Consider the following 55,391-nt stretch of genomic DNA (forward strand, 5'->3'; position numbering starts at 1 on the left):
CATTGACCCTGAAACCGCGCGGGGGCCTGCTAGGCTTGCTGCCCGCGCCCAAGAAAAACTGGAGCGCCTGGTGGTCTCACCCCGCTTAACGACCCGACCCGCCGCCCTGGAAGCCTGCCGCATCCTGGAAGCGTCCGGCATCCACCCGCTGCTGGCCCGCCTGTGGGCCGCGCGCGGCGTCACGCATCCTGATCAAACCAAGCTGGCGTGGCCGTCGCTGCTGCCGCCCGCCGGCCTGACCCATTCCGCGCACGCCGCCGGCGTGCTGGCCGACGCCATCCAGGCCGGCAAGAAGCTCTTGATCGTGGCCGACTACGATTGCGACGGCGCCACCGCCTGCGCGGTCGGCCTGCGCGCCCTGTCCGCCATGGGCGCTGATGTCGACTTCCTGGTGCCCAACCGCTTTGAAACCGGCTATGGCCTGTCGCCCGCCGTGGTGGACCTGGCCGTGCGCCACCGCAGCGGCAAGCCCGACATCATCATCACCGTGGACAACGGCATCGCCAGCGTCGACGGCGTGGCCGCCGCCAACGACGCCGGTATCGGCGTGGTCATCACCGACCACCACTTGCCGGGCGACACCCTGCCCGACGCGCTGGCCATCGTGAACCCGAACCAGCCCGGCTGCGGCTTTCCGTCCAAGAACCTGGCGGGCGTGGGCGTGATCTTCTACATGATGCTGGCCTTGCGCGCCGAGCTGCGCCGCCGTGGCGTCTACCCGGCCGATGGCGGCCCGCGCCTGGATGCGCTGTCGGATCTGGTGGCCTTGGGCACCGTGGCCGACGTGGTCAAACTGGACGCCAACAACCGCCTGCTGGTCACGCAAGGCCTGCAACGCATGCGCAGCGGCCGCCTGCAACCTGGCCTGCGCGCGCTGTTTGCGGTGGCCGGCCGCGAGCCGCGCAGCGCCAATGGTTTCGACCTGGGCTTTGCGCTGGGCCCGCGCATCAACGCGGCCGGCCGCCTGGCCGACATGAGCCTGGGCATTGCCTGCCTGACCACCGATGACGAAGCCCAGGCGCTGGAAATGGCGCGCGAGCTTGACAACATCAACCGCGAACGCCGCACCATCGAAGCCGAAATGCGCGAGCAGGCCCTGGCCGCCATGGAAGAACCCAACGCGGCGGCGGGCGCCACGGTCTGCGTGTTCGACCCCGGCTGGCACCAGGGCGTGGTGGGCCTGGTGGCCTCGCGCCTGAAAGAAAAATTCTGGCGCCCCACCCTGGCGTTCGCCCCCGCGGGCGACGACGAAATCCGGGGCTCGGGCCGTTCGATTCCCGACGTACACCTGCGCGACGCGCTGGACCTGGTGTCCAAGCGCCACCCCAACCTGATCCGCAAGTTCGGCGGCCACGCCATGGCGGCCGGCCTGACGCTGGGCCGCGCCGACTTCCCCGCCTTCGCCCCCGCGTTCGACGCGGCCGTGCGCGAACTGACCGGCCGCGACACCTTCGAACCCGTCATCGAAACCGATGGATCTTTGGAGTCGGGCTACGCCAACGCCGAAGTTGCCGGCATGCTCCAGCAACAAGTCTGGGGCGCGGGCTTTGCCGCCCCCTTGTTCCTGGACGAGTTCACCGTGCGCAACCAGCGCCTGGTCGGCGAAAAGCATTTGAAGCTGTCCTTGGAACGCGGCCATCAACGTTTTGACGCCATCTGGTTCGGCCACGACCAGTCACTGCCGGAACATATACAGGCGGCGTACCGGCTGGAGCAAAATGTGTGGAACGGGATGGTGTCGGTACAGTTGGTGATCGAACACGCGGGCTAAAAAACGGATTCACATCCGTAGGATGGGTGAAGCGCGGCAAAGCCCGGGCAAGAACGAAGGTATCGAACGCGCGTAACCCATCAAACAACGCCGAATTCTCATGGGCCGTACCTATACCGGTGACGGTCGGCTGATGGGTTACGCGCGTCCCGCACCTGAATTCTTGCCGACGCATTCCCGCGCTTCACCCATCCTACGAGCTGCGCGCCCGCTCGCCCCATCCGTCCCCCCTCTTACAACACGCGCCCGCGCTATTGCCCCATCCACGGTAAAATGCCAGGTTTCGCACAAAAGTCATCAGGAATCATCATGGAAGCCGAACGTCAGAACCAGCTCGCAGCCCGCCTCGCCGACTATGCGGAGCGCGAACAGGCTCTACGGAGGTATCTTTGACTACGATGCCAAAGCTGAACGCCTGCACGTTGTAAACGCCGAGCTTGAAGACCCGGCTGTCTGGAACGACCCCAAGCACGCCCAAGACCTGGGCCGTGAAAAGAAAGCCCTGGAAGACGTGGTGGAAACGCTCACCGGTCTGGGCACGGGCCTGGCCGACGCCAATGAATTGTTCGAACTGGCCGAGGCCGACGACGACGATTCCACCCTTGAATCCATCGAAAAAGACGCCGACGCGTTCCAGGAAAAGCTCGAAAACCTGGAATTCCGCCGCATGTTCTCGAATCCGGCCGATCCGCTGAACTGCTTCCTGGACATCCAGGCTGGCGCGGGCGGTACGGAAGCGCAGGACTGGGCCTCGATGCTGCTGCGCCAGTACCTCAAGTACGCCGAGCGCAAGGGCTTCAAGGTTGAAGTGCTGGAAGAATCCGAAGGCGACGTCGCGGGCATCAAGTCGGCCACCATCAAGATGGAAGGCGAATACGCCTTTGGCTACCTGCGCACCGAAACCGGCGTGCATCGCCTGGTCCGCAAGAGTCCGTTCGATTCCTCCGGCGGTCGCCACACGTCGTTTGCCAGCGTCTTCGTGTACCCGGAAGTCGACGAATCGTTTGAAGTTGAAGTGAACCCCGCCGACCTGCGCGTGGACACCTACCGCGCGTCCGGCGCGGGCGGTCAGCACATCAACAAGACCGATTCCGCCGTGCGCCTGACCCACATCCCCACGGGCATCGTGGTGCAGTGCCAGAACGACCGTTCGCAGCACCGCAACCGCGCCGAAGCCATGCAGATGCTGAAGTCCAAGCTCTACGAACTGGAAATGCGCAACCGCATGGCCGAACAGCAGAAGCTGGAAGACTCCAAGACCGATGTGGGCTGGGGCCACCAGATCCGTTCCTACGTGCTGGACCAGAGCCGCATCAAGGACCTGCGCACGAACGTTGAAATCTCCAACACGCAAAAAGTGCTGGACGGCGACCTGGATCCCTTCATCCAGGCCAGCCTGAAGCAAGGCGTTTAAGTTTGTCGCGATACTTCCGCTAACCGCACCCAGAGGTCCACGAATGTCTGACACCATCGCAATCCTAACCGGCGCTTCGCGCGGCATCGGCGCCGCCATGGCGCGCGGCCTGCTCAAACCGGGCACCCGCCTGATCACGCTGGCGCGCCGCGAAGACCCCGAACTGGCCGCCTACGCGCGGTCGCAGGATGTGCAACTGGAACAACTGTCCGTGGACCTCTCGGACCTGAAGGCGGCGGAAACCGCGGCTGAACGCATCTGCGCGGCCCTGCCGCGCGATGCCAAGCGCTATCTGCTGATCAACAATGCGGGCACGGTCCACCCCGTGGCCGGCACCGACGCCCTGATCGACAGCGCGGCCATCACCGCCGCGTTCAATCTGAACGTCACCGCCGTCATGCTGCTGACCGCGCGCTTTTTGGCCGCCGTCGAAGACCTGAAGGCAGACCGCCGCGTGCTGAACATCTCGTCCGGCGCGGGCCGCAACCCGAACGCCGGCTGGGGCGTCTACTGCGCCACCAAGGCCGCGCTGGACATGTATTCGCGCGTGGTCAAGCAGGAACAAGGCGATGACGGCGCGCGCATCGTCGCGCTGGCCCCCGGCATCGTCGACACCGACATGCAGGTCGCCATCCGTTCCAGCGACCCCGACAGCTTCCCGGCGCTGGCCAAGTTCCAGGACTTCCACGCCACCGGCAAGCTCGCTTCGCCCGCCAACGTGGCCACCCGCATCCTTGCCTACCTGGATCGCGAAGATTTCGGCACGACCGAAATCGACGACATCCGCAATTACGACTGATCCCCTTACCATGACCGACCACTCGACCACTCCGGCACCCGCCCAGGATGAAAACCGCTTGATCGCCGAACGGCGCGCCAAGCTGGCCAAACTGCGCGAAACCGGGGTCGCGTACCCCAACGACTTCGTTCCGGACGCCCGCGCCGCCGCGCTGCACGACAAGTACGACGGCGAAGAACAGGAAGCCCTGGCCGCCGCCGCCGTCACCGTCAAGGTCGCTGGCCGCATGATGCTCAAGCGCGTCATGGGCAAGGCCAGCTTCGCCACGCTGCAAGACAGCACCGGCCGCATCCAGATCTACCTGGACCGTGGCACGCTGGGCGAAGACAACTACGCCGCGTTCAAGCAATGGGACATCGGCGACATCATCGCGATCGAAGGGTCGGTCTTCAAGACCAACAAGGGCGAACTGTCGGTGCACGCCGCCACGGCTCGCCTGCTGTCGAAGTCGCTGCGCCCGCTGCCGGACAAGTTCCACGGCGTGGCCGACCAGGAACTGCGCTACCGCCAGCGCTACGTTGACCTGATCATGACGGACGCCACGCGCCGCACGTTCGAAGCGCGCAGCAAGGCCGTGGGCAGCATCCGCCAGTTCATGCTGAACGCCGGCTTCCTCGAAGTCGAAACGCCCATGCTGCACCCGATTCCGGGTGGCGCGGCGGCCAAGCCGTTCGTCACGCACCACAATGCGCTGGACATGGAAATGTACCTGCGCATCGCGCCCGAGCTCTACCTGAAGCGCCTGATCGTCGGCGGCTTCGAGCGCGTGTTTGAAGTCAACCGCAACTTCCGCAACGAAGGCGTCAGCCCGCGTCACAACCCTGAATTCACGATGATGGAGTTCTACGCGGCCTTTGCGGAATACCGCTGGCTGATGGACTTCACGGAAGAACTGATCCGCCAGGCGGCCATCTCGGCCACCGGCAGCGCCGTGCTGACGTATCAGGAACGCGAACTGGACCTGTCCAAGCCGTTCGACCGCCTGACCATCTGCGAAGCCATCCTGAAGTACGCGCCGGGCTACACCCAGGAACAACTGGACGACCCCGTCTTCGTGCGCGCCGAATTGAAGAAGCTGGGCGCGGATGCCGACGGCCCGGTGCTGTCGCGCGCCGGCCTGGGCGCGCTGCAACTGGCGCTGTTCGAAGAGACGGCCGAAGCCAAGCTCTGGAACCCCACCTACATCATCGACTACCCGGTTGAAGTGTCGCCGCTGGCGCGCGCTTCCGACACGCGCGAAGGCATCACCGAGCGCTTCGAGCTGTTCATGACGGGCCGCGAAATCGCCAACGGCTTCTCGGAATTGAACGACCCCGAAGACCAGGCCGAACGCTTCCGCTCGCAAGTGGAAGCCAAGGACGCCGGCGACGAAGAAGCCATGTTCTACGACGCGGACTACATCCGCGCGCTGGAATACGGCATGCCTCCGACGGGCGGCTGCGGCATCGGCATCGACCGCCTGGTCATGCTGCTGACCGACAGCCCCAGCATCCGCGACGTCATCCTGTTCCCGCACCTGCGTCGTGAAGACTAAAAGCTGCTTGGCCAAGGCCGCATCATGATCTTCAAGATCTTGATGCTGCTGCTGATTGCGGCGGGGCTGATCTACTGGATCAAGCAACCCCGCCGCGTCTTGCCGGCTTCGCCCTATGTCTCCGCGCGGCCGCGCCGGCCGGTGTTCATTGCCTTGTGCATCGCCGCCGCGATCTCAGCGGTGGCATCGCTGCTTTCTGCGCTGCTGTGGATGGGTGGCGTGGCGGGCGGCGTCACCGGTGGCGGCTATCACGGCGAGGCCGACTTCCTGCTGCCCGTGGCGGGTTCTTTGCTGGCGCTGGCCGTGGCCTGCGCCGTGGGCGCCTATCTCAAGCGTCGGTAGCCTGAGCCGGCAAGGGCAAGGGCAAGGGCCAGGCCCCCGCGCCCGCGGGCAAGGCCGGCAACGACGCCAGCAACATCGCATCAATGAACTCGGCGGGCGCCAGACGCCCGCCCGGCTTGTACCACTGCACCGTCAGGTTCATCGCCCCCAGCACGCAACGCTTGATCACGCGCGCATCGCCCTTGATCATGCCCGCATCCACCGCGCCGGCCACCACGGACTGCCACATCGCCTCGTAGCGATCGCTTAACGCCTTGACCGCCGACTGGCTGGGCGCGGACAGGCTGCGCCATTCGTACACCAGCGCATTCATGGCGTCGCCCCCCGCGCCTTGCAACATGCTCCACATGTGTACGCGAAACAGCGCGGCCAGGCGATCGGCCGGCGCGTCGTAATGCGCCAGCGCCCGCTCGCCGCCGTCGATCACTTCCTGGATGCCGTTGTTCATGACGGCCACCAGTATTTCTTCCTTGCTGCGGAAATGGTGGAACAGGCTGCCGGACTGCAAGCCCACGGCGCGGGCCAGTTCGCGCACCGTCGTGCGCTCATAGCCGTGCTTGCAAAACAGCCTGCCCGCCGTCAGCACCAGCTCGCGGCGGCGCTCCGACTCCGTGCCTTCATCGCGCGGCGCGGTGGCCACGGTCTTGTTCATGGCGCTTCACAGTCTCTGGATGATGGTCGCCGTGGCCATGCCATGGCCGATGCACATCAGTTGCATGCCGATCTCGCCCTCGGTCGCTTCAAGCCCCGCCAGCATCTTGGCCATCAAGCCCGCGCCGGTCGCGCCCAAGGGATGGCCGTGCGCAATCGCGCCGCCCCACGGATTCACGCGCGACGGCTTGGCGTCCAGTTCACGCTGCCAGGCCAGCACCACGCTGGCGAAGGCCTCGTTGATTTCGATCCAATCGATGTCCTCCAAGGCCAGGCCGGCACGCGCCAAGGCCATGCGCGCGGCCGGAATCACGCCCGTCAACTGCATCACGGGGTCCGAGCCGACCGCCACCCGCGCCAGGAACCTGGCGCGCGGCCGCAGCCCGTCTGACAGCGCCGTGTCGTGGTCGGCCAGCAATACCGCCGCCGCGCCGTCCGCCAATTGACTGGCATTGGCGGCGGTGACACCACCCTGCCCCGCCGGCCGCATCGCCGGCGCCATCGCCGCCATGCGCGCCGGGTCAGTGGTTTCGCGTATGCCTTCATCGCGATGCACAGCGGCCTGCGGACCCGGCAGCAATTCGGCGTGCAGCCCGGCGCGCGCGGCGGTCCAGGCGCGTGCATGGCTTTCGCGCGCCCAGTCATCCATATCTGCCTGCGACAAGCGCCAGTGGTCGGCAATACGCTCCGCGCTTTCAATCTGGTGGATCAGGGCATGGCGTTCCAGCAGCGCGGGGTTCAGCGATTCAAAGCCCTTGAATTCGCTTTGCCCCAAGGTCACGTCCAGGAACATCGGCACGCGGCTCATGCTTTCGACGCCGCCCGCCACCACATAGCGCATGTCGCCCGCCGCGATGGCTTGCGCGCCGAAGTGCACCGCCTGCTGGCTGGACCCGCACATGCGGTTTAGCGTCACGCCTGGCACGCTTTCCGGCAGACCGGACAGCATCGCCGCCAAACGCCCCACGTTCGCGCCCTGCTCGCCCGCCTGGCTGACGCAGCCCGCAATCAAGTCCTCGACCTTCTCGCCGGGCAAGCCGGCACGCGCCAGCAAGCCGTCCACCGTCTGCGCCAGCAGCGTATCGGGCCGCGTGTCGGCCCACCATCCGCCGCGCCGGCCGAACGGCGTGCGCACCGCTTCCACGATCACGGCTTCGTTCATGCCATCGTCTCCTCAACGTAGAGCATTTCAATTTCTTTAGCGTAGGTGCGATAGATGCTCGCGCGGCGCACTTTCATCGTGGCCGTCACCTCGCCATCGTCATGGTCCAGTTCCTTGGTCAGCAGGTGAAAGCGCTTGATCTGCGACACGGGCGCAAGCCCGGCGTTGGCGCGCGACACTTCCTGCTGCACCAGTTCGCGCACTTCTGCTGCTTCTGCCAGCGACCGGAAATGCGTGAACGCAATGCGGCGCGACTCGGCCCACTTGCCCACCGTGTCGAACTCAAGCTGGATCAGCGCCGACACGAACTTGCGGCCATCGGCAATCACGATGCATTCCTTCACATACGGGCTGCCCTTGACGGCATTTTCAATTTCGGACGGCGTCAGGTTCTTGCCGCCCGCCGTGATCATGATGTCTTTGAGGCGGTCCACGATGCGCACGCGCCCGTCTTGTTCCGCCACCACGTCGCCCGTGTACAGCCAGCCGTCGCGCACCGTATCGGCCGTGGCGTCCGCGTTCTTGTAATAGCCCTGGAACACCATGTCGCCGCGCACCAGCAGTTCGCCGGCGTCACCCATCTTCCATTCCACGCCCATAATCGGTTCGCCCACCGTGCCCACTTTCACGCGGTCGGGATGCTGGCCGAAGATCATGCCGGCCGATTCCGTCAGACCATACACTTCCAGCAGCGGCACACCCAGGGTGCGGAAATAGCGCACCACGTCAGGCGGGATGGGCGCGGCGCCGGTCATCGCCACGCGCACGCGGCGCAAGCCGATGAAGTTCTGCAAGGCGCGCAGTACCAGCCAGTACCACAGCGTATGCGTCAGCCGTTCGCCCATGCTGTACTGCGCGGGCGACTTTTCCAGAAAGGGTGCGCAGCGCGCCAATGCCTGCCGGTACAGCCACTGCTGCAAGCGCCCCGCTTCCTGCATCTTGATCGAAATCGATGCGTGCAGCTTTTCCCAGATGCGCGGCACGCCCAGGAAGATCGTCGGCGCCACTTCGCGCAGGTCTTCCTGCACCGTGCGGATGGATTCGCCAAAGTTCACCTGCGAGCCCAGATACAGCGGCACGAAGGTGGACAGCATTTGTTCGGCCACATGGCACAGCGGCAGATACGACAGATGCACGCTGTGCGCATCCATCGACAGCCGGTCGGCGATACCCGGCGCCACGCCGCGCATGTTGCGGTAGCTGAGCATCGCGCCCTTGGGCTTGCCGGTGGATCCGGACGTATAAATCATCAGCCCGGTTTCATCCAGGCGCTGCGCATCCAGCGCGGCGTGCAAGGCGGTAAGTTCGGCGGCCTCGCGGCGCGCGCCATCGGCTTCAATCTCGGCAAAGGTCACGAGCCGCTCGCGCTCGGTCGGCGCGTACGAACGCAGGCCCTTGGTTTCGATCATCACAATGCGGCGCAGCAGCGGCAAGCGGTCCGCCACCTGCAACACCTTGTCGGTCTGTTCCTGGTCTTCGCACACCACCAGCTCAACGTCGGCGTGCTCCAGCACATAGCCCATTTCCTCGGCCGGGCTGGTTGGATAGACGCCCACGGCCACGCCGCCCACCGTGCCCGCCCCCAACTGGGTCAGCAACCACTCCACGCGGTTCTCGGACACGACGGCAACCCGGCCGCCCACGCTCAGGCCCAGGGCGCGCAGGCCCAGCCCTACGTGGCAGGCCCGCTGCCAGTAGCCTGCCCAGGTCAGCGGCTTCCAGATACCAAAATCTTTTTGCCGGATGGCAATGGCCCCAGGCTGCCGCCGCGCCTGCTCGCGCAGCATCTGCGGCAAGGTCAGTTCGGGCCAAACGGCGGGGTCAATCAACGCAACCATGGCCTTGTCCTTCATGACAGCCAGCGCTTGCGGCGCTTGTAGTGCTTGATGTCGCGAAAGCCGCGCGCGTCGCCCGTGCCGCCCACGCCCAGATAGAACTCGCGCACGTCGGGGTCGGCGGCCAGCTTGTCGGCCGAACCGTCGATCACCACCTTGCCGGTCTCCATGATGTAGCCGTAGTGCGCCACGGCCAGCGCCACCGACGCATTCTGCTCAACCAGCAGCATCGACACACCCTGCTCGGCGTTGATGCGCGCAATGATGGAAAAAATGCTCTCCACCAGCATCGGCGACAAACCCAGCGACGGTTCGTCCAGCAGCATCAGCCTGGGCTGCGCGATCAACGCGCGGCCAATCGCCAGCATCTGCTGCTCGCCCCCGGACAAGTAGCCTGCCAAGCCGCGCCGCCGTTCGAACAGGCGCGGAAAATAGCCGTAGACCAGATCGAAGTCCACGCGCGCGTCGGGCCGACCCGTCAGCGCGTAGGTGGCCGCCACCAGATTTTCTTCCACGGTCAAGTCTTCGAACACGCGGCGGCCTTCCATGACGTGCGCCAGGCCGGCGCGCACCAGGTTCTGCGGCTTGGTGCCCGCCGTATCACCGCCGTTGAAGGCAATGTGCCCGCGCACCAGTTCCCCGTCTTCCAGATCCAGCAAGCCGGACACGGCCTTCAGCGTGGTGGATTTTCCCGCGCCGTTGCTGCCCAGAAGCGCCACGATGCTGCCGGCCGGCACCGACAGGGACAAGCCGCGCAGCACCTGCACCGCCTTGTTGTAGACGACCTCGATATTGTTGATGTCCAACACCGCCGCGGGCGCGGCGGCGGTGGCCGATGCCGATGTCTGTGCCAACTGCGCGCTTTGTCCCAGGTTCACGGCCGCCTCACTTCAGCACGATCCAGTCGGACGCCGGCACCATCTGCTTTTGCTTCACATCGGCGCGATAGATGCGGCCCACCGGAATGGAGTTGCCCTTGATCGTGACCGGCACGCCGATCAAGCCCCCCGTGTCGAAGTCCTTGATGCCGTCCAGCGCGGCCTTCATGTTGGCGCTGGTCAGCTCCTTGCCGGCATCCAGCGTGCGCTTGGCCACTTCCGAAAACAGCATCGCCGCCAAGAAGCCCTGCATGTAGCCGGTGCTCTGGTATTGCGGACGCATTTCGCGAATCTTCTTCAACATCGGCGCATCGCCCTCGGTGTCGTAGTAGTAGCGATAAGGCATCACGCCCATGAAGCCCTCGGCGTCTTCGCCCATCTGCATCACGGTGGAGTTGTCCATGGTCCAGAACGTGCCCATGTAGCGGGTCTTCAGGCCCATGCGCTTGCCCTGTCCGACGAATTCCGGAATGGGCGCCAGCACATAGCCGTGGAAGATGGTGAAGTCCGGGTCGGCCCGGCGCAGCTTGATCACTTCGGTCGACACGTCCACGCTGCCCGGTGGCGTCATGATTTCGGTGGCGACTTTCAGCCCCAGCTTTTCCGCCACGGCGCGCGAGCTGGCAATGGGATCACGACCAAACTCGGTGTCGGAATACACAAAGGCCACTTTCGCGCCCGGCTGCTCCTTGGCGATGTAGCGCAGCAGAATGCCGAACATCTCGGTGTAGTCCGGCCCCAGCATGAACTGCGCCGGATACTTGGCGGGGTCGTTCAGTTCGGTGGCGAACGACGCGCCGGTCATCAGGATGTCGCCCGTGCGGTTCAATTCCGCGTTGATGGTCTTTGAAAAACCGGTGGAATCGCCGTAGTAGAAGTTCACCTTGTTCTGGCTGGTGATTTTCTTGAAGGCAGCCACCGACGCATCCACCTTGTAGGCCGTGTCTTCCGGCACGTAGCGCAGCTTGCGGCCCTTGATGCCGCCTTGTTCGTTGATGATCTTCACGTAGTCGGAAATGCCGGCGTGGATGCCCTGTCCGGCAAACGCGAACACGCCGCTTAAGGGAATGGACCCGCCCAGCACCAGGTCGTCCGCCGCCTGTGCTGCCGGCGCCGCCGCCAATGCCGCCGCCAGGCCCAACGGGGCCAACAACTTCGATAAACCGCTGCCTATCCGGATGCGCTTCATGATGTGTCTCCTTGGGTCTTGTAGGTATTGCAATGCGTTTTGCAATCGGCCAGTCAGCATTCAGGTCCGGAATGGCCACAGGTGGAAGAAGCGGCGCACGCGCCGCCATATTTCCGCGAGCCCATGCGGCTCGAAGATCAAAAAGCCCACGATCAGCAGGCCGAAAACAATGGTGCGCACGGGCGACACCAGGCGCAGCGCGTCGCCGCCCACGGGTAGCCAGCCTACGATGAGCTTGAGCAGTTCGGGCACCATGGTCATGAACACCGCGCCCAGAATGGCGCCCAGGATCGACCCCATGCCGCCCACGATGATGGCGGCCAGGAAGAAGATGGACATGATCAGCGGAAAGCTCTCGGGCGTGACCACCCGAAAGAAATACGCCCACAGCCCGCCCGCCACGCCCGCATAGAACGACGACAGGCCGAACGACAGCAGCTTGTAGCGCAGCAAGTGGATGCCCAGCACTTCGGCCGAAATGTCGCGGTCGCGGATGGCGATGAACGCGCGCCCGATGCGGGTGCGAAACAGGTTCGCCGCGCCCAGCACCATCAGCACCGTCACCGGCACGATCAGCCAATAGATCTTGAAGGACGTATCCAGGTCCACGCCCAGCACGCGTGCGGGCGGCACCTGCAGGCCGCTGGTTCCGCCCGTGAATTCCCAGTTCGCAAAAATGAAGTGCGCGATGAACGAAGCGGCAATGGTCGAGATCGCCAGGTACAAACCCTTGACGCGCAGCGACGGAATGCCCACCAGCAAGCCGCCCAGCATCGCCACCACGCCGCCGCCCAACAGATTGACCAGCACCGGCGTGCCCAGCCGCAGTTCCATCACCGCCACGGTGTACGCGCCCAGCCCCATGAACGCGGCCTGCCCCAAGCTGACCAACCCGGTGTAGCCCGTCAGGATGTTCAAGCCCGTGGCGCTGGCGATGTTGATGGCAACGAGACACGCCAGGTACAGCCAATAGGCGTCGGCCACGAAGGGAAACAGCACGAGCGACGCCGCCAGCAAGGCCAGCCACACATGCTGGGTGCGCGTGTCGAACAGGGCTTCGTCGGCCAGGTAAGTCTGCTTCGCGGTTGCGATGCGCATGGGTCAAAGCCTCTCGATTTCACGGGTGCCGAACAAGCCGTAGGGCCTGACCATCAACACCACGACCAGCACGATGAAAGTGGCCAGCAGCTTGAATTCGCCGCCCAGGTAGGCGCCCGCCCAAGCCTCCAGCAAACCGATGAACACGCCACCCACCAGCGCGCCCGCCACACTGTCCAGCCCACCTACGATCACCACCACCAGCACTGACAGGCCAAACACGCCCATCGACGAGGAAATACCGCCGATGGCGCCCACGATCACCCCGGACACGGCTGCCAGCGCGCCGGCAGCCACCCACGCCAGCGAGAACACGCGCGGCACATTGATGCCCATTGCGTAAGCCGCGCCCTGGTCGGATGCAGTCGCCCGCAGCGCCACGCCGCCGCGCCAGTAGCGAAACACCACCAGCACCAGCAGCGCCAGCACCACCGCCACCCAGAATCCGTAGAACACCTTGGGCGCCACAAAGGCTTCGCCGATCATCACGGGCGAGCGCGGCATGAACTCCGGCAGGCGGCGCTGGTCAGCCGTCCAGATCAGTTCCACCGCGCCCACCAGAATCGACGCGAGCCCCACCGTCACCATGAAGACCGAGATCGGGGCCTCGCCCAGCATCGGCCGTATGGTCAAGCGCTCGACCAAGGCGCCCAACGCGCCCGACACCACCACCGCGCCCACGATGGCCAGCCAGATCGGCCACGCCATGCTGGTTGCGAAGGCATAGAACACGTACGCGCCCAACATCAGGAATTCGCCGATGGCGATGTTCACGACCCGAGTCGCCTTGTAGACGATGACGAAGGCCAATGCCGCCAGCGCATACAGGCCGCCGCTGCCCAGGCCCGCCAGGCTGACTTCCAGGAAGAACAGCGCGTCCATCACGCGGCCTCCCGCAGGCGGCGGCGCAGGTCGCCCACATCGCCCGCGCCCAGATAGGCTTTGATGACTTCGGGGTTCGCTTGAACCTGGGCAGGCGTGCCGTCCGCGATCACCTGCCCGAAGTTCAGCACCACGACGTGGTCGGACAGGTCCATCACCATGCCCATGTCGTGCTCCACCATCAGCACCGTCACGCCCCATTCAGATCGCGCATCCAGGATGAAGCGCGCCATGTCGTCCGTCTCTTCGCGGTTCATGCCGGCCACGGGTTCGTCCAGCATCAACACCTTGGGCTGCATCGCCAGCGCGCGCGCCAGTTCCACGCGCTTGCGCAAGCCATACGACAAGGCCGCCACCGGAGCGTGACGGATATGGTCGATTTCAAGAAAGTCGATGATGCGTTCTTCGATGTCGGCCCGCAGCGCCATCTCTTCGCGGCGCGCCCGGCCCAGATAGAACAAGGCGTCCAGCACATTGGTGCGCAGGTGCGCATGCCGCCCCAGCTTGATGTTGTCCAGCACCGTCATGCCGCGAAACAACGCGATGTTCTGAAAGCTGCGCGCCAGGCCCAGCCGGGCGCGCTCGGGCGCCGCCACGCGGGTGATGTCCCGGCCTTCAAATCGGATGTGGCCCGTGGCCGGTTTGTAGAAGCCGGAAATGGTGTTGAACAGCGAAGTCTTGCCCGCGCCGTTCGGGCCGATGACTGTGGTGATGGTGCCGGGCGCCACGCTAAGCCCCACGCCGGTCAGCGCCTTGACGCCGCCAAACGCCAAGGTAACCCCATCCACCTCCAGCAAAGGAGCGTGCTTGGACTGATCCACCATTTGTCTCCTCGCTGATTGATCGCGAAGTTTTTTTGCCGCCTTGGGCGGACATTTTTTAAACGATGAATCGGCAACCCGCCAGGCAGGAGATGCAACGAACCTGTCTTTACCTACGCCAATCCAGCGCTGGAAAATCGTTCTATGCGGTAGCACTATGCGTTACGCTAGGTCTGCTTAAAACAAAACCAAGCAAGCGCTCGGTTCAGACCATAGCATCGCGGTTTTTGGATCGACAGTTGGTACTTACCCGATAACGGAGACAAGCCATGACCCAGGAACTTCCGGCGTTTCAGACGCTGCTGCTAGCGGCCGACGGCGCCCTTGCCACGGTCACGCTGAACCGCGCTGATACGCTCAACGCCATCGACGTCGCCATGGCGCGCGACCTGCAACGCGCCGCGCAGTGGCTCGAAACGCAGCCTGCCATCCGCGTCGTGCGCCTGTGCGCGGCGGGCAAGGCCTTCTGCGCCGGCGGCGACATCAGCATGTTCGCGGGCGAACCCGCGCAGGTGCGCGCCACCTTGCAGGATCTGTTCACGCCGCTTAACGATTTTGTCGTGCGTATCGCACGCATGAACAAGCTTTGGCTGGCGCAGGTGCATGGCGTGGCGGCGGGCGCGGGCCTGTCGCTGGTACTGGCATGCGACCTGGCCATTGCCGAGGACGACACCCGTTTCATGACGGCCTATCTGAAGCTGGGCGCCACGCCCGACGCAGGCATGACGCACGGCCTGGCCCGCGTGTTGGGGCCCAAGCGTGCCTTGGACCTGCTGATGCGCCACGACGCCTTCACCGCACGCGAGGCGCTGGCCTGGGGCATCATCACCCGCAGCGCGCCCGCCAGCGAATTTGCCCAGGCGGCACAACGCTATGCCGAGGATTTGGCGAGGCACGCGCCCCACGGCATCGCGGGCGCGAAAGACCTGCTGCGCTCAGCCGAATACGCCTCGCTGGAAACGCAATTGGCCAATGAAACGGCGCGCTTTCTGGACTCGGCCACGCACGCCGACTTTGCCGAAGGAGTGCGCGCATTTCGTGAAAAACGCGCGCCGGCGTTCAAGGGGCAATAACGCAACCGCGAGCTACCCCAGCGGGTCGCTCCAGACCGGCGCTCGCTTGTTCACAAAGGCAGCCAGGCCCTCAGCGGCGTCGGGTGTGGCGGCGGCGTTGCAGAACACCTCGACCGCCGTGGCGAGCCTGCGGCGGTAGTCGTTGTCGTTGGCGAACACAAAGGCGCGTCGCCCCATCGCCAGCACCTGCGGTGGCTTGCTCGCCAAGGACTGCGCCAGCAGCCGCGCGCGTTCCAACAGTTGTCCTTCCTCTTCAACGCGCGCGACCAGGCCCAAATCGCACGCCTCTTGCGCACTGAATGTCCTACCGGTGAAGAGCAGGTCGAACGCACGGTGCTTGCCCACGATGGCGGGCAGATGCGCATAGTGGATCGCCGGCAATACCCCAACGTCGATCTCCGGATATCCGAAAGACGCGGTGTCCGCGGCCACGATCATGTCGCTGGAAATGGCGACCGTCATCCCCCCGCCCCGCACCGCGCCGGCCACGACTGAAATCGATGGCTTCGTCAGGTTGAACTGCGCGTCGTAAAGCTTGATGTACAGCCGGGTCAGCAGTGCATGCACTTGAACCGGCGAACTCGCCAGCAACTTCTTCATGTCCAGCCCGGCGCAGAACCTGCCGGGCAAGTCACTGGCCAACAGCACCGCGCGCACTTGCGTATCGGCATTGGCGCGTTCAAGCGCGGCAATCAGCGCATCCAGCATTTCCACGTCCAGCGCATTGACTGGCGCATGGCAAAGATGAATCTCCGCGACCCGGTCGCGGACTTCGTAGCGTAGATAGGTCAATACGGTTCTCCTGCTTCGGCTGAGCGCGTCAACGCCTGCACACTGCCCGTGGCAAGCATCGCTTCGATCTCGTCGGGCGCATAGCCCAAGTCTGCCAGAATCTCGCGGCTATGCTCGCCCAACAGCGGCGCGGGCAAGGTGGCTTGCCGTGCTTGCTTGCCGAACCGCACCGGCAGCCCGATATTGCGCACCTCTCCCAACACGGGATGTTGGCTGGTCACGATCAGTTCGCGCGCCGCCACTTGCGGATGCGCCAGCGCCTGGTCCAGGGTATGAATAGCCGAGCAGGCGATGCCGGCGGGCTTCAGTATGGCGATCCATTCGGCGACCGTCCGCGTTTCGATACGTGCCTGCACCAATGCGACCGTCGCATCAAAATTGCGGACGCGCGCTGCGTTGCTGGCGAACGCCGGTGCGCCGGCCTGGTCCTGCAAGCCGGCAACCGCGCAAAACCGCTGCCACTGGGCGTCGTTGCCTACCCCAAGCATCAGGTCGCCGTCGGCTGCGCGGAATGCCTGATACGGGCACATCGCCGGATGACCCGTGCCCATCCGTCGTGGAATCTGCCCACTACGCCAATAATTCTGCGCCATGTACGACATCAGGCCCAACGACGTATCCAGCAACGACACGTCCAGGTACTGGCCTTGCCCGGTTTGGCTGCGCGCCAGCAGCGCCGCCAGAATTCCGCTTAGCGCGAATGAGCCCGTGCCCAGGTCGACCGGAGAAAAGCTGGCCCGCGCAAAATTGCCGCCCGGCTCGCCCATGGTGCTGATCATGCCGCTGAACGCTTGCAGCATCACGTCGTACCCGGGTTCGTCGCCCATGGGGCCTTCACGGCCATAGCCCGATATCTCGCAGTAGATCAGCGCCGGGTTCAGGCGGCTTAGCGTGTCGTAATCCACCCCCAGCCGAGCAGCCGTCTTGCCGCCGAAACCCTGCAACACCACATCCGCCTGCTTGGCCAGCCGGTGTACCACCGCCCTGCCCGCCTCGGTCTTCAGGTCGACGGCCAGACTGCGCTTGTTGTGGTTCACGGCCAGAAAGGTGGCGGACTGGCCGTCATCCTGCGGCAACCAGGCGCGCGTATCGTCACCCGTGCCAACGGGTTCCACCTTGATCACCCGCGCACCCAGTTCACCCAGATATTGGCCGCACAAGGGGCCGGCCAAGACCTTGCTGAGATCCAGAACCGTAATGTTCTTAAGGGGCGCCATGTTTGCGGAAGTCGGCAAATTCATCATTCAGCCTTCAAGCCCACGGTGTTCGCGGCGTCGGTCCATTGGGCCGTTTCACGCTTGAAAAAAGCTTCCAGTTCAGCGGGTGCGACAGATAGCGCCTCCGCCCCGCGCTCTTGCATGGCCTTTCGATAGGCCTCGCTTGCCACCACCTTCGCCACGGCCGCGCGCAGCTTGGTCACCACCTCGGGCGGGGTGCCTTTCGGCGCCTGCAGCGAGAACCAGAACTTCAGGTCCAGACCGGCGTAGCCGGCTTCCTTCAGGGTCGGTACGTCGGGCAGCATGGGCGAACGCTCAGCCGAGGTGATGGCCAGCGCGCGAAGCCTGCCGGCCTGTACCTGGCCGAGACTGGTGGACATGCTGTCAAACAAAAAATCCACCTGCCCGCCGATAACGTCGGTCACGGCATTGGCGCTGCCCTTGTAGGCCACTCCCACCGCTTGGAACTTGGCCAGCTTTTGCAGCAACGTGCCATACACATGCGGCGAGCTGCCCGGGCCAAACGTCGCAAAGCTCAAGCCGTGGGGCGCCTCGCGGCCTTGCTGGACCAGATCTGCCAGCGTTTTGGCGGGAGTACGTTCGGGATTGACAACCAACAGGTTGGGCATGGCGCCTGTGATGCCGATCGGCACATAGTCCTGCAAGGGATGCATCTTTGCGTTGGGGTACATCAGTGGGTTGATGGCCTGCATGCCCACCGTGTTGTGCATCAACGTGTAGCCGTCGGCGGGTCCATTCAGCACGCTCTGATAACCGACATTGCCACTGGCCCCCGGCTTGTTCTGCACAATGACCTGCTGGCCCAGTTCACGCGATAGCGGCTCGGCCACCAAGCGGGCGATGAAATCCGTCGGCCCGCCAGCCGAGAACGGCACCAGCAAGGTAATCGGTTTAGTGGGCCAGGTGTCCGCGACCGCGGGCGATACCAGAACGGTCGCGGCAATCGCGATGGCCAGTGCTTTCATGAGCGCCATGATGTCTCCTTGTGTTTTTCGGTGGTGGCGGCTGCATTATGCAAATCGGTCTGATATATGAGAAATACCGTTTTTATATGCTGGTTATCATAAAATTGTTATATCAAGCCTTGCTCAGGGTGTGTCATGTCGATGTCGATTCGTGCCATGCAGTGCTTTGTCGCCGTGGTGTCCACCGGTTCGATCAGCCGCGCCGCGGCTGCACTACACGTGGCCCAGCCCGCGCTGAGCCTGTTGATTCGCAATTTGGAAGAAGATCTGGGCGTGGTGCTGCTGCACAGAACGTCGCGAGGGGTCACGCCAACCACGGCGGGAACGCGGTTGCTGGCGCACGCGCGGGAAATTCTGGGCCGCATCGATGCGGCGCGCGCCGATGTGCGCGAGGACCAGGCCGCGCCACGCGGCACGGTGTCCCTGGCGATGTCGATGTCCATGGCCAAGCTCGTGGCGGTGCCATTGCTGCGTTTCAGCTTGCGGAACTGGCCGGATGTCTACCTGAAGATCATTGAATCCAGCACCGGATACATCCCGGGCTTTGTCAGCTCGGGCCATGCCGATCTGGGCCTGACCTTCAGTGACGACTCGTCCGTCGACCTACGCTTTCAGCATCTGATCGACGAGGAGCTGGTGCTGGTGTCTCCGCCAGAAAAACAGGGCAGGAAGCAAACCGGAGTGCAGGCCGGTCCGCGGGGGGGCCTGTCGGCCAAGACCGCGGAATTAAATGCGCTACCCACGATCGGACTCAGCGCCCTGATCAAACTTCCGCTGGTACTGCCGGGCAATCCCCACAGCCTGCGGCGCCTGCTCGACCACTATCAACAGCAAGAAGGCGCGGCGTTCCACGTCATTGCCGAAGCCAACGCGATACCGCAGTTAATAGAACTGGTTCAGGCAGGCCTTGCCCATACGATCCTCTCGTATGAGGCCGTACGGGCAGAAGCGATGCGTGGCGATGTGGCGCTGCGCCGCATCAAGAAGCCCCGCATGACCCGCCCGGTATTTCTGTGCCGTTCGGACGTGCTGCCACTGTCTATGGCCGCGACAGCCGTCGCCGACAGAGTCAGCCGCATCATCACCGATGGGCGCTCACCCGCGTAATCAGCACCTTAGATAAGCCCCATGCGCTTTTCCACGGCCTGCGCCCAGCGCCGCGCCACGGTGGGCGATGTCGCGCAGGTTGCCGATTCGGTCACCACGCGCACGGCGCGCTCCAGCAATTGGATGTCCGCCTCGTGTTGGCGTGCAACATGCGGGTCTTCGAAGAAGATCACGCGCTGGCATTGATGCTCAAGCACCAGTTCGGCAATCTGGGCGTCGCCGCCCAGCGGCCCGCTCAGGTAGCGATGCACCCACGGCTTGTCTTTCGGCCACCCGCGCGACCAGGCCAGGTCATTCAGCCGCCCGCCCGTCGTGCCCGTCGCAACCCGACGCGCAAATTGCGACAGCACATCGAAATGCTCGCTTGCGAACGCCACCATCTCGTCCTTGAGCGCATCGTGGGCAATCATGGCCAAGGTCTGGCCAGAGAAATTGAACAGGCGCGACACGGACGCATCCGGCGCCAGTCCCGCATGCAGGCGTTCGACTTCCATCCATTCGATCGCGCCCGCCAAGGTCGAAATGAACGGTCGACCGTGGGTGATGCACTGCCGCTTCAACGCCAGCGCCTCCGGAAAAATCGACGACGGATCCACGGGGTCGATCAGATAGATTGCCCCGTCAAAGGGCGCCTGCCCATCACGTCCTTCGGTCACGCGGGCCACCAGTTTCATCAGCCCGCCTTCGCGTCCATAGGGATAGCGAACCAGGCCGCTATAGCCTTGCAGCATGCCTTCGCGCACGATGGCGTCATGCGTGCGGCCGACGGTGTGCAGTTGCACGCCAAGCTCGCGTATGGTGGACGAACACGCGCGTAGCCAGGTGAACAAGGCGGCGTCGGGGGTTTCGTGGTGCAGACGATTGGCGGCCAGGCCAAAGCGCAGTTGGGCAGCGGGCATCAGTAGACTCGAACAAGTAGGGGTCACAACGTGCGGATCCTTGATGATACCGTGGCCGCCCTTGCCGCGGCATGACGGCCGCGCAAACAAAAACGCTCCCTGTCGGGAGCGTTGTTCGCGTCGGCGGGTCAGTCCGCTTCGTCTATCCAGGCCATCTGGATGGCCTCAAGGATTTTCTCGCCACAGTGGGCGGGGTCGTCGTTGAATTCAGGCAATGCCATGACCCATTCGCGCAACTGCGTAAAACGCAGCGTCTTGGGGTCGACGTCGGGGTGCGCGTCGACCAGGGCGGCGGCTATGTCGTAGGTATCGGTCCACTTCATCAATGGCCCTCTTTGGCGTGGTTGATGGTGTACTTCGGAATTTCTACCGTCAGGTCCGTGTCGGTCACCAACGCCTGGCAGGACAGGCGCGACGTGGGCGTCAGGCCCCAGGCTTTGTCCAGCAGATCTTCTTCGTCGTCCGTTGCGTCTTCCAGCGCGGAATACCCTTGCTTGATGACCACGTGACAGGTCGTGCACGCACACGACAATTCGCAGGCGTGCTCGATGTCGATGTGGTTGTCCAGCAATACGCGACAGATCGACACGCCCTTGGGCGCGTCTTCAATCACAGCGCCTTCCGGGCAGTAGTCGGGATGAGGCAATACAGTCAGTTTCGGCATAACGTCTTTTCAGGCAATCTCATCAAGTTTGCGGCCAGCCAACGCAGCGCGAATGCTGCGATCCATGCGGCGCGCGGCAAAGTCGTCGGTAGCGGCCGACAAGGCTTGCACCGCGGCTTTCACCGTTTCCACATCGTCGGCAGTCTGTGCACCGATGGCATCCTGCAGGCATTCGTCGACGCGCTTGCGTTCGTCAGCATCCAGCAAGTCACCGTCCACAGCCAGCGCGGCCTGCACCGATTCCACAAGTTGGCGCGCGTCCACTTGCTGCTCGCGCAACATGCGCGCGCGGGCATCCGTATCCGCCTGCGCGACGCTGTCGGCCAGCATCTGCGCAATTTCGTCGTCGCCCAGCCCATAAGACGGCTTGACCGAAACGGCGGCCTCGACACCCGTGCTTTGCTCGCGGGCAGTCACGCTCAGCAGCCCGTCGGCGTCCACCTGGAACGTCACGCGGATACGCGCCGCGCCAGCCACCATGGGGGGAATGCCGCGCAGTTCAAACCGCGCCAACGAACGCGAATCCGCGACGAGGTCACGTTCGCCCTGCACCACATGAATGCTCATGGCCGTCTGGCCGTCCTTGAACGTGGTGAACTCTTGCGCGCGTGCCACGGGGATGGTGCTGTTGCGAGGAATCACGCGCTCAACCAGCCCGCCCATGGTTTCCAGGCCCAACGACAGCGGAATCACGTCCAGCAGCAGCCAGTCTTCGCCCGGCGCGCGGTTGCCGGCCAGCAAATTCGCCTGCAAGGCGGCGCCCAGCGCCACCACTTGATCCGGGTCCAGATCGGTCAGTGGCTCGGTACCAAACACCTGGCCCACCGCAGCACGCACCACGGGCATGCGCGTTGCGCCGCCCACCATCACCACGCCGCGCACGTCAGCCGGCTTCAGCGACGCATCGCGCAAGGCGCGGCGCGCGCAATCCAGGGTGCGTTCAATCAGCGGCTGCGCCAACGTTTCGAACTCAGCGCGCGTCAACACCAGGTCAACGTCACGCCCGTCTGACAGCGGGAGTTTCAGGGTGGCGCTATCGGCGGTCGACAGGGCTTCACGCGCGGCGCGCGCTGCCATCAACAGGCCACGACGGTCAGCGGGTGAAAACTCACCGGTGGCCAGCTTGGCCACCGCATGGTCGGCGATCAAGGCATCGAAGTCATCCCCACCCAGCGCCGTATCGCCGCCAGTCGAAATCACTTCGAAAACGCCTTGCGTCAGACGCAGAATGGAAATGTCGAACGTGCCGCCGCCCAGGTCGTAAACGGCATACACCCCTTCCGAGGCATGATCCAGGCCGTAGGCAATGGCCGCGGCGGTCGGCTCATTCAGCAGGCGCAGCACGTTCAGGCCAGCCAGGCGGGCGGCGTCGCGCGTTGCCTGGCGTTGTGCGTCGTCAAAATAAGCGGGCACGGTAATCACCGCGCCCACCAGGTCGTCGCCAAGCACGTCTTCGGCACGCTGGCGCAACACCGCCAGAATCTGCGCCGACACCTCAACCGGGCTCAAATCGCCTTGCGCCGTGCGGATGCGCACCATGCCGGGCGCGTCCACAAATTCGTACGGCGCCCGCGTGGCGCGTGCCTCGTCCAACGAGCGGCCCATGAATCGCTTCACGGACACCACGGTGTTCAAGGGGTCTTCAGCCTGCTGCGCCAGCGGCTCGCGGCCAGTCGTGACTTTGCCGCCAGGAAAATAACGCACCGCCGACGGCAGCAAGGCATGGCCTTGCGCATCTGGCAGCACTTCCGCCACGCTGCTGCGCACCGCCGCAACGAGGGAATTGGTAGTGCCCAGATCAATGCCCACCGCCAGCTTGCGCTGGTGCGGCGCGGGCGACTCACCGGGCTCGGATATCTGCAATAAGGCCATGATTGTGTTCTTCTGGTCAGTGAGCGGCGGTGTGCTGGCGCCCGCTACGGCGGGCGCCCCAACACAGGGTTCGCTATCCGGCGGGCTGGGCGTCTGCCAGCTCTTGCGCCAGCTTTTCCACGAACATCCATTCCCGCACTTTCAGGCCTGCGGCGGCGTAATCGCGCTCGTCGTCGAGCAGGCGTTTCAGCGTGGCGCGCATCGAAACTCGCGCCTCTTCCAGCTCTGCGCGTAACGCCGCCAAGGCATCAGTATCGTCGCGCGCGTCATCCAGCATCTCGCGCCACGTCATCTGCTGCATCAGGAAAGCCGTGTCCATGGACGTGTTGCTCTCGGTCTGCAAATCCACGCCTGCCTGTTCGCACAGATAGCGCGCCCGCAGCAAGGGATCTCGCAACACGCGGTAAGCCTCATTGGCGCGCGCCGCCCACTGCATGGCGACGCGACGTTCCGCGGCGCTGGCTGTGGCGTAGCGATCAGGATGCACCTGCGCGGCAACAGCGCGCCACGAGGTTTCCAAGGCTTGCGCGTCCAGGTCAAAACGGGCGGGCAAGCCGAACAGCGTGAAATGGTCGTCTACAGCCAAGACTTACACCGTGAACGACTCGCCGCAGCCGCAGGTCGCCTTCTCGTTGGGGTTACGGAACTTGAAACCTTCGTTCAGGCCTTCGCGGGCGTAATCCAGCTCGGTGCCATCCAGGTAAGCCAGGCTCTTGGGGTCGATGAAGACCTTCACGCCAAAGCTCTCGAACACGACGTCTTCCGGCGCCGAGTCGTCCACGTATTCCAACTTGTAGGCCATGCCGGAGCAGCCCGTCGTCCTAACGCCGAGCCGCAAGCCAATCCCCTTTCCGCGCTTTTGCAAGTAGCGGCCGATGTGGTTGGCTGCCTGTTGGGTCAGGGTGACGGACATGATCAGCCTGCCACCGCTTCAGCCGGCGCCGAGTGCTTTTCTTTGTAGTTCTGCACCGCGGCCTTGATCGCGTCTTCGGCCAGGATGGAACAGTGCACCTTCACCGGCGGCAAGGCCAGCTCTTCGGCAATCTGCGTGTTGCGGATGTTCATGGCCTGGTCCAGGGTCTTGCCCTTGACCCATTCGGTCACGAGCGAGCTGGACGCGATGGCCGAGCCGCAGCCGTAGGTCTTGAAGCGCGCGTCTTCGATCACGCCGGCTTCATTCACCTTGATCTGCAGCTTCATGACGTCGCCACAGGCGGGTGCGCCGACCATGCCGGTGCCCACCGACTCGTCCGACTTGTCGAACGAACCGACGTTGCGCGGGTTTTCGTAGTGATCCAGAACTTTGGTGCTGTAAGACATGTTATTTCTCCACGAATTTCTTGGCGCGGGCGCTTAGTGCGCAGCCCACTGCACGGTGTTCAAGTCAATGCCTTCCTTGGCCATTTCCCACAGCGGCGACATATCGCGCAGCTTGCCAACGCGGCTCTTGAGCAATTCAATCGCGTAGTCCACTTCCTTTTCGGTCGTGAAGCGGCCCAGCGTGAAACGGATGGAACTGTGCGCCAACTCATCATTACGACCCAGGGCGCGCAGCACGTACGACGGCTCCAGGCTGGCCGACGTGCAAGCCGAACCGCTGGACACGGCCAGTTCCTTGATCGCCATGATCAGGGACTCGCCTTCGACGTAGTTGAAGCTGACATTCAGGTTGTGCGGCACGCGCTGGTCCATGTCGCCGTTCAAATAGACCTCTTCGATCTGCGACAGGCCGTTCCAGAGACGGTCACGCAACATGCGGACTCGCTCGTTCTCGGTACCCATTTCTTCGCGAGCCAGGCGGAACGCCTCGCCCATACCCACGATCTGGTGCGTGGCCAGCGTGCCCGAGCGGAAACCACGTTCGTGACCACCACCGTGCATTTGCGCTTCGATGCGGATACGCGGCTTGCGACGCACATACAACGCGCCGATACCTTTGGGACCGTAGGTCTTGTGCGCCGAAAACGACATCAAATCGACTTTCAGCTTTTGCAGATCGATTTCCACCTTGCCGGTCGCCTGAGCAGCGTCCACATGGAAAATGATGCCCTTCTCGCGGCAGATCTCGCCCAGCGTTTCGATATCCTGAACGACGCCGATCTCGTTGTTCACCATCATGACCGATACCAGCACAGTGTCGGGGCGCAGTGCCGCCTTGAAGGTGTCCAGATCAATCAGGCCATCGTCCTTTACGTTCAAGTAAGTGACTTCGAAGCCCTGGCGCTCCAATTCACGACAGGTATCAAGCACGGCTTTGTGCTCGGTCTTGACGGTGATGATGTGCTTGCCGCGTTCCGCGTAGAAATTCGCGGCGCCTTTAATGGCCAGGTTGTCGGATTCCGTTGCGCCGGACGTCCAGACGATCTCGCGCGGGTCGGCGTTGACCAGCTTGGCAACTTCTTCGCGGGCGCGCTCAACGGCTTCTTCGGAATCCCAGCCATAAGCGTGGCTGCGCGATGCCGGGTTGCCGAAGTTCTCGTAAAGCCAGGGCACCATCTTGTCCACGACGCGCGGATCGACGGGTGTCGTGGCCGAATAATCAAAATAAATCGGGCGGGTGGTCATATCTACAACTCCTGATACTGCTTATACGGTGGCATTGGCCGCAACGGCCGTGGTCGGGGAATTGGCGGCAGCATTGGTGCCCCCTACCCGATTGACACGCACCGCGCAGGCCTGCGCTTGATTGCTGGCTTCCTGCAACTGGCGCACGCGCTGCTGATCGACCAGATCTTGCAGGGACACCGAATCCAGGTAATCGACCATCTTGCGATTCAACGTAGCCCAGAGCTCATGCGTCATGCATTTGCCCGGCTTGCCGTCATTGCCGCTCGTACAGTCCCGTTTGCCGCCACAGCTGGTGGCGTCCAGCGGCTCATCGACCGCGAAGATGATGTCTGCAACGGTCACGTTGCGCGCAAGACGCGCAAGCGAGTAACCGCCGCCCGGGCCACGTACGCTGTCCACGAGCTCGTGGCGACGCAATTTCCCGAATAGCTGTTCCAGATAGGAAAGCGAAATGTTCTGACGCTGGCTGATGGCCGCAAGAGTGACCGGGCCGCTATGCTGGCGCATGGCGAGATCGATCATGGCAGTCACGGCGAAACGCCCTTTGGTAGTTAGCCGCATGGTGGGTTCCCTGTGATTCGGCAATGGCCGCCAGCGAATCCAGCGGTCAATACCCGAGTAATTGGGTCAAGTATAGCCTATTCCCGACTAATTTGGTATGGCTCCAGGCCAGAAAAAACCGCGCTGTTGCGCGGTTTTTTCACTGCCATGCACCCCAAGAGCCGCACTGCTGGCGGCTCTACGTAAAAAGCGATCAGGCCGCTTGGTACTGGGTAGCGCGCTTGCGGACCAATTCCAGGACACCCTGGCAGGCGTCTTCCAGATAATCGAGAACCTTGCCAAAGCCATCAGCGCCGCCGTAGTACGGATCGGGCACAGTGGCCTCTTCGAACTCATTGGCGAAACGCATCAGCAGCATCAACTTGTGCTGATAGGTTTTGGGGCACTGTTGCTGCATGGCGGACAGATTGTCCCAATCCATGGCGAGGATAAGATCAAAATCGCGGAAATCTTCCGCGGTGACCTGACGCGCCTCACAGTGCGTGATCTCGTAGCCGCGCTTACGCGCCGCAGCCTGCGCCCGGGCATCAGGCGCCTCGCCAATGTGAAACGCGTGCGTGCCCGCGGAGTCGATGCGAACTACATCGCCCAAACCCGCGTCGTTCACCAAATGGCGAAACACGCCCTCTGCGCTCGGCGAGCGACAGATATTGCCCATGCAAACGAAAAGTACCTTGGTCATCATGGAAGTAAGTGTGCGGGAAAACCCGAGATAAGGCAAGCTTTTTTTGCAAATGAACAATTGGCCCCTAGCAGCGATTCATTTGCAATTTACTCAGCATAATCAACATGTTATGCGCAATATTAAAAGTCAAAGCTCACTAACGAAACAGACTGCCCGTGTGCGTTGCGAAACTGTCACCACCAAGCCACCGGGCTTCCTTGTTTTCAGCTTATCGTAAGCAAAAAAAGCGCTAGCGTCAGGACCAAATGGTCACACCGCGCCATCCAGGAGCACCCGCTGCTTTAGCGCGGTGAGTGCATCACGCGCAGCGGCCGCCTGCTCGAATTCCAAATTCCGAGCGTGGTCCATCATCAATTTTTCAAGGCGCTTGAGTTCGCGAGCCAGCGCCTTTTCGTCTTTCAAGAACTCGGCCGGAACCGCAGCCTCCAGCGCGTCGTGCTGCACCGGCGCGACGATCCCGTCGATCAGCTCGCGCACTGCCTTGTGGACCCCGCGCGCGGTGATACCGTTGTCGATGTTGAACTGCAGTTGCTTGGCGCGCCGCCGGCTGGTTTCCTCCATGGCCCGCTGCATCGAATCCGTAATGCGATCCGCATACAGAATCGCGTGGCCGTTCAGGTTGCGAGCAGCTCGGCCGATGGTTTGGATCAGACTGCGCTCGGACCGCAGGAAGCCTTCCTTGTCCGCGTCCAGAATCGCCACCAGCGACACCTCCGGAATATCCAGACCCTCGCGCAACAAGTTGATCCCCACCAGCACGTCGAACGTTCCCAGCCGCAAATCGCGCAGAATTTCCACGCGCTCGACCGTGTCGATGTCGGAATGCAGATACCGAACCTTGACGCCATGCTCGCTCAGGAAGTCGGTCAGATCTTCGGCCATGCGCTTGGTAAGCGTGGTCACGAGGACGCGCTCGCCTAGCGAGACCCTGGCCTTGATCTGGCCCAGCAAATCGTCCACCTGCGTGCGCGCAGGCAACACTTCTACCAAGGGGTCGACCAGGCCGGTCGGCCGCACAACCTGTTCGACAACATTGTCGGCATGCTCTTTCTCGTACGCAGCGGGAGTTGCGGACACGAACACGCACTGGCGCATCCGCACCTCGAATTCCTCGAGCTTGAGCGGCCGGTTGTCCAGCGCCGACGGTAGCCGGAACCCGTATTGCACCAGGGTTTCCTTGCGCGACCGGTCCCCACGGTACATGCCGCTGAGCTGGCCGATGGTCACGTGGCTTTCGTCGATGAACATCAGGGCATCGGAAGGCAGGTAATCAATGAGCGTGGGCGGAGGTTCGCCCGCCGCCGCACCCGACAAATGGCGGGAGTAGTTTTCGATGCCCTTGCAGAAGCCCAGTTCCTGCAGCATTTCCAGGTCGAACCGCGTCCGTTGTTCGAGCCGCTGCGCCTCGACAAGATGCCCGTCGTCGACAAACCGCTTCACCCGTTCGCGCAGCTCTTCCTTGATGGTTTCAATGGCACGCAACACCGTATCGCGGGGGGTTACATAGTGCGAACCGGGGTAGACGGTGAAACGGGGCAACTTCTGGCGGATGCGGCCGGTCAGCGGATCAAAAAGCTCCAGGCTTTCGATCTCGTCATCAAACAGGGTCAGGCGCAGCGCCAACTCCGCACTTTCCGCAGGGAAAATATCGATGGATTCGCCCCGCACCCGGAATACGCCACGAGTGAATTCAGCGTCATTGCGCGTATATTGCATCGCCACCAGGCGCGCCAGGATTTCCCGCCGCGAGATCTGATCCCCGCTGCGCAGAATCAGCACCATTGCGTGGTAGTCGGCCGGGTTACCGATACCGTAGATGCACGACACGGTCCCCACGATGATCGTATCCCGCCGTTCGAGCAGGCTCTTGGTGGCCGACAGCCGCATTTGCTCGATGTGTTCATTGATGGACGAATCCTTCTCAATGAACAGATCGCGCGTAGGTACATAGGCCTCGGGCTGGTAATAGTCGTAGTAGGAAACGAAGTACTCGACCGCGTTCTTTGGAAAGAACTCGCGCATTTCTGCGTACAACTGTGCCGCGAGCGTCTTATTTGGTGCCAGTACCAATGCGGGACGCCCCAGGCGGGCGATCACGTTGGCCATGGTGTAGGTTTTGCCCGAGCCTGTAACGCCCAAAAGCGTCTGGAACATCAGGCCGTCTTCTATCCCCTGCTGCAAGCCGTCAATGGCGGCGGGCTGGTCGCCTGCAGGGGGATAGGGCTGGAACAACTGGTACGGGCTGCCTGGATACTCGACGAAACGGGGTTCGACGCGGGGTTCGACGCGGGGTTCGACGCTGGTTCCAGGCACGGCCTCAGCCGCTGCCGGCGCCGCAGAATCCGTAGCGGGATTCTGAGCCAGATCTCCCGCGCCGCTTGGGTCTATTGGGCTGTTTGGCATGCTAGACTGTTCCAGGGTAAACCCCCCATTATCCACAGCACCTCGTACTGCGTCCACCCATCCTCATCAGAAGCCCATGAGCAACCTTTTCGATTCCGTCGAACTCGCGCCGCGCGACCCCATTCTTGGTCTGAACGAACAATTCAACGCGGATACGCGCCCGGGTAAAGTCAACCTGGGCGTGGGCGTGTACTACGACGATCAGGGACGGATCCCCCTGTTGGGCGCCGTTCGCAAGGCCGAAACCGCCCGCATTGAAGCCGCCGCCGCTCGCGGCTATCTGCCTATTGAAGGCATCGCCGGCTACAACCAGGGTGCGCAAGCGCTGCTGTTGGGCAAAGATTCCGCGCTGGCCGCGGCCGGGCGCGTCCTGACCACCCAAGCACTGGGCGGCACCGGCGCACTGAAGATCGGCGCTGATTTCCTGCGTCAACTGCTGCCCACCTCCAAGGTGCTGATCAGTAACCCCAGCTGGGAAAACCACCGTGCGCTGTTCGAGCGCGCCGGCTTTGAAGTTGGCACGTACTCGTACTACGACGCCACCACTCGCGGCCTGAATTTCGATGCCATGCTGGCCGATCTGAAGGCAGCCCCGGCCCAGACCGTCGTTGTGCTGCACGCATGCTGCCACAACCCCACCGGCGTGGACCCCACGACCGAACAGTGGAAGCAAATCGCTGCGGTGGTGAAACAAAACAACCTGGTTCCGTTCCTCGACATCGCCTATCAAGGCTTTGGCGAAGGCCTGACCGAAGACGCTGCCGTCGTGCGCATGTTCGCCGATCTGGACATGACCATGTTCATCAGCTCGTCGTTCTCGAAGTCGTTCTCGCTGTACGGCGAGCGCGTCGGTGCGCTGACGGTCGTCGCTGGTAGCAAGGACGAAGCCGTCCGCGTGCTGAGCCAACTGAAGCGCGTCATTCGCACCAACTACTCCAACCCGCCCACCCACGGTGGCACGGTGGTGTCGACGGTTTTGAATACGCCTGAGCTCTTCGCCATGTGGGAAGAAGAACTCGCGGGCATGCGCGACCGCATCCGCCTGATGCGCAAGCAGTTGGTCGAGAAAATCAAAGAACACGGCGGCAAGCAGGACTTCAGCTTTGTTCTGGAACAGCGTGGCATGTTCTCGTATTCGGGCCTGACGTCGGCGCAAGTCGACCGCCTGCGCGAAGAACATGGCGTTTACGCCGTGTCCAGCGGCCGCATCTGCGTTGCAGCACTGAATAGCGGCAACATTGACAAGGTCGCTGCCGGCATCGCTGCTGTGCTGTAACCTCGTCCGCAAGCGGGTTCTTGGACCCCTGCCTGACAAAACGGAGCCCTCGGGCTCCGTTTTGCATTACGCCAGGCACCAGCTTGCTTTTTTGCGCTGCGTCCCCCAGAATGGCGCTGTATATATGTACAGTCCGCTCGCACCGGATCATCGCCATGGCCAGCAAACTTACAGATCGCCAGCAACAAATTCTGGACCTCATCCGGCAAACCGTCACGCGCACGGGGTTTCCACCGACGCGCGCTGAAATTGCCCAGGCCTTAGGCTTCCGTTCACCCAATGCCGCGGAAGACCACCTCAAAGCACTGGCCCGCAAGGGCGCCATCGAACTCACCGCTGGCGCTTCGCGTGGCATACGCCTGAAAGATGGCGGGTCCTCCGCTACGCAGACATCTTCACCCCTGCCCTCACTGTCGCAATTGCTGTTGCCGCTGGTCGGGCGGGTAGCGGCAGGCAGCCCTATTCTTGCGGCCGAGCACGTGGAACGTGAAGTTGGCGTTGACCCTCACCTGTTCGCGCAAACGCCCGACTACCTGCTGAAGGTGCGAGGCATGAGCATGCGCGACGCCGGCATCCTGGAAGGCGACTTACTCGCCGTGAAGAAAGCGTCCGAAGCCCGCAACGGCCAAATTGTGGTGGCACGTATTGGCGATGAAGTCACGGTCAAGCGCCTGCAGCGCATTAACGGTCATATCGAGCTTCTGCCTGAAAACCCAGACTTTCAAACCATCGTGGTCGAAGCCGACCAGGAATTCGCGCTGGAAGGAATTGCGGTCGGCTTGATTCGTACGCACGCATTGCATTAAGCAAGCGCCACGCATTCGCCTGCTCAATAAAAAACCCCGCCACGTTCAGAACGTGACGGGGTTTTTATTTGGCCGCCCTCTTCTACATCTAAGGGCGGCCAAATCCAAGCAAGCAATCAGTGCTTAAGGACGGGGTCGGTTGAACCGGGTTCCGCCGGTTTGGCCACTAGCGGCTCCTTCACGGCCTCTTCCTCTGACAGCGGCTCAGGTAGACGCTCCAAGGCCAGCTCCAGCACCTTGTCGATCCAGCGGACCGGGACGATCTCAAGATGGTTTTTGACGTTGTCCGGGATTTCCGCCAAGTCTTTGACGTTTTCCTCCGGGATCAAGACCGTCTTGATGCCGCCACGATGGGCTGCTAGCAACTTTTCCTTCAAGCCGCCGATCGGCAACACTTCACCGCGCAGCGTGATCTCACCGGTCATGGCGACATCGGCACGCACGGGAATGCGCGACAACGCCGAAACCATGGCCGTGGTGATCGCGATACCAGCGGACGGACCGTCCTTCGGCGTCGCGCCTTCCGGCACGTGCACGTGCATGTCGTGCTTTTCAAAGACGCTGTCGGCAAAGCCCAGGCGACGCGCCCGTGAACGCACCACCGTGCGAGCAGCCTCAACGGACTCCTTCATCACGTCGCCGAGCGAACCCGTGCGCTGGATGACACCCTTACCAGGCATGTCAGCGACTTCGATGGTCAGCAAGTCGCCACCCACTTCCGTCCAGGCAAGTCCGGTCACCTGACCGATCTGGTTTTCCTTCTCGGCCATACCGAACGTATAGCGACGCACACCGAGGTAATCGCTCAGGTTGTCGCCCGTGACGTTGACCGGCTTGGCCTCAAGGGTTTTACCTTCGGCCTTGGCGCGGTCATTCTGGGTCAGCAATTGTTTAATGACCTTGCGGCAAATCTTGCCCACTTCGCGTTCAAGCGCCCGCACACCGGCTTCCCGGGTGTAGTAGCGCACAATGTCGCGCAATGCGCTGTCGTCGACGGTCAGCTCGCTATCTTTCACGCCATTGTTCTGCATCAGCTTGGGCAGCAGATGGTCGCGGGCGATATGGATCTTTTCCTCTTCCGTGTAACCGGACAGGCGGATCACTTCCATACGGTCCAGAAGGGCCGGCGGGATATTCAGCGTATTGCTGGTCGCCACGAACATCACGTCGGAGAGGTCGAAGTCGACTTCTATGTAGTGGTCCTGGAACGTGTGGTTTTGTTCCGGATCCAGCACTTCGAGCAACGCCGACGAAGGGTCACCACGGAAATCCATGCCCAGCTTGTCAATTTCATCAAGCAGGAACAACGGATTGCGCACGCCAACCTTCGACATGTTCTGGACGATCTTGCCGGGCATCGAACCGATATACGTACGACGGTGGCCACGGATCTCAGCCTCGTCACGCACCCCACCCAGCGCCATGCGCACGAACTTGCGGTTCGTCGCCTTGGCGATCGACTGCCCGAGCGAGGTCTTACCTACACCAGGAGGGCCAACCAGGCACAGGATCGGCGCCTTCACCTTGTCTACGCGCTGTTGCACGGCAAGATATTCAAGGATGCGTTCCTTGACCTTTTCCAGACCGTAATGGTCGTTGTCCAGCACCGTCTCGGCGTTGGAGATCGAGTTGTTGATTTTGCTCTTCTTCCTCCAGGGGAGGTTGATAAGCGTATCGATGTAGTTGCGCACCACCGTGGCTTCGGCAGACATCGGCGACATTAGCTTGAGCTTCTTGAGCTCAGCGTCGGCCTTTTTGCGCGCCTCTTTAGGCATGTGGGCAGCGATGATCTTCTTTTCAAGCTCTTCGATGTCCGCGCCTTCTTCGCCCTCGCCCAACTCTTTCTGAATGGCCTTGACCTGCTCATTCAGGTAGTAGTCGCGCTGGCTCTTTTCCATCTGCTTCTTCACGCGGCCGCGAATCCGCTTTTCGACTTGAAGGATGTCGATTTCGGTTTCGAGCTGGGTAAGCAGACCTTCAAGGCGCTCGGACGTGCCGACGATCTCGAGCATCTTTTGCTTTTGCTCGAGCTTCAGCGGAAGATGCGCGGCGATCGTGTCAGCCAGGCGGCCCGCATCATCGATGCCAGCCAACGAGGTCAGGATCTCCGGGGGGATCTTCTTGTTGAGCTTTACGTACTGTTCGAACTGGGCGACGATCGCGCGGCGCAGGGCCTCGGTCTCGGAGCCTTGCATGGCGTCCGGCTCGATAGGCGTCACCTGGCAGGTGAAATGCGAATCGGCATCCTCGATGCTGCTGATGCGGGCACGCTGGGTGCCTTCGACCAGCACCTTTACGGTGCCGTCGGGCAGCTTGAGCATCTGCAGGATGCCTGCAACGCAGCCGATCTCGTAGACGTCTTCAGGGGTGGGGTCATCCTTGCCGGCGGACTTTTGGGCCACGAGCATGATGCTTTTGCCCGCTTCCATCGCAACCTCGAGCGCGCGGATAGAGCGCGGACGGCCGACGAACAGCGGGATGACCATGTGCGGAAACACCACGACATCACGAAGTGGGAGCAGGGGCAGGTCGATCGGGTCGGAAGGCAGGGTCTGGCTGGCAGACATAGGAGGTTCCTCGGTATGACTCGGCGTATCGGGGACAAGGTGCTCGGGGTGTCCCCGAGCTATCCACGTCAGTTACGTCTGTTATGGGAACAATAGCCGAAAATTCAAGATCCCGGCTGCCGGATAGTCTAAAGGCCAAAAAAAATGCCCCGAAGGGCAGTCCTACGGCAAAAAAACCCGTTACAGGAACGGGCTTTTTTGAAATATCAGGCAGCGGCGTCGCGGACTTCGCCGCGCTCGGGCTTGTCCTTTTCGCCGGCTTCGTCAGCGTAGATCAGCAAGGGCTTGCCCTCGCCTTCAATCGCGCCCTCGTCCACGACGACGCGCTTGACGTTACCTTGCGACGGCAGCTCGTACATGGTGTCCAGCAGCGTCTGTTCAATGATCGAACGCAAGCCCCGGGCGCCAGTCTTGCGCTTGAGGGCCTTGCGAGCAATGGCCTTCAATGCCGCCGGCCGCAAATCCAACTCGGCGCCTTCCATGGCGAACAGCTTCTGGAACTGTTTCAGCAAGGCGTTCTTGGGCTCGGTCAGAATCTGCACCAAGGCAGCTTCGTCAAGTTCGTCCAGCGTGGCAACCACGGGCAGACGACCGACGAGTTCCGGGATCAAGCCAAACTTGATCAGATCCTCGGGTTCGACTTCAGAGAAGAGTTCGCCCACGCCCCGCTCGGACTTGGCTCGCACCGACGCCGAGAAACCGATGCCCGATTTCTCGGTACGGTCGCGGATGACCTTTTCCAATCCGTCGAAGGCGCCGCCCACGATGAAGAGGATATTGGTCGTGTCGACCTGGACGAAATCCTGGTTGGGATGCTTGCGGCCGCCCTGCGGAGGCACGGAAGCGACCGTACCTTCGATCAGCTTCAACAACGCCTGCTGCACGCCTTCGCCCGACACATCACGAGTGATGGAGGGGTTATCGGACTTGCGGGAAATCTTGTCGATTTCGTCGATGTAGATAATGGCGCGCTGCGCCTTCTCGACTTCGTAGTTGCAGTTCTGCAGCAACTTCTGAATGATGTTCTCGACGTCTTCACCGACATAGCCGGCTTCGGTCAGCGTCGTGGCGTCAGCCATGACGAAAGGCACATTCAGCATGCGCGCCAGCGTCTGCGCCAAAAGCGTCTTGCCGGAGCCCGTGGGGCCGATCAGCATGATGTTGCTCTTGGAGAGCTCGACTTCGTCACCCTTGATCTCGCCGTGACGAATGCGCTTGTAATGGTTGTAAACCGCCACGGCCAGCATACGCTTGGGCGAGTTTTGCCCAATGACGTATTGGTCGAGGAAAGTCTTGATTTCGGCCGGAGTGGGCAGTTCGGAACGAATCGCCGCGCGCGCGGTAGCCTGCGCTTCTTCGCGGATGATGTCGTTGCACAGATCTATGCACTCATCGCAGATGAATACCGACGGACCCGCGATCAGCTTGCGGACTTCATGCTGGCTTTTATTGCAAAACGAGCAATGCAGCACTTTTGCGTCTGCCGATCCCTTTTTTTCAGGCATATTTGTTTCGTATCTCAGGTAAAGATGCGCCAGACCGGTAAGAAGCCCGGCGCATGCGCTTACTCAAACTTGATGGCAGCGGGTTCAGAACAACCGGGAAGTCAGCCTTCCGAACGAGAGTTCATTACCTTGTCCACCAATCCATACGATACCGCATCTTCGGCGGACATGAAGTTGTCACGTTCCGTGTCTAGGCCGATGCGCTCAATCGACTGGCCGGTGTTGTCGGCCAGAATACGGTTAAGACGTTCGCGCAGGTCCAGGATCTCGCGAGCCTGGATCTGGATGTCGGACGCTTGGCCCTGGGCGCCACCGGACGGCTGGTGGATCATGATCCGCGAGTTGGGCAACGTGAAACGCTTGCCCTTCTTGCCAGCCGCCAGCAGGAACGCGCCCATGCTGGCCGCAAGGCCCGTGCACAGGGTGGATACGTCCGGCTTGATGAACTGCATGGTGTCGAAAATGGCCATTCCCGCGTACACCGACCCGCCGGGCGAGTTGATGTACAGGGAAATGTCCTTGTCAGGATTCTCCGATTCCAGGAACAGCAACTGCGCCACAACCAAGTTGGCCGTTGCGTCATTGACCGGACCCACCAGGAAAATGAGCCGTTCGCGGAGCAGACGCGAATAGATGTCGTAGGCGCGCTCGCCGCGCCCCGACTGCTCGATAACCATGGGAATGTAGCCCAGGCCGGTGGGGGTCACCGAAGACCCGCCATTCATTGCCGCATAGAAATCGGTGAATCTCTGCATAGTGTTACGCCATCCCCATCAACTGATCGAAAGGCACCTTTTCGTCGGTGACCTTGGCCTTTTCCAGCACGTGCGCGACGACATTGTCTTCCAGCACGATAGCCTCGATTTCAGCACGACGCTGGCGGTCAGCCAGGTAATAGCTGACAACCTGAGCGGGTTGTTCGTAGTTTTCCGCGAATTCTTCAATGCGCGCACGAACTTGCTCGGGCTTGGCTTGCAGTTGAGCTTGCTTGACCAGTTCCGACACCAAGAGGCCCAGGCGGACACGGCGTTCGGATTCGGTCGAGAAGGCTTCAGCCGGGATCGGCACGGATTCAGCGTTGGGAATGCCACGCTGCTTCAACTCTTCGCGGGCGGCGGCGACACGGCCTTGCACGTCGTTGTCGACCAGCGCCTTCGGCACGTCGAACTTGCCGGCCTCGACCAGGGCGTCCATGACGCTGGACTTGGTACGGCCAGCCGAACGGACCTTGACTTCGCGCTCGATGTTGCTGCGGATGTCGGCCTTCAGCTTTTCGACGTCGCCTTCGGCTTGGCCGAGCGACTGGGCGAATTCGCTGTTCAGTTCGGGCAGGACGCCTTCAGCCACTTCCTTGACGGTGATGGTGAATTCGGCGGTCTTGCCGGCAACTTCCACGCCTTGGTAGTCGTCCGGGAACTTCAGTTCGAAAACCTTGGTTTCGCCAGCCTTCAGGCCGCGGGCGGCTTCTTCGAATTCCGGCAGCATGCGGCCTTGGCCGAGCACGAACGGGAAGTCTTCGGCCTTGCCGCCTTCGAACGGCACGCCGTCGATGGTGCCGGCGAAGTCGAGCGTGACGCGGTCGCCGTCTTGCGAGGCGCGGCCTTCACGGGCTTCGAACGTGGCGCGCTGCTTGCGCAGGACGTCCAGGGTTTGTTGAACTTCGGCGTCGGTGACGGCGGTTTCGTAACGGGTGACGGCCAGGGCCGACAGATCCGGGACGGCGACTTCGGGGTACACCTCGAACGTGGCGGTAAACGCCAGCGTGTCGTCGGTGACGCCTTCAGTCTTGGGTTCCAGGTTCGGGGCGCCAGCGACGCGCAGCTTCGCGCCGTCGATGGCTTGTTCGAACGCACGGCCAACTTGGCTGTTGATCACGTCGTAGCGGATGCTGGGGCCATGACTGCGCTCGAGCATGGCGAGCGGAGCCTTACCCGGGCGGAAGCCGGGGACCTTGGCGGTGCGAGCCACGCGCTTCAATTGCGCCTGGACTTCCTTTTCGACGTCGGCCACCGAGACGGCCAGATCAACACGGCGCTCCAGGCCGGAGAGGGTTTCAACCACAGGCTGCATTAAAAGACCTATTTTCCGAGAGATGAGATTACGGGCGGATAAACGCGGCATTTTACCGGAAACTTCCGGAACCCTGACGCAAAGGGGCGCGAGCCCCGGATTTGCCCGGATACTCGCGCCCCGTTTTCCGCCCGAAATGGGAGGGCGAACGTCGTTTCGACGCCTTATTTCGCCTTGGCGATGCGGTCTTCGATGTGTTGAGCGCGCTTGGCCGAGGACGGGTGCGAGCTCATCATATCGCTCTTGCCGCCATCCAGCTCGGCAAGCTTCTGGAAAGCCGTCACCAAACCGCGGGTATTGAGCTTCTTGGCCTGCAACTGGTCGAACGAATAGTCGTCCGCCGCGCTTTCCTGCGATTGCGAGAACTGCGCGTTGATGAACTTCTCGGTCAGATCGCCCAATTGCGACGAATTCAGCGCGGCAACCGTGGCGCCACCGGCAGCACCCGCCGCATCGCGCGCGGCCGACACCGTATAGGCGGTCTGCATGGCCTTCTTGCTATGGCCCAGTGCGACGTGGCCGATTTCATGGCCCACCACGCCCATCACTTCGTCGTCCGTCATCATGTCCATCAGGCCGCTGTAGACACGGATGCAACCGTTGGCCATGGCCCAAGCGTTGACGTCCTTGGTGAGGTAGACCTTGTAGCTGGCCTTCTGGCCGTTAACACTGCCACCCAGCGCCTTGGCGATCTTCTGCAGGCGCGCGTCGTACTTGCTGCCCGGAGCCGCGATCTTTTCCTGTGCGTCGCTTTGCGCGCAAGCCTTGTCAGACAGCGTCTTGATTTCGGCATCGCTCAGCGTGGCAGCTTGCACGACCTTGCTGCCGGCGCCCACCAGGCCGCCGATGTCGAAGGCGTGCGACGTGGAAAAAGGGGCAAGCGCAACAGCCAACGCGGCAACGGTGTAGCGGATCTTCATGGGAACAAACTCCTCTTGGCTAACTCTATGCGAGCAAGGCGGCAATTCTATATATGCCGAAAGCGCTCCAAGCGTTTCGCCACAGAGTTTCGCAAATGGCAGTTTCGCTTACACAAAAGTCGGGCAAGCGCGTCCCAGGCGTGCTAACAGCGTCGCTATGCGCACCGGCAAACTGTCGTAAAAATCTGCTGCCGGCGTTACGCCGGGGTTGTTAGAATTGCCGCCGCACTTTTATTGCACACCCACATACGGCTCGCACCCAACATGAATGAAAATCCCCCTCCCCGCTTAGGCATGCTGCCCAGTCTGATCTTCAGTTCTCGCTGGCTGCAGCTGCCGCTGTACCTGGGCCTGATCGTTGCGCAAGGCGTCTACGTCATGCTCTTCCTGAAAGAGCTGTGGCACTTGGTGACGCATGCCAATAGCTTTGGCGAAATGGAGATCATGCTGCTGGTGCTGGGACTGATCGACGTGGTCATGATCTCGAATCTGCTTGTCATGGTGATCGTGGGTGGATACGAGACGTTCGTGTCGCGCCTGCGCCTGCAGAATCATCCGGATCAGCCGGAGTGGTTGAGCCATGTCAACGCCAGTGTGCTCAAAGTGAAGTTGGCGATGGCCATCATCGGCATTTCGTCGATCCACCTTTTGCGCACGTTCATCGAGGCAGGCACGATCGGCACCCCCAACGCCCGCTTCACCGAAGCGGGCGTCATGTGGCAAACCATCATTCACGCGCTGTTCATTCTGTCCGCGCTGGGCATCGCGCTGGTTGACAAATTGTCGACCTCGCCCACCCACAAGCATTAAGACTCGATCACGGCGCTTGGCGCCGGTGACAAAAAAAGCCTCCACACGTTGCGTGTGGAGGCTTTTTCATGGGTCGAACACCGGGGTGCGCCCGGCACGCCACCCCTAAAGTATCAGGCTGCGACCTTGATGTTCTTGGCGCTTGGACCTTTGGGACCGGTACCGACCTCGAAGGTGACGCGCTGGTTTTCCTGCAGCGACTTATAGCCTTCGCTGCGGATTTCGGAGTAATGGGCGAAAAGGTCTTTACTGCCGTCGTCGGGCATGATGAAGCCGTAACCCTTTTCGGCGTTGAACCACTTAACGATGCCGGTTGCCATGGAGTGTCCTTGAACCTAAAAGATGCGATTGCTCGCGGGGCGCCAGATCATCAAGGATGGGAGAGGAAGCAACCGCAGCACCACTGACGGCGACAAGTTGACGCAGACCGCGTCGCTTGAAAATCTCGCTGAACCCAGTGTATTGGTGAACCTTGAAAAACGTCAAACACGCGAATGGTCGAATCGCGATGGCTTGCGGGCCGCAGCCAGCCGCACAAAATTGACGAATATTTTCACCTTGGCAGAAATAGATACAGGTCGATCTCCCCCCAGGCCGCAGCCCACACCAGCGCCGGTGTGTGTGTCAACCAGCGAAGCCGCCCCCGGCAAGGAAATCTTGTTCAGCTTGGGTCGTCTGCCTGCCTAGCGCGGCGTTGCGATGCGGAAAACGGCCGAAGCGCTTGATGATGTCGCGATGCAGAACGGCCCAGCGCAGCGTATCCGCGTCCAGGGGCTCCATCAGCGCCACGCCGCGATTTTGCATTGCCAGGCTTTCTGAGTGTTCAAACGGCATATAAAAGAACTGCCGCAAAGGCCTCGCCACCGCCAGGTCGTGGCCCGCGGCGATTGCGCGTTCCGCGAAGTACTGAGCTAAAGGATCGGTAGCAAACATATGCGCCGTGCCGCGAAAGGCGTTGCGGGGAAACTGATCCAGCAAGATCATCAACGCCAGCGCGCCGTCAGCATCTTCCTGCCAGGCATCCAATTGCCGAGAAGCGGCCGCCCAATGCGCGGCTTCGAAGCGCCGGCGAAACTCGGCATCAAACGCATCGCTCTTGGTGTACCACTGCTGCGGGCCCGCATCGGTCCAGAAAGCCACCACATCCTGGGGCTGCGGCATAAGGGGCTTGGGAGATGTCATGGGAAACGATCCTGGAGGGTCTACGGCGCGGCGCCGGCACAGGGGCGCGGGCTTGCTGCTTGAACGTGCAAAGCATAGCGCGCGCAAAAACAAAAAAAGCCCCCGAAGGGGCTTTTTTGCGAAAAATCAGACCTTTACAGGACCTGAATCTTCGTGGCTTGCGGGCCCTTGGGGCCATTGGCCGTCACAAAGCTGACGCGCTGGTTCTCTTCCAGAGACTTGAAGCCAGAACCCTGGATTTCGGAGAAGTGAGCGAACAGATCCTTACCACCCGCTTCCGGGGTGATGAAGCCATAGCCTTTTTCCGAATTGAACCACTTAACGACGCCGGTTTCCATACTGTATTTCCTAGAGATAATGGGCAAATGCCCGGAGGTCACGAATCAATCAAGGAGGGGACAGTAGAACAATAACGCTGAGCCGGAAAAGGCACGGCACTGAACGAAAATCGCAACGCTTGTGATCGTGTGCCGACACTATCGTTATATTCCCCTCGCAAGTCAACATAATCCTAAAAAATGCGTGCCAATAATGCAACAAAGAGAAACTGCGTTGAAAATTTGCACGTTTCCATAGGCAAAACTTGTCCCTGCATAGGTGTAAACACCCATACAACATAAAAAAACAATCGGGGCTTATTTAAATGCTGTCGTTAACGCGCATGTCATTCATACGCCTTTTGGATCAGCACTTTGGTTTGCCGTCAGGCTTACTGGTCGATAGGTAAACCCAACAGATCGAGCGCCGCGCCAAAAGCATCGGAACCCGAGCAAAGGAAAACCGCCACGTCGCCGGGATTCATATTCTCCAGGACCTGGTCGATTTGTTCTTGCGCATTATCAACATTGTCGACATTTGAAGCGTGTATATCCGCTCCAGCCTCGACTTTTTCGATGGGGACGATGTCAGCGATCGCATTGAGATCGGTTACGCCCACCACCACATAGACGCTGATGGGCTCGCCATCTAGCGTCGTGAGCAGCTCGACGCCGCCCGCTACGTCGGCAAGGTGCCGACTTACTATTTCCATGTTCAATCTTCCTTGATCAGCGGGCCTAGCCCGCTTGGACGCACGCACCGTGAAGGTGCAATCTCACGCCCAGGCGCGACTATAACAGCCTTGGCCTAATGTTTTTTGACATTCGGGCCCAACGACTGCCGAGCAGCCCCGGACGTGGCGGCCACGCGACGGCAGCGCACCCCGGCGTCGGTCAGGACGGCGATGAGCGGCTTCTGGGCAGCCAGGAAAGCGTCTTTCTCGTCGCCAGTCAGCTTGCAGATGAACATCTGCGCCTGCAACTGGGTCCGGCGCGCGCGTCGGTTGTCGGCCTCTTGTGCCAGCCAGTCGCCGATCCAGGCGGAAGCGGCCTCGGGGTCGGCCTGCAGCTTGACGTGGCCCAGCAGGTCGAAAATTGTCACGCCGTCGATGCGTTCGTCTTCACCGCGCGTGAGGTAAAGCTTGGCAGCCTGGCCCGAATAACCGGGGACCACGGCAAGGCAATCGCGTTCAGCGGGTTTCTTCATAAAGTTCTGTACGTAGGTGTCGGTTGTCTAGAACCATGGACTGTAACCCGGCCTTGCGCCCCGTCGCATAGGCGCCAAGGAACTCTGCTATCGTCGGCCTACTATTTTCCTTACGGTGAACATCATGCAACGCGATTTCGATCTGGTCGTCACGATTTTGGGCGCCCTGCGCGACGCGCCCGGCCCCAACCTGAGCACGCACGACATCAAGAATGTCGCACTGGCCCCGCACCCGGAAGAACAGGGCTTGCAGGTCATTGCGCATCACCTGGACCTTTTGGCCGATGCCGGTCTGGTCAAACAGGTGAGCGAAACGGCGGCCAACGCGGGCGCGGCGCGCTGGCGCATCACCTGGAAGGGCTACGACGCCCTTGAGCAGGATGAGGATGACGAGGATGAGGACGACGGCGAAATTTTCGACGCCGAAGAGTAAGACGAAAGCCTGGGGCTCAGCGGCGCTGCAGTATGCGCCGCGTGAGCAAGGATGCGGCGGTGCCGATCACCAGGCTGAACATGAAGGCGGCAATGGCCAGCATGGCCGCCAAGTCGCTGAAGCCGCCTTGGCGCGCCAGCACTACCACGGCGACGCAGATCGTCGTGGCCAGCGCAATCACCCCCAGCAGCACTTGCTTGACCGAGCGCAGGCGGCCGCAGAGCGAGCCACCCACCAGCGCAGCCGCCACCATCGCGGCCATGGACCAGAACAAATATTCGTACTGCATCAGGCGACTCCCCCTGGGGTGTTGAGGCGCCCGCATTATAGGCGTGCGCCCTGCGCCTCAATGCTCCCCAGTAGCTCGTAGGGACTTCCCTGCCCTACTCCAGCCAATCCCCGCTTACCAGCCGCGAAACCGCTCCCAGTGGGCCACCACGCCCGGCTCGCCTTCCCGCACGACGTGGTAGGCGTCATGCTGGGCGCACGTGGCGCAGGCGTGATTCGGGACGATACGCAGCTTGGTGCCCAAGGGCAGGTCCGGCAAGGTGGCGCCGCTGCCCGCGCGCAGCTTGATGATGCCCTGCTCCTGGTTGGTTTCCGCCAACAGCAGGTCGGGGTAGACCTTGCCCTGCGCATCACACACCAAGCCGTACAACTGATCGACCGGCTGTTTGGCGGTGCCGCGGTCGCGCGACATGGCCATCCAGCCGGCGTCGACCAGAATCCAGCCTTTGTCGGGCTGGTGTCCGATGACGGTAGTCAACACGGTGGCCGCGATGTCATCCACGGAACAGACGCCCAGGCCGGCCATCACCAGGTCGAAAAAGACATAGACGCCAGCGCGCACTTCCGTTACGCCCGCCAGGCTGCGAGCGAAATGCGCGGTGGGCGTGGACCCTACGCTGACCACGGGGCATGGAAGCCCGGCTGCGCGGATGGCGTCGGCGCAACCGACCGCCGCGGCGCGCTCCTGCTCGGCCATGTCGGCGATAGCCTCAAGGCTGCGGCAGCCATAGGATTCGCCGGCGTGGGTCATGACGCCGCGCAGGCAATCCGCCTGGGCAAGCGCCCGGGCAATCGCCAACAGGTGTTCATGGTTGTCCGGTTGCACGCCGGCACGATGGCCGTCGCAGTCGATTTCGATCAGCGCCGGCAGTTGCACACCGGACGCCTTGGCTTGCGCCGCCACCATCTGTGCCGCATCGATGCTGTCGACCACAATCGTCAGATCCACGCCGCGCTCCCGCAGGGCTAGCACCCGCGCCAACTTACCCGGCGACACGCCCACCGCGTAGAGCAGATCGGTGACGCCGGCGGCGGCGAACTGCTCGGCCTCCTGTAGCGTGGACACGGCGGCCGGCCCCTGCGGGCTGCCCATGACGCGGCGCGCCACGTCAATGGACTTGGGCGTTTTCAGATGCGGGCGCAATTGCACGCCATGTGTGGCCATCAGCGCGTTCAAGCGTTGAATGTTGCGCGTCATGCGCGTTTCGTCCAACAGCAGGCACGGGGTATCCAGGCTGTCGAGCGAAGTTGGATTGGTGGCGGAAGTCATGGGCGAGCCTCGGAGCATAAGTAGAAGATACGGAAAGTTCTGAATCGATGTCTCGAAGTATGGCGTGCTGCCGCTCCAGCATGTTTAATGTGATCTTAATTTTTTATTAATTTCAAACTAAATGATCACGAGCGACGACCTGCGATTTTTCCTGAGCCTGGCCGCCACCCCGTCGCTTGCGCAAGCGGCGCGCGCCCTGGACGTGACGCCCCCTGCCGTCACGCAACGGCTGCATGCATTGGAAAAACGCCTGGGCGTCCGGCTCGTGAATCGTTCCGGGCGGGGCACCGCACTGACTGACGAAGGCCGATTGCTGGCGTTGCGCGCGGGGCAGATTTGCGGAGAGCTTGGCGATCTGGCCGATGAATTGGCAGGCCGGCGCGGTGTTGTGGCGGGACATCTGCGCGTTGTTGCCCCCTTGGGCTTCGGACAACGTTATCTAGCGGGCCTGGTGGCCAGCTTTCGCACAAGTAGCGAGAACATCACGGCCAGCCTGTTGTTGTCGGATGGGCCGCCCAGACTGGCCACTGACGACTGGGATGTCATGGTCCACATCGGCGAACTGCGCGACTCCACGCTGGTGGCCTACCCCTTGGCGCCCAATCGCCGCATTCTTTGCGCCTCCCCCGCATATCTGGGACGCCACGGCGCCCCCGCGAAACCGGAAGACCTGCGGGACCATGATTGCATCGCCTTGCGCGAAAACGATGAAGACGTAACGCTGTGGCGTTTCAAGCGAGGCCGGGGCCCTGCCGTTGGTGTCCGCATTACCCCCGTCCTGTCCAGCAACACGGGGGCCGCCGCCCTGGAATGGGCCTTGGCTGGCCACGGCATCGTGGCGCGGTCTGAATGGGATGTCGCCGAGCACCTGAAGGCGCGTACGCTGGTGCCGCTATTGGCGGGTTGGAATTTGCCGGATGCCAATGTGGTGGCGCTGGTGAAGTCGCGCCAGGAACAATCAGCCCGAACCGCGGGCTTTTTGGCGTATCTGCGTGAGGCCTTTGCGACGGTTCCCTGGCGCGACCAGCCCTAAGGGCTGGACAACTCCTCGCGCCACGCGACATTAATCCAGCATGGCTTCCGCTTCGATTTCGATCAGCCATTCCGGCAACGACAAGCCGCTGACAATCACCCACGATGACGGCGGTGGCTCGGCCGGAAAGCGGTCGCGTAGCGCTTGGGCAATGACTTCCTGATCCTCGCGCGCCGTTTCGCAGATGTAGATGCGCAGCATGATCACCTGCGCCATCGTGCCGCCCGCGGCCGCCAGCACGCGCGCGATATTGTCGAGCGCGGCCTCGGTCTGCTCTTGCAAGCCGGGGCCGACGGTGCGTTCGTTGATGTCAACGCCGACCTGGCCCGACAGCAGCATCCTGCGCTGCCCGGTGACGATCACCGCCTGGCTGAACCCGTATTGAACGGTGTTGAAAACGGTATCGGGATTGACGACAGTTCTGGACATGCTGCGCTCCTGTGAACGGCGCGCCCCGCAGCGCGCCAAAGCGGCCATTCTAGCGACAGGTGTGGCGCTACGCCGCGCTTGCCGCCGCGCGCGACCGCCCGCCAGGCAAAGCCACCAGCAGCACAACCGCCCCCGCCGCGACCGCCGTCCAAAAGCCCGCTTGCACGCCGTAGTGGTCGACTACCCAACCCGCAATCGCCGCGCCGGCGGCGACGCCCGCCCCCAGCCCGGTCACCAACCAGGTCAGCCCTTCGGTCAGGCGCTGGCCCGGCACGCTGCTTTCGACCAGCGCCATGGCGATGATCATGGTTGGCGCGAACGACAAGCCGGCCAGCAACACGCCCAGCGACAACGTGATCAGATCGTTCACCAACAGCAGCGGCACAGTCGTGAACGCCGTGACCGCCGCCGCGATCGACAGCATGCGGGCAAGCGGCATTTGAAACTTCATGACGCCAAATACCAACCCCGCCACGCACGACCCCAGCGCATAGGCCGACAGCACAAGGCTGGCGCCCGCCGGCACGCCCTGCGCGCGCGCGAAGGCCACGCTCAACACGTCGATGGTGCCGACGATGACACCCATGGCCGACATCATGGCAACCAGCGCACGCATGGATGGCATGCGCAACACCGACGCCTCGCGTCCTGCCTGCCGGACTTGCACCGCGGGCGCGGTGGCGCGCTGCAGCACAAAGGCCGTCACGCCGATCGCCAGCAGCAACGCGGCGGCAAGCGGCCCTGCCTGCGGGAAGAACGCCACGCTAAGCCCCACAGCCAAGGGCGGCCCCAGGATGAAGCTGAGTTCGTCCGCTACCGATTCCAACGCATAGGCCGTGCGCAGTTGGGGCTGATCGCGGAATATTTCGGTCCAGCGCGCGCGGATCATGGCGGGCATGCTGGGCAAGGTGCCGGCCAAGGCGGCGAATAGAAACAGCGTCCAGTCGGGTGCGTTCCACTGCACGCAGGCAGCCAGGCAGATCAACGCCGCCACGCAGACGGCGGCCGCTAGCGGCAACACCCGGCCTTGCCCGTGGCGGTCTACCAGGCGTGAGATGCGTGGCGCGACCAAAGCGGTGGCCAAGGCGAACGTCGCGGCCACGGCGCCGGCCAGGGCATAAGAGCCTCGAACCTCGGAAAGCATCGTGATGATGCCGATGCCGATCATCGGCAAGGGCAGACGCGCAATCGCACCCGCCAGAACAAAACCGATTGCGCCGGGCGCTTTGAACAACTCGCGATACGGATTGGGCACCGATAACCTTTTGAACATTGGTAGACGGGCAGATCCTATTCACATACATTGCGTATGTCAATTAAGATACGCGCCGTATGTCTTTGGAGACCCACATGCCCCGCACACGCGCAGAAATGATCGAGTCCACTCGCAGCAAGCTGCTGGCCACCGCCAGGCAGGCCTTTGAGCGCGACGGCTATGCCGCGACGGCCATGGACGATTTCACCGCTGCGGCAGGGTTGACGCGAGGAGCGTTGTATCACCATTTTGGTGACAAAAAAGGCCTGCTTGCGGCCGTGGTCGAACAGATCGACGATGACATGGACCAACGGCTGAACGCCATTTCAGACGCGGCGCCCGACACCTGGACCGCGCTGCGCGAACGTTGCCGGGCCTATCTGCGGATGGCCACGGAACCCGAGATCCGCCGCATCGTACTGCAAGACGCCCGGGCAGTCCTGGGCATGGCCCCCTACGCGGCGCAGCAACGGTGCGCCGCGTCTTTGGCTGCCTTGCTGCAGCGCTTGATGGACGAATCCGTGATCGAATCCGCCGACCCGCTAGCGCTGGCGCAACTGATCAACGGCGGCCTGACGGAAAGCGCATTCTGGATTGCCGACGCGGACGCGGCGTCGGATTCGCAGCGGCTGGATCGCGCGCTGCATGCCTTGGACCTGCTCTTGCGTGGCTTGCTGCGGTGTGCATAACGCGCTTATTATCCAAGACATAACTTGTTTAAATAATCCGGAGAGCCTGTGACCACCACCCCGACCCTTGAGTCCAGCGCATCGTGGGGCGACTTGCTGCAGGGCGCCAATGCGCTGCGATCGATCGCCCTGGCGGGTGGCGTGGCCCTGCATGCCATCAACGTGTACATCGTCACCACCATCCTGCCCAGCGTCATCAAGGACATCGGGGGGCTGGAGTACTACGCGTGGAACACGACCCTGTTCGTGGTGACCTCCATCATCGGGTCGGCACTGTCCGCCAAGCTGATCGAAACGCTGGGGCCTCGCAACGCCTATCTCTTTGCTGTTGCCGTGTTCAGCGCGGGCGCGATCATCTGTGCGCTGGCGCCCGGCATGCCGGTGCTGTTGGCGGGGCGCAGCGTACAAGGACTGGGCGGCGGCATACTCTTCGCCTTGAGCTATGCCTTGATCCGGCTGGTATTCGACGCCCCGCTCTGGTCGCGTGCCATGGCACTGGTGTCGGGCATGTGGGGCGTGGCGACACTATCCGGCCCTGCGATTGGCGGCATTTTTGCGCAAACGGGACACTGGCGGTTGGCATTCTGGGCGCTGCTGCCAGTAGCGGCCGCGCTGGCCTTGATCGTCGCATTCAAGGTGGGTGGACGGGCGTCGTTGCCGCCCGCGCCGCCCTCTTCCTTGCCGCTGCGCACGTTGGCGCTGCTGGTGGCGTCGGTGCTGGCCGTTACGCTGGCCAGCCTGTCGACGCAGTGGGGCTGGAACGCGGCGGGCATCGCGGTGGGCCTGGCCATCGCGGCGGCGGTTGCTCGCGTCGATTCGCGCGCCCGCCACCGCTTGCTGCCCACGGGCGCCTATTCCATCGGCGCGCAGCTCGGCGCCTTGTATGCCGTGATGTGCCTTGTGGTGGCGGCCATCGCCACAGAGATATTCGTGCCCTACTTTCTTCAGGTGATCCACGGCATGACACCCCTGACCGCCGGCTACATGACGGCCGCGATGGGCGCGGGCTGGACACTTTCCGCCATGCCCAGCGCCACACGCTCGGGGGCAGCCGCCGACCGCCTGGTGCGCATCAGCCCCGTCGTGATCCTGGCTGCGCTGATTGGGTTGTCGGTGATGACGCCTCAAGCATCCATCCTGGCGTCCACCGCCGGGCTCGCCGCCTACATCGTTGCGCTGATGGGCGTGGGTTTCGGTATTGGCCTTGCCTGGCCGCATCTGCTGACAAAAGTGTTCACGGCCGCACCCAAGGGCGAGGAAACGCTGACGTCGTCGTCGATTACCACCGTGCAGCTTTACGCGGCCGCGGTCACCGCGGCGCTGGCGGGTGTGGTGGTCAATAGCGCCGGCCTGGCCGACCCGGGTGGCATTGAGGGCGCGCGGCACGCGGCACGCTGGCTCTTTGCCGCTTTTGCGCTGGCACCCGCGTTGGCGTTGGCGCTGCTGCCCCGAGTGACCCGCGCGGCCTGACGCGCTCCGCGCGCGTGCGCCGCAGCAGGCATTGCCATCAAAATTCGCACTATTCGGACCCGAAATACAGCAAAGGCGGTATAGAACGTCACACGGGTGTTTGCTACGCTCACAGGCACCTGAAGAAGGTGGCGCCCATGAGCAACAAGATTCGAGTCCTTTGCGTTCAACCGTCGTCCATCACCGCGCGATTCGCCTTCATGGCGATCGCCCTGCGGTGGTCTTTGGGCGCTACCCCGCGCCCTACTCGGCTGATGATCGGGCCGCATGACCTGGAACCGATCGGATCGGAATCGGCCTTCTGGCGTTTCGCAATGCGGCATGCGCTCTTCGGTCAGTCATTCCTGGTGACGCGCGGCGGCCACTGGGATGTGGCGGCGTCGGTGGACGGCGACGAAGTCCACGCGTTTGGGCGCAAGTTTGCGCTTAGCCAATGCCTGTATTAGCCGTTTCTGGATGACGCGGGCCAATGCCCAGTTCACGTACCTAGCCGGGCTTGCGTTGAAAGGTCGCCATTTCCTCGGCCGTCCAACGCTGCCGCGCCTCGTCTTGGCAGCACGAGCGAAAAACCAAGGCGCCAACGTCCAGGAATCGGTCCACATCCGCATCCGTCAGTTTGCCCTGCACCTGCAACAGGCAATCCGCATATGCGGACAACACGCCATCCCAACCATCCAACTGGTCCGGCGCTACGGGCTGAGAAATCATGCGCGCCATCATTTCACTATGGTCCATTCGATGTCCCCCCTGGATACTGCACTGACGCCGCAACGCGACGACCGTACGCCCGCAATACCCAGCAAGTGGCATGCCCAAGCGGCCCCGCAGCGATGGCTTTTGTTCTGGAAGACTTCTGGCGCCTACTGCCGTGGCGCCGCATCCGGCGCCCTGCCTCTTAACAGCGCGTCGGGATTCGTCTGCAGATAATCGGATAGCTCCCGCAGCGAGCGGGCGGCGCGGCCCAGCTCACGCAGGGCGGTATCGGTGCTTAACGGCAAACCCGAATCCGGAGCCAGCAGCGCGCTCAACGCAACCAACGACCGGTTGGCTTGGCGCAGCATTGCCTGCGCCTCGGGGGCCAACTGCGTATCCAGCCGCTTGACCAGACGTGACGCGCCACGCAGCGCACCCGCCAATTCCGCGCCGATGGCATCAAACGGCACCTTGTCGACTTTGGTCAGAATGCTATTCAACTGCTGCTGCAACTGATCCAGGTTGTTGGGCACCGTGGGGATGAACGGCCGGTCTTCCATCTTGAATGTCACCGGCGGCGCATCGGGAAACTCGGCCAGCGCCACATAGAGTTGTCCCGTCAACAGATTGCCGATACGCAACTGCGCCCGCGTACCGCGCGCCACCATCGCCGTCAGCAGTTTGCCGCTTGGGTGGGCGGTGTCGGCGCCCGAGAATTCCCTGATACGTCGGAATGTCTGTCCGCCCAGGCGTTCGGGATACACCGTGGCGGAAACTTCCGCAAAGAACTGTTTGGTGGCGTCGTCGAAATCCAGGTTGATCGCGTCGACCTGCCCGATGAGCACCCCGTAGGCGTCAATGGGCGCGCCGACCGCCAAGCCGCGCACCGACTGATCAAAACGCATTCGAATACGCAGCGGCACGCCATCTGGCTGGGCACGGGCGGCCGCTTCATTGGGAAAAATGGTGTAGGTTGCGCCGTCAGCGGCAGCCTGGGGGCCGTCCTGGTCCAAGGTATCAAAGGCCACGCCGCCGATGAACACCGACACCAGGGATTGCGACCGCATTTGCAGGCCGCGCGAGTCCACGCTGAAATCCACGCCGCTTGCATTCCAGAAGCGCGTGCTGGGGTTGACGTAGGCGTCATTGGGCGCGTCGATAAAAACCTGCACGTCCACGCCACCGCCACCCTTGGATAGACCGTAGTTCACCACCTGCCCCACGGGAATGCGGCGGTAATAAACGGGCGAGCCGATATCCAGGGAGCCCAGATCCGTCGCGTGCAGCGTGAAACGCTTGCCGGCGCGGTCCTGCGTCACTTCAGGCGGCACTTCCAGGCCCGTGAATTCGGTTTTCCGTTCGCCCCGCGCGCCCTCTTTGCCCTGGTTACCCACCGGGTCCAGGCCAATGTAGGAGCCGGACAGCAGCGTGCCCAGGCCGGAGACGCCGCTGAGGGTCAGGCGCGGCCGCACCACCCAAAACACGGTGCCCTCCCGCAGCAGGCTGGCGGCGTCATTGTCAACGCGTATCGTCACCACCACGCCGTTGCGTTCTGGATTCAGGCTGACGCGCTCCACCAGCCCAACCGTGACTTCCTTGTACCGGACCTGCGTCTTGTTGGCCTCAAGGCCTTCAGCCGTCTGGAAGTGGATGGTAGCCGTGGGCCCCGCGTTGAGCCAGGCTTGCACCACCAGCAGCAATCCGCCTATCACGGCAATCACGGGCACCAGCCATATCCACGATATGCGGCGCGCCTTGCGCGGCGGAATTGTCGGTGCTGCGGAACCAGACTCGGCCATCGAGGATATCTCCTTCGTGTACGCAGCAGACCCAATCGCCCGCCAGCAAGCGCCTGGAATAGCGGGTAGCATGGCCCTCCTATTTGGAGGAAGTCAACGTGAATATCGCCATCCGCCCCGCGACCCCTACGGACGCGGCCCAGATCTACGCCTTCATCACTGAACTGGCCGTCTACGAACGCGCCGCGCATGAAGTGATCGCAAGCGCCGACGACGTCGCCCGCACCCTGTTCGCCCCCGGGGCGCCAGCCAAGGCCTTGATGTGCCTGGTGGACGGCAAACCCATTGGGTATGCCGTCTATTTCTACAGCTATTCCACCTGGCTAGGCAAGAACGGTATTTACCTGGAAGACCTGTACATCACGCCCGAGCACCGCGGTATTGGCGCCGGACGCAACCTGTTGCGCCACCTGGCGCAGGAAGCCGTGGCCAACGATTGCGGCCGACTGGAGTGGAGCGTGCTGGACTGGAACCAGCCGGCCATTGATTTCTATGTATCGATCGGCGCGCGGCCGCTGGATGAATGGGTGCGTTACCGCCTGACGGACGATGCGCTCAAGCAATTCGCCGAAGGCCGCCGCCAGCCCGCCTAGAACTCGGGCAAATCAAACAGCGTGTGCAGCGTGGAGCTGGGCGCGGGCACGGACGCAAGCCGCTCGCGTCCGTCGTCGGTCACCAGCACCCGCACGGGGCGCAGCGCAACGCTGGTGCCGTCCACGCTGATGGCGGTTTCGACATCCGCCCCGGCCTTGATCGCGTCGATCACCTCGGAGGCCGACGCGGTGCCGGGTTCGGTGACCCAGCCCGGTACGCCGCGCTCGGCCTGGCCCCAGCGCACATAGGTGATGTGCCCGCTGACGGGCTCTTTTCGAACGGCGACGATCACGTAAAAAGACATCCAGGCCTCCCTAAAGTCGTGTGGCCAGGATCGTATAGCAAGTTGCCGGTGATGGCATACCCGCCCGCGTCAGGGTTCAATATCGATGGCCGCAAAGGATTTCACCAGATCGTCCAGTTGCTTAAGCTGGGTCAGGAAAGGTTCAAGCTTGTCCAGCGGCAACGCGCTGGGGCCGTCGCACTTGGCGTTCTTGGGGTCGGGATGGGCTTCCAGGAACAGGCCCGCCAGGCCAACCGCCATGCCGGCCCGCGCCAGCTCAGCCACCTGTGCGCGTCGGCCGCCGGACGCCGCGTCCAGCGCCGAGCGCTGCTGCAAGGCGTGGGTCACGTCGAAAATCAGCGGACGGTTGTTCGTCACTTTCTTCATGACGCCAAACCCCAGCATGTCGACCACCAGATTGTCGTAGCCAAAGCTGGTGCCGCGATCGCACAGGATCAGCTTGTCGTTACCGGCCTCGGTAAACTTTTCAACAATATTCAGCATCTGGGTCGGGCTGAGGAACTGCGGCTTCTTGATGTTGACCACACGCTGGGTCTGCGCCAGCGCCACCACCAGGTCAGTCTGCCGGGCCAGGAAGGCCGGCAACTGCAGGATGTCGGCCACTTCCGCGACCGGCGCCGCCTGCCAGGGTTCGTGCACGTCGGTAATGACCGGAACGCCGAATTCCTTTTTGACCGCTTCGAAGATCTTCATGCCCTCTTCCAGGCCCGGCCCCCGGTAGGAATGGATGGAAGAGCGGTTGGCCTTGTCGAACGATGCCTTGAACACATAGGGAATGCCCAGCTTGCGGGTGACGCGTTGGTATTCTTCACACGCGCGCAATGCCAGATCCAGGGATTCCAGTACGTTGATACCGCCAAATAGCACGAAGGGGCGATCATTGGCGCAGTGGATCGACGAGGAAATAACGACTTCTGGGGCGGTCATGATGGGCGAATCCTGTATGAATTTTGCGGGTGACAGTGCGTAATGTACAACTAGCCCAAGCCGAAAAACGCGCTTGCGGCCCCAAGCAGGCCGTGCCGCGCGGGTCATCGCCCTGCCAGCCATGCGTGGCGTTATCGCTGGACGCGATGGATATCCCTGTCCACAATGACCCGTCGCGGCCCGGCCATTGCGCCGGCCAGCATTTGAATCAAAGGCGGGCTCATGGGTTTCTTAGACACACTGTTCCGGCGCACGCCCTCGCCGGAACAGTTCGCCAAGCTGTTCGTGGCGGCGGCGCGCAAGCAAGGCTTCGAGGGCGACGTGTCCTACAAGGCCGATGAATTCCGCCTGCTGCTGGGCGAAGGCTCGTACTTCAACCTGCACAATGCCTACCATGCCTACTGCAACACGCAGGGCGCGCAGCAAAAGCGCGCCTTGCAGGGTTTTGTCTCGGCCTTGGCCGGCAGCAAGCAGGCGACGCCGCAGCAGGCCACGGTGATCAGGCCGATGCTTCGCGCCGTGATCCGCAGCCGTACCGCGTTGGAAGACGTGCGCCTGCATCACGTGCGTACCGAAGGCGACGATAGCGCCTTTCACCCTGCTTTTCAGCCGTTTGGAGACGATTGCGTGGTGCTGCTGGCGCTGGACCACCCCGACGCGATCTCTACCCTGACCAACGGCCCCGAGGCCGCCTGGCAGTTGACGTACGACGAGGCCTTGGCCATTGCCATCGATAACCTGCGCGACGCGCCGGACAACTTCACCGAACTTGCGCCCGGCGTGTTCCGTAGCGCATGGGGCGACGGCTACGACATCAGCCGCGCCCTCCTGCCCGACATGATCGAACGCGTGCCGGTGCGCGGCCGGCCGGTCTTCATGATGCCCACGCGCGACGTGTTGCTCGTGACCGGTGACAACGACCCCAATGGCCTGACCATGATGGTTGAACTATGCCATCAGGCGCTGACGCAAGGCCGTTCGGTCAGCGCGCACATGTACCACTACGAAGAGCGGCAAGCGCTGCGCTATATGCCCAAGGATTCATCGCTTGCGCAACGCCAGGCGCATCTTGCCCGCCTGCTCGACAAGTCCGACTACGACGCGCAGAAGGCCACGCTGGACCATATCCACGAAGAACAGGGCATGGATATCTATGTGGCCAACTACAACCTGTTCACGGCGGACGACGACCCGGTCATGTCGTTCTCGTTGGCGTCATGGACGCGCGGGGTCGACACGTCACTGCCCAAAGTGGACCGACTGGCCCTGGTGCGCCCCGAGGCCGACGACGAGCTCGGCGAAGTCCGGGTGGTGTCCTGGGAACAGTCGGCGCACCTGCTGGAGCCCCTGCTCACCAAAGAACCGGGGTACCCGGTCCGGTATCGCACTCGCGGCTTTCCCGAAGACACCCAGCTTGCCGAATTGGATGAAGTGCCGTAATCGCGAGGGTAGGCGCTGATCTGTAACGCCCGGGGACACCGCCCTCGCACGGACAGCGGCGGTCCCCCGGGCATATCTCACGCCTTGAGCTGCCTGGCCTCCAGGCCCCACAACGCCGGGTCGCTTGTGGATACGCCCACCGCGCCGTGCTTGATGGCGATGCCGATGTCCGTCTGATTGCAGACGAACCCCGAGGCAACGATGGGCGGCAGGGCGTTCAAGTCTTGCCTGGCCATATGCGTCAACATGGGCGCGGGCATCAGCTGAACCAGGTTAGGATCGCTTTGTTCCAGCGCCTTGACGCTGCGCGGCCAAGTCGAGCGGTCGGTCACGAACACCTTTTGCATGGTGACCATGCCCGCCCGGTTGGCGCGCTGGATGGTGGCCACGCGGGTGGATACCAGGCTGGCCACGCCGATATCGGCCAGGTACTCCACCCCGCCCTTGTCCTGCGACAGGCCCTCGCAACTGTCGATATTGACGATGGCGAATTTGCCCGCGCGGTTCAAGGTGGCGATGACGGGCGCCAGCTTGCGCAGTTCGACGTTGGCGACGATACCGATTTCGGCCACGCTGCCCACGAAGGTGTTGATCTGCTCAAGCCCGTACAGGGTCGCAATGACCGGGTGACGCGCCAGACATGCCCCAAATGACCTATCCATGGTTATCGATCTTCCTGACCGTAAAAGCGCTGATCGCTCAAACCCAGCTTGCCGGGATTCAGCAGGTTCTGTGGATCCAGCTGGCGCTTGACGGCAAGCATCAGGTTGAACGCGCCGCCCAGCGATTCCTGCATGTAAGGCGCCCGCAGAAGGCCCACGCCATGATGATGGCTGAGCGCGGCATTATATTTAATCAGCACGGCGTTGGCGGCATCCCACGCGGCGCGATACCACGTGGCGCG

Annotated in this window: 60 protein-coding genes (2 of these 60 only partly in view); 18 read left to right on the forward strand and 42 right to left on the reverse strand. The window is 62.6% G+C overall.

Features of this window, described 5'->3' with window-relative positions; translation table 11 throughout:
* The 6 genes from CVS48_RS21800 to CVS48_RS21825 all read left to right on the forward strand — a co-directional run.
* Positions 1–89, forward strand: the final stretch of a protein-coding gene (locus CVS48_RS21800) for a hypothetical protein (RefSeq protein ID WP_100856259.1). 856 nt of this gene lie to the left of the window's left edge; only the last 89 of its 945 coding nucleotides appear in the window; its start codon lies beyond the left edge, outside the window; its stop codon occupies positions 87–89.
* Positions 71–1,771, forward strand: coding sequence for a single-stranded-DNA-specific exonuclease RecJ (recJ, locus tag CVS48_RS21805; protein WP_100856260.1), 1,701 nt, complete (start codon positions 71–73; stop codon positions 1,769–1,771). The genes CVS48_RS21800 and recJ overlap by 19 nt, the downstream gene beginning before the upstream one ends.
* Before the next feature lie 309 nt (positions 1,772–2,080).
* Positions 2,081–3,185, forward strand: a protein-coding gene (prfB, locus tag CVS48_RS21810) for a peptide chain release factor 2 (RefSeq protein WP_100856261.1) whose coding sequence is annotated in 2 segments (ribosomal slippage) — positions 2,081–2,161 and positions 2,163–3,185 — 1,104 coding nt in all. Because the reading frame shifts where the segments join, the coding sequence is not laid out codon by codon here.
* A 43-nt stretch (positions 3,186–3,228) separates the two neighbouring features.
* Positions 3,229–3,984, forward strand: coding sequence for an SDR family oxidoreductase (locus CVS48_RS21815; protein ID WP_100856262.1), 756 nt, complete (start codon positions 3,229–3,231; stop codon positions 3,982–3,984).
* 10 nt (positions 3,985–3,994) lie between these two features.
* Entirely contained in the window at positions 3,995–5,518 is a 1,524-nt protein-coding gene (gene lysS / locus CVS48_RS21820; RefSeq protein ID WP_100856263.1) for a lysine--tRNA ligase, read from the forward strand.
* Positions 5,519–5,542: 24 nt separating this feature from the next.
* Positions 5,543–5,860 (forward strand): preprotein translocase subunit TatB, encoded by a 318-nt coding sequence (locus CVS48_RS21825; protein WP_100856264.1) that lies wholly within the window; start codon positions 5,543–5,545, stop codon positions 5,858–5,860.
* On the opposite strand, the gene CVS48_RS21830 is transcribed toward CVS48_RS21825, so the two are convergent.
* The 8 genes from CVS48_RS21830 to CVS48_RS21865 form a co-directional block, all read right to left on the reverse strand.
* Positions 5,847–6,512, reverse strand: coding sequence for a TetR/AcrR family transcriptional regulator (locus tag CVS48_RS21830; RefSeq protein ID WP_100856265.1), 666 nt, complete (start codon positions 6,510–6,512; stop codon positions 5,847–5,849). The two genes, CVS48_RS21825 and CVS48_RS21830, sit on opposite strands and share 14 nt — an antisense overlap.
* A gap of 6 nt (positions 6,513–6,518) precedes the next feature.
* The gene (locus CVS48_RS21835) at positions 6,519–7,673 is read right to left on the reverse strand and encodes a thiolase family protein (protein WP_100856266.1); all 1,155 of its coding nucleotides are present in this window, start codon (positions 7,671–7,673) and stop codon (positions 6,519–6,521) included.
* Positions 7,670–9,511, reverse strand: a complete 1,842-nt coding sequence (locus CVS48_RS21840; RefSeq protein ID WP_419191430.1) for an AMP-dependent synthetase/ligase — start codon at positions 9,509–9,511, stop codon at positions 7,670–7,672. Before CVS48_RS21840 ends, CVS48_RS21835 begins: the two co-directional genes overlap by 4 nt.
* A gap of 11 nt (positions 9,512–9,522) precedes the next feature.
* Positions 9,523–10,317, reverse strand: a complete 795-nt coding sequence (locus CVS48_RS21845) for an ABC transporter ATP-binding protein (RefSeq protein ID WP_167401130.1) — start codon at positions 10,315–10,317, stop codon at positions 9,523–9,525.
* 76 nt (positions 10,318–10,393) lie between these two features.
* The gene (locus tag CVS48_RS21850; RefSeq protein ID WP_050445304.1) at positions 10,394–11,575 is read right to left on the reverse strand and encodes an ABC transporter substrate-binding protein; all 1,182 of its coding nucleotides are present in this window, start codon (positions 11,573–11,575) and stop codon (positions 10,394–10,396) included.
* 60 nt (positions 11,576–11,635) lie between these two features.
* The gene (locus CVS48_RS21855) at positions 11,636–12,673 is read right to left on the reverse strand and encodes a branched-chain amino acid ABC transporter permease (protein ID WP_100856268.1); all 1,038 of its coding nucleotides are present in this window, start codon (positions 12,671–12,673) and stop codon (positions 11,636–11,638) included.
* A 3-nt stretch (positions 12,674–12,676) separates the two neighbouring features.
* On the reverse strand, positions 12,677–13,555 hold the full coding sequence (locus tag CVS48_RS21860; RefSeq protein WP_100856269.1) for a branched-chain amino acid ABC transporter permease: 879 nt from the start codon (positions 13,553–13,555) through the stop codon (positions 12,677–12,679).
* The gene (locus tag CVS48_RS21865; RefSeq protein ID WP_167401038.1) at positions 13,555–14,379 is read right to left on the reverse strand and encodes an ABC transporter ATP-binding protein; all 825 of its coding nucleotides are present in this window, start codon (positions 14,377–14,379) and stop codon (positions 13,555–13,557) included. The genes CVS48_RS21860 and CVS48_RS21865 overlap by 1 nt, the downstream gene beginning before the upstream one ends.
* A 266-nt stretch (positions 14,380–14,645) precedes the next feature.
* On the opposite strand from CVS48_RS21865, the gene CVS48_RS21870 reads away from it, so the two are divergent.
* Entirely contained in the window at positions 14,646–15,449 is an 804-nt protein-coding gene (locus CVS48_RS21870; protein ID WP_100856270.1) for an enoyl-CoA hydratase/isomerase family protein, read from the forward strand.
* A gap of 12 nt (positions 15,450–15,461) precedes the next feature.
* Here the strand turns inward: CVS48_RS21870 and CVS48_RS21875 are convergent, their stop codons facing one another.
* From CVS48_RS21875 to CVS48_RS21885, 3 genes are read right to left on the reverse strand one after another with little or no spacing between them, the layout of a single operon-like run.
* On the reverse strand, positions 15,462–16,241 hold the full coding sequence (locus CVS48_RS21875; RefSeq protein ID WP_100856271.1) for an enoyl-CoA hydratase/isomerase family protein: 780 nt from the start codon (positions 16,239–16,241) through the stop codon (positions 15,462–15,464).
* A complete protein-coding gene (locus CVS48_RS21880; RefSeq protein WP_100857796.1) occupies positions 16,238–17,458 on the reverse strand; it encodes a CaiB/BaiF CoA transferase family protein in 1,221 nt (406 codons plus the stop codon). The genes CVS48_RS21875 and CVS48_RS21880 overlap by 4 nt, the downstream gene beginning before the upstream one ends.
* A gap of 23 nt (positions 17,459–17,481) precedes the next feature.
* A complete protein-coding gene (locus CVS48_RS21885) occupies positions 17,482–18,453 on the reverse strand; it encodes a Bug family tripartite tricarboxylate transporter substrate binding protein (protein WP_100856272.1) in 972 nt (323 codons plus the stop codon).
* Between the two features lie 126 nt (positions 18,454–18,579).
* Here CVS48_RS21885 and CVS48_RS21890 point away from each other — a divergent pair, with 126 nt between their 5' ends.
* Positions 18,580–19,551: a LysR family transcriptional regulator gene (locus CVS48_RS21890; RefSeq protein WP_100856273.1), complete on the forward strand. Its 972-nt coding sequence runs from the start codon at positions 18,580–18,582 to the stop codon at positions 19,549–19,551.
* Positions 19,552–19,559: 8 nt separating this feature from the next.
* Here the strand turns inward: CVS48_RS21890 and CVS48_RS21895 are convergent, their stop codons facing one another.
* The 11 genes from CVS48_RS21895 to uvrB form a co-directional block, all read right to left on the reverse strand.
* Entirely contained in the window at positions 19,560–20,450 is an 891-nt protein-coding gene (locus CVS48_RS21895) for a methylglyoxal synthase (protein ID WP_050445298.1), read from the reverse strand.
* A 128-nt stretch (positions 20,451–20,578) separates the two neighbouring features.
* The gene (gene iscX / locus CVS48_RS21900; RefSeq protein ID WP_100856274.1) at positions 20,579–20,773 is read right to left on the reverse strand and encodes a Fe-S cluster assembly protein IscX; all 195 of its coding nucleotides are present in this window, start codon (positions 20,771–20,773) and stop codon (positions 20,579–20,581) included.
* Complete coding sequence (gene fdx, locus CVS48_RS21905; RefSeq protein ID WP_006225293.1) at positions 20,773–21,114, reverse strand: ISC system 2Fe-2S type ferredoxin; 342 nt, start codon at positions 21,112–21,114, stop codon at positions 20,773–20,775. Before fdx ends, iscX begins: the two co-directional genes overlap by 1 nt.
* 9 nt (positions 21,115–21,123) lie before the next feature.
* Positions 21,124–22,986, reverse strand: a complete 1,863-nt coding sequence (gene hscA / locus CVS48_RS21910) for a Fe-S protein assembly chaperone HscA (RefSeq protein WP_100856275.1) — start codon at positions 22,984–22,986, stop codon at positions 21,124–21,126.
* A gap of 73 nt (positions 22,987–23,059) precedes the next feature.
* Positions 23,060–23,572 carry a Fe-S protein assembly co-chaperone HscB gene (gene hscB / locus CVS48_RS21915; RefSeq protein ID WP_100856276.1) on the reverse strand — a complete coding sequence of 171 codons (513 nt, stop codon included), beginning with the start codon at positions 23,570–23,572 and terminating at the stop codon, positions 23,060–23,062.
* 3 nt (positions 23,573–23,575) lie between these two features.
* Positions 23,576–23,899 (reverse strand): iron-sulfur cluster assembly protein IscA, encoded by a 324-nt coding sequence (gene iscA / locus CVS48_RS21920; RefSeq protein WP_050445294.1) that lies wholly within the window; start codon positions 23,897–23,899, stop codon positions 23,576–23,578.
* 2 nt (positions 23,900–23,901) lie between these two features.
* Entirely contained in the window at positions 23,902–24,306 is a 405-nt protein-coding gene (gene iscU / locus CVS48_RS21925; protein ID WP_006220174.1) for a Fe-S cluster assembly scaffold IscU, read from the reverse strand.
* Between the two features lie 33 nt (positions 24,307–24,339).
* Positions 24,340–25,551, reverse strand: coding sequence for an IscS subfamily cysteine desulfurase (locus CVS48_RS21930; RefSeq protein ID WP_050445293.1), 1,212 nt, complete (start codon positions 25,549–25,551; stop codon positions 24,340–24,342).
* 21 nt (positions 25,552–25,572) lie between these two features.
* On the reverse strand, positions 25,573–26,115 hold the full coding sequence (iscR, locus tag CVS48_RS21935) for a Fe-S cluster assembly transcriptional regulator IscR (RefSeq protein ID WP_100856277.1): 543 nt from the start codon (positions 26,113–26,115) through the stop codon (positions 25,573–25,575).
* A 193-nt stretch (positions 26,116–26,308) separates the two neighbouring features.
* The gene (locus CVS48_RS21940) at positions 26,309–26,800 is read right to left on the reverse strand and encodes a low molecular weight protein-tyrosine-phosphatase (protein WP_006225301.1); all 492 of its coding nucleotides are present in this window, start codon (positions 26,798–26,800) and stop codon (positions 26,309–26,311) included.
* Between the two features lie 249 nt (positions 26,801–27,049).
* The gene (gene uvrB / locus CVS48_RS21945) at positions 27,050–29,203 is read right to left on the reverse strand and encodes an excinuclease ABC subunit UvrB (RefSeq protein WP_242001195.1); all 2,154 of its coding nucleotides are present in this window, start codon (positions 29,201–29,203) and stop codon (positions 27,050–27,052) included.
* Positions 29,204–29,279: 76 nt separating this feature from the next.
* Here uvrB and CVS48_RS21950 point away from each other — a divergent pair, with 76 nt between their 5' ends.
* A complete protein-coding gene (locus CVS48_RS21950) occupies positions 29,280–30,479 on the forward strand; it encodes an amino acid aminotransferase (protein ID WP_100856279.1) in 1,200 nt (399 codons plus the stop codon).
* A 155-nt stretch (positions 30,480–30,634) separates the two neighbouring features.
* A complete protein-coding gene (gene lexA, locus CVS48_RS21955) occupies positions 30,635–31,285 on the forward strand; it encodes a transcriptional repressor LexA (protein WP_100856280.1) in 651 nt (216 codons plus the stop codon).
* Between the two features lie 116 nt (positions 31,286–31,401).
* Here the strand turns inward: lexA and lon are convergent, their stop codons facing one another.
* The 5 genes from lon to loiP form a co-directional block, all read right to left on the reverse strand.
* Entirely contained in the window at positions 31,402–33,852 is a 2,451-nt protein-coding gene (gene lon, locus CVS48_RS21960; RefSeq protein WP_100856281.1) for an endopeptidase La, read from the reverse strand.
* Between the two features lie 206 nt (positions 33,853–34,058).
* Entirely contained in the window at positions 34,059–35,357 is a 1,299-nt protein-coding gene (gene clpX / locus CVS48_RS21965; protein ID WP_100856282.1) for an ATP-dependent Clp protease ATP-binding subunit ClpX, read from the reverse strand.
* 101 nt (positions 35,358–35,458) lie between these two features.
* Positions 35,459–36,112, reverse strand: a complete 654-nt coding sequence (clpP, locus tag CVS48_RS21970; protein WP_100856283.1) for an ATP-dependent Clp endopeptidase proteolytic subunit ClpP — start codon at positions 36,110–36,112, stop codon at positions 35,459–35,461.
* A 4-nt stretch (positions 36,113–36,116) separates the two neighbouring features.
* The gene (tig, locus tag CVS48_RS21975; protein ID WP_100856284.1) at positions 36,117–37,427 is read right to left on the reverse strand and encodes a trigger factor; all 1,311 of its coding nucleotides are present in this window, start codon (positions 37,425–37,427) and stop codon (positions 36,117–36,119) included.
* 164 nt (positions 37,428–37,591) lie between these two features.
* On the reverse strand, positions 37,592–38,347 hold the full coding sequence (loiP, locus tag CVS48_RS21980) for a metalloprotease LoiP (RefSeq protein ID WP_100856285.1): 756 nt from the start codon (positions 38,345–38,347) through the stop codon (positions 37,592–37,594).
* Between the two features lie 264 nt (positions 38,348–38,611).
* Here loiP and CVS48_RS21985 point away from each other — a divergent pair, with 264 nt between their 5' ends.
* Complete coding sequence (locus CVS48_RS21985; protein WP_100856286.1) at positions 38,612–39,157, forward strand: TIGR00645 family protein; 546 nt, start codon at positions 38,612–38,614, stop codon at positions 39,155–39,157.
* A 113-nt stretch (positions 39,158–39,270) separates the two neighbouring features.
* On the opposite strand, the gene CVS48_RS21990 is transcribed toward CVS48_RS21985, so the two are convergent.
* The 5 genes from CVS48_RS21990 to CVS48_RS22015 all read right to left on the reverse strand — a co-directional run bounded on the left by CVS48_RS21990 (position 39,271) and on the right by CVS48_RS22015 (position 41,863).
* Positions 39,271–39,477 carry a cold-shock protein gene (locus CVS48_RS21990; RefSeq protein ID WP_006225311.1) on the reverse strand — a complete coding sequence of 69 codons (207 nt, stop codon included), beginning with the start codon at positions 39,475–39,477 and terminating at the stop codon, positions 39,271–39,273.
* A gap of 304 nt (positions 39,478–39,781) precedes the next feature.
* Positions 39,782–40,339: a DUF924 family protein gene (locus CVS48_RS22000; RefSeq protein WP_100856288.1), complete on the reverse strand. Its 558-nt coding sequence runs from the start codon at positions 40,337–40,339 to the stop codon at positions 39,782–39,784.
* A 134-nt stretch (positions 40,340–40,473) separates the two neighbouring features.
* Positions 40,474–40,677 (reverse strand): cold-shock protein, encoded by a 204-nt coding sequence (locus tag CVS48_RS22005; protein WP_006220190.1) that lies wholly within the window; start codon positions 40,675–40,677, stop codon positions 40,474–40,476.
* Between the two features lie 371 nt (positions 40,678–41,048).
* On the reverse strand, positions 41,049–41,369 hold the full coding sequence (locus CVS48_RS22010; RefSeq protein ID WP_050445282.1) for a hypothetical protein: 321 nt from the start codon (positions 41,367–41,369) through the stop codon (positions 41,049–41,051).
* Between the two features lie 95 nt (positions 41,370–41,464).
* On the reverse strand, positions 41,465–41,863 hold the full coding sequence (locus tag CVS48_RS22015) for a hypothetical protein (protein WP_100856289.1): 399 nt from the start codon (positions 41,861–41,863) through the stop codon (positions 41,465–41,467).
* Between the two features lie 124 nt (positions 41,864–41,987).
* On the opposite strand from CVS48_RS22015, the gene CVS48_RS22020 reads away from it, so the two are divergent.
* A complete protein-coding gene (locus CVS48_RS22020; protein ID WP_100857797.1) occupies positions 41,988–42,296 on the forward strand; it encodes a DUF2513 domain-containing protein in 309 nt (102 codons plus the stop codon).
* A gap of 16 nt (positions 42,297–42,312) precedes the next feature.
* Here the strand turns inward: CVS48_RS22020 and CVS48_RS22025 are convergent, their stop codons facing one another.
* Both CVS48_RS22025 and CVS48_RS22030 read right to left on the reverse strand, forming a co-directional pair.
* A complete protein-coding gene (locus tag CVS48_RS22025) occupies positions 42,313–42,585 on the reverse strand; it encodes a hypothetical protein (RefSeq protein ID WP_100856290.1) in 273 nt (90 codons plus the stop codon).
* Between the two features lie 114 nt (positions 42,586–42,699).
* On the reverse strand, positions 42,700–43,854 hold the full coding sequence (locus tag CVS48_RS22030; RefSeq protein WP_100856291.1) for a DSD1 family PLP-dependent enzyme: 1,155 nt from the start codon (positions 43,852–43,854) through the stop codon (positions 42,700–42,702).
* Positions 43,855–43,975: 121 nt separating this feature from the next.
* Between CVS48_RS22030 and CVS48_RS22035 the strand changes: the two genes are divergently transcribed.
* Complete coding sequence (locus CVS48_RS22035) at positions 43,976–44,887, forward strand: LysR family transcriptional regulator (RefSeq protein WP_100856292.1); 912 nt, start codon at positions 43,976–43,978, stop codon at positions 44,885–44,887.
* Positions 44,888–44,917: 30 nt separating this feature from the next.
* Here the strand turns inward: CVS48_RS22035 and CVS48_RS22040 are convergent, their stop codons facing one another.
* Both CVS48_RS22040 and CVS48_RS22045 read right to left on the reverse strand, forming a co-directional pair.
* The gene (locus CVS48_RS22040; protein ID WP_100856293.1) at positions 44,918–45,316 is read right to left on the reverse strand and encodes a RidA family protein; all 399 of its coding nucleotides are present in this window, start codon (positions 45,314–45,316) and stop codon (positions 44,918–44,920) included.
* Positions 45,317–45,383: 67 nt separating this feature from the next.
* The gene (locus CVS48_RS22045) at positions 45,384–46,571 is read right to left on the reverse strand and encodes an MFS transporter (RefSeq protein ID WP_100857798.1); all 1,188 of its coding nucleotides are present in this window, start codon (positions 46,569–46,571) and stop codon (positions 45,384–45,386) included.
* A gap of 95 nt (positions 46,572–46,666) precedes the next feature.
* Here CVS48_RS22045 and CVS48_RS22050 point away from each other — a divergent pair, with 95 nt between their 5' ends.
* The 3 genes from CVS48_RS22050 to CVS48_RS22060 all read left to right on the forward strand — a co-directional run bounded on the left by CVS48_RS22050 (position 46,667) and on the right by CVS48_RS22060 (position 49,176).
* A complete protein-coding gene (locus CVS48_RS22050; RefSeq protein WP_100856294.1) occupies positions 46,667–47,260 on the forward strand; it encodes a TetR/AcrR family transcriptional regulator in 594 nt (197 codons plus the stop codon).
* A gap of 48 nt (positions 47,261–47,308) precedes the next feature.
* Complete coding sequence (locus CVS48_RS22055) at positions 47,309–48,730, forward strand: MFS transporter (protein WP_100856295.1); 1,422 nt, start codon at positions 47,309–47,311, stop codon at positions 48,728–48,730.
* Between the two features lie 137 nt (positions 48,731–48,867).
* Entirely contained in the window at positions 48,868–49,176 is a 309-nt protein-coding gene (locus tag CVS48_RS22060) for a hypothetical protein (protein ID WP_100856296.1), read from the forward strand.
* A 40-nt stretch (positions 49,177–49,216) separates the two neighbouring features.
* Here the strand turns inward: CVS48_RS22060 and CVS48_RS22065 are convergent, their stop codons facing one another.
* Both CVS48_RS22065 and CVS48_RS22070 read right to left on the reverse strand, forming a co-directional pair.
* Positions 49,217–49,465 (reverse strand): hypothetical protein, encoded by a 249-nt coding sequence (locus CVS48_RS22065; protein ID WP_100856297.1) that lies wholly within the window; start codon positions 49,463–49,465, stop codon positions 49,217–49,219.
* Positions 49,466–49,590: 125 nt separating this feature from the next.
* A complete protein-coding gene (locus tag CVS48_RS22070; RefSeq protein WP_100856298.1) occupies positions 49,591–51,222 on the reverse strand; it encodes a PqiB family protein in 1,632 nt (543 codons plus the stop codon).
* Positions 51,223–51,320: 98 nt separating this feature from the next.
* Here CVS48_RS22070 and CVS48_RS22075 point away from each other — a divergent pair, with 98 nt between their 5' ends.
* The gene (locus tag CVS48_RS22075) at positions 51,321–51,815 is read left to right on the forward strand and encodes a GNAT family N-acetyltransferase (RefSeq protein ID WP_100857799.1); all 495 of its coding nucleotides are present in this window, start codon (positions 51,321–51,323) and stop codon (positions 51,813–51,815) included.
* Here the strand turns inward: CVS48_RS22075 and CVS48_RS22080 are convergent.
* Together CVS48_RS22080 and kdsA are read right to left on the reverse strand one after the other, a co-directional pair.
* A complete protein-coding gene (locus tag CVS48_RS22080) occupies positions 51,812–52,120 on the reverse strand; it encodes a DUF3892 domain-containing protein (protein ID WP_100856299.1) in 309 nt (102 codons plus the stop codon). The genes CVS48_RS22075 and CVS48_RS22080 overlap by 4 nt on opposite strands.
* A 69-nt stretch (positions 52,121–52,189) precedes the next feature.
* Positions 52,190–53,047 carry a 3-deoxy-8-phosphooctulonate synthase gene (gene kdsA, locus CVS48_RS22085; protein WP_100856300.1) on the reverse strand — a complete coding sequence of 286 codons (858 nt, stop codon included), beginning with the start codon at positions 53,045–53,047 and terminating at the stop codon, positions 52,190–52,192.
* A 222-nt stretch (positions 53,048–53,269) separates the two neighbouring features.
* Between kdsA and CVS48_RS22090 the strand changes: the two genes are divergently transcribed.
* Positions 53,270–54,487, forward strand: a complete 1,218-nt coding sequence (locus CVS48_RS22090) for a DUF1444 domain-containing protein (protein WP_100856301.1) — start codon at positions 53,270–53,272, stop codon at positions 54,485–54,487.
* Between the two features lie 77 nt (positions 54,488–54,564).
* Here CVS48_RS22090 and CVS48_RS22095 read toward each other — a convergent pair whose 3' ends face one another.
* Entirely contained in the window at positions 54,565–55,149 is a 585-nt protein-coding gene (locus CVS48_RS22095) for a glycerol-3-phosphate responsive antiterminator (protein ID WP_100856302.1), read from the reverse strand.
* 2 nt (positions 55,150–55,151) lie between these two features.
* Positions 55,152–55,391 carry the end of an FAD-binding oxidoreductase gene (locus tag CVS48_RS22100; protein WP_100856303.1) on the reverse strand. Its footprint extends 1,329 nt past the window's final position, so the window shows 240 of its 1,569 coding nt (coding positions 1,330–1,569); the start codon falls outside the window, past its right edge; its stop codon occupies positions 55,152–55,154.

It is taken from the genome of Achromobacter spanius (assembly GCF_002812705.1).
Taxonomy (GTDB): Bacteria; Pseudomonadota; Gammaproteobacteria; order Burkholderiales; family Burkholderiaceae_B; genus Achromobacter; species Achromobacter spanius.

Excerpts from the sequence above, each read along its gene's own strand:
- CVS48_RS22080 (WP_100856299.1), bottom strand. The coding sequence starts at position 52,120 with ATGTCTTTTTACGTGATCGTCGCCGTTCGAAAAGAGCCCGTCAGCGGG.
- lysS (WP_100856263.1), top strand. The coding sequence starts at position 3,995 with ATGACCGACCACTCGACCACTCCGGCACCCGCCCAGGATGAAAACCGC.
- iscR (WP_100856277.1), bottom strand. The coding sequence starts at position 26,115 with ATGCGGCTAACTACCAAAGGGCGTTTCGCCGTGACTGCCATGATCGAT.
- CVS48_RS22065 (WP_100856297.1), bottom strand. The coding sequence starts at position 49,465 with ATGGACCATAGTGAAATGATGGCGCGCATGATTTCTCAGCCCGTAGCG.
- kdsA (WP_100856300.1), bottom strand. The coding sequence starts at position 53,047 with ATGACCGCCCCAGAAGTCGTTATTTCCTCGTCGATCCACTGCGCCAAT.
- CVS48_RS22015 (WP_100856289.1), bottom strand. The coding sequence starts at position 41,863 with ATGAAGAAACCCGCTGAACGCGATTGCCTTGCCGTGGTCCCCGGTTAT.
- iscX (WP_100856274.1), bottom strand. The coding sequence starts at position 20,773 with ATGAAGTGGACCGATACCTACGACATAGCCGCCGCCCTGGTCGACGCG.
- uvrB (WP_242001195.1), bottom strand. The coding sequence starts at position 29,203 with ATGCCAAACAGCCCAATAGACCCAAGCGGCGCGGGAGATCTGGCTCAG.
- CVS48_RS22035 (WP_100856292.1), top strand. The coding sequence starts at position 43,976 with ATGATCACGAGCGACGACCTGCGATTTTTCCTGAGCCTGGCCGCCACC.
- iscU (WP_006220174.1), bottom strand. The coding sequence starts at position 24,306 with ATGTCTTACAGCACCAAAGTTCTGGATCACTACGAAAACCCGCGCAAC.
- CVS48_RS22025 (WP_100856290.1), bottom strand. The coding sequence starts at position 42,585 with ATGCAGTACGAATATTTGTTCTGGTCCATGGCCGCGATGGTGGCGGCT.
- iscA (WP_050445294.1), bottom strand. The coding sequence starts at position 23,899 with ATGTCCGTCACCCTGACCCAACAGGCAGCCAACCACATCGGCCGCTAC.
- CVS48_RS21895 (WP_050445298.1), bottom strand. The coding sequence starts at position 20,450 with ATGCCCGCTGCCCAACTGCGCTTTGGCCTGGCCGCCAATCGTCTGCAC.
- lexA (WP_100856280.1), top strand. The coding sequence starts at position 30,635 with ATGGCCAGCAAACTTACAGATCGCCAGCAACAAATTCTGGACCTCATC.
- CVS48_RS22010 (WP_050445282.1), bottom strand. The coding sequence starts at position 41,369 with ATGGAAATAGTAAGTCGGCACCTTGCCGACGTAGCGGGCGGCGTCGAG.
- CVS48_RS21850 (WP_050445304.1), bottom strand. The coding sequence starts at position 11,575 with ATGAAGCGCATCCGGATAGGCAGCGGTTTATCGAAGTTGTTGGCCCCG.
- CVS48_RS22090 (WP_100856301.1), top strand. The coding sequence starts at position 53,270 with ATGGGTTTCTTAGACACACTGTTCCGGCGCACGCCCTCGCCGGAACAG.
- lon (WP_100856281.1), bottom strand. The coding sequence starts at position 33,852 with ATGTCTGCCAGCCAGACCCTGCCTTCCGACCCGATCGACCTGCCCCTG.
- CVS48_RS22000 (WP_100856288.1), bottom strand. The coding sequence starts at position 40,339 with ATGACATCTCCCAAGCCCCTTATGCCGCAGCCCCAGGATGTGGTGGCT.
- CVS48_RS22060 (WP_100856296.1), top strand. The coding sequence starts at position 48,868 with ATGAGCAACAAGATTCGAGTCCTTTGCGTTCAACCGTCGTCCATCACC.
- CVS48_RS21930 (WP_050445293.1), bottom strand. The coding sequence starts at position 25,551 with ATGACCACCCGCCCGATTTATTTTGATTATTCGGCCACGACACCCGTC.
- CVS48_RS22040 (WP_100856293.1), bottom strand. The coding sequence starts at position 45,316 with ATGTCCAGAACTGTCGTCAATCCCGATACCGTTTTCAACACCGTTCAA.
- CVS48_RS21985 (WP_100856286.1), top strand. The coding sequence starts at position 38,612 with ATGAATGAAAATCCCCCTCCCCGCTTAGGCATGCTGCCCAGTCTGATC.
- CVS48_RS21865 (WP_167401038.1), bottom strand. The coding sequence starts at position 14,379 with ATGGTGGATCAGTCCAAGCACGCTCCTTTGCTGGAGGTGGATGGGGTT.
- CVS48_RS21860 (WP_100856269.1), bottom strand. The coding sequence starts at position 13,555 with ATGGACGCGCTGTTCTTCCTGGAAGTCAGCCTGGCGGGCCTGGGCAGC.
- CVS48_RS21815 (WP_100856262.1), top strand. The coding sequence starts at position 3,229 with ATGTCTGACACCATCGCAATCCTAACCGGCGCTTCGCGCGGCATCGGC.
- CVS48_RS21890 (WP_100856273.1), top strand. The coding sequence starts at position 18,580 with ATGTCGATGTCGATTCGTGCCATGCAGTGCTTTGTCGCCGTGGTGTCC.
- tig (WP_100856284.1), bottom strand. The coding sequence starts at position 37,427 with ATGCAGCCTGTGGTTGAAACCCTCTCCGGCCTGGAGCGCCGTGTTGAT.
- hscA (WP_100856275.1), bottom strand. The coding sequence starts at position 22,986 with ATGGCCTTATTGCAGATATCCGAGCCCGGTGAGTCGCCCGCGCCGCAC.
- CVS48_RS22020 (WP_100857797.1), top strand. The coding sequence starts at position 41,988 with ATGCAACGCGATTTCGATCTGGTCGTCACGATTTTGGGCGCCCTGCGC.
- CVS48_RS21940 (WP_006225301.1), bottom strand. The coding sequence starts at position 26,800 with ATGATGACCAAGGTACTTTTCGTTTGCATGGGCAATATCTGTCGCTCG.
- CVS48_RS21990 (WP_006225311.1), bottom strand. The coding sequence starts at position 39,477 with ATGGCAACCGGCATCGTTAAGTGGTTCAACGCCGAAAAGGGTTACGGC.
- CVS48_RS21840 (WP_419191430.1), bottom strand. The coding sequence starts at position 9,511 with ATGGTTGCGTTGATTGACCCCGCCGTTTGGCCCGAACTGACCTTGCCG.
- CVS48_RS21950 (WP_100856279.1), top strand. The coding sequence starts at position 29,280 with ATGAGCAACCTTTTCGATTCCGTCGAACTCGCGCCGCGCGACCCCATT.
- CVS48_RS21830 (WP_100856265.1), bottom strand. The coding sequence starts at position 6,512 with ATGAACAAGACCGTGGCCACCGCGCCGCGCGATGAAGGCACGGAGTCG.
- CVS48_RS21885 (WP_100856272.1), bottom strand. The coding sequence starts at position 18,453 with ATGGCGCTCATGAAAGCACTGGCCATCGCGATTGCCGCGACCGTTCTG.
- CVS48_RS22095 (WP_100856302.1), bottom strand. The coding sequence starts at position 55,149 with ATGGATAGGTCATTTGGGGCATGTCTGGCGCGTCACCCGGTCATTGCG.
- CVS48_RS22030 (WP_100856291.1), bottom strand. The coding sequence starts at position 43,854 with ATGACTTCCGCCACCAATCCAACTTCGCTCGACAGCCTGGATACCCCG.
- CVS48_RS22005 (WP_006220190.1), bottom strand. The coding sequence starts at position 40,677 with ATGGAAACCGGCGTCGTTAAGTGGTTCAATTCGGAAAAAGGCTATGGC.
- CVS48_RS22050 (WP_100856294.1), top strand. The coding sequence starts at position 46,667 with ATGCCCCGCACACGCGCAGAAATGATCGAGTCCACTCGCAGCAAGCTG.
- CVS48_RS21880 (WP_100857796.1), bottom strand. The coding sequence starts at position 17,458 with ATGGCGCCCCTTAAGAACATTACGGTTCTGGATCTCAGCAAGGTCTTG.
- CVS48_RS22070 (WP_100856298.1), bottom strand. The coding sequence starts at position 51,222 with ATGGCCGAGTCTGGTTCCGCAGCACCGACAATTCCGCCGCGCAAGGCG.
- CVS48_RS21835 (WP_100856266.1), bottom strand. The coding sequence starts at position 7,673 with ATGAACGAAGCCGTGATCGTGGAAGCGGTGCGCACGCCGTTCGGCCGG.
- clpX (WP_100856282.1), bottom strand. The coding sequence starts at position 35,357 with ATGCCTGAAAAAAAGGGATCGGCAGACGCAAAAGTGCTGCATTGCTCG.
- clpP (WP_100856283.1), bottom strand. The coding sequence starts at position 36,112 with ATGCAGAGATTCACCGATTTCTATGCGGCAATGAATGGCGGGTCTTCG.
- CVS48_RS21870 (WP_100856270.1), top strand. The coding sequence starts at position 14,646 with ATGACCCAGGAACTTCCGGCGTTTCAGACGCTGCTGCTAGCGGCCGAC.
- CVS48_RS21825 (WP_100856264.1), top strand. The coding sequence starts at position 5,543 with ATGATCTTCAAGATCTTGATGCTGCTGCTGATTGCGGCGGGGCTGATC.
- CVS48_RS21855 (WP_100856268.1), bottom strand. The coding sequence starts at position 12,673 with ATGCGCATCGCAACCGCGAAGCAGACTTACCTGGCCGACGAAGCCCTG.
- fdx (WP_006225293.1), bottom strand. The coding sequence starts at position 21,114 with ATGCCGAAACTGACTGTATTGCCTCATCCCGACTACTGCCCGGAAGGC.
- loiP (WP_100856285.1), bottom strand. The coding sequence starts at position 38,347 with ATGAAGATCCGCTACACCGTTGCCGCGTTGGCTGTTGCGCTTGCCCCT.